The following is a 57,671-nucleotide window of genomic DNA, read 5'->3' as shown; positions in this document are numbered from 1 at the left end:
GTATCATCCGTCAAAGTGACGCTAGCCGGATCAGCTTTAAGCCACAGCCTCAGTGCCGCGGCATCCACCCCTCCCGGTGTACCAGCAGCCGCCTGCGCCTTTGGAAACGCCGCCGGTAATCCCCCCAACGTCAGTACGAATGCCAGTGTAAGATGCACTGTTTTCAATAAACCCTTTCTGCTGCTTCGTGGTCTCAAGTCTTCGCCACCTCTCCCCTTCTTTGCCGGTATGATTACACTTTTAAAGCGGTTTCACACCATGCTAGAGTTGATCTCTTCTTTAGTTATAAAGAGGTTAGCCGTTATTTGAAATCAGCAAAAAGTGAAACCATACCCAAATAGGAAGACAAAGCCATCCTTATTTTTGAGAGTGTATCTTCATTTTTGGGGATTTTCTTACTCATTGCTCACCTATTTCATGTCGAAAAGGCCTGCCGCAATGGCAGGCCCCCAATGATTTCGAATATTTCTATAGCGGTTCGAAGGGAAGAATGATTTCGATCGTCGTTCCTGCGTCGCTGCTAACAATTTGCAATGTTCCCCCATGAGCCTCTACGATTCGGTGTGAGATCATGAGGCCTAGCCCCGTCCCTTTTTCCTTCGTGGTAAAAAACGGCTCTCCCACTTTTTTTATGAGCTCCGGCGAAATCCCGTCGCCTTCATCCCTGATCTGTACACACAAAGTATTTACACTCGCTAGCGTTACATCTACATAAACACTTCCACCCTTAGGCATAGCTTCAATGGCATTTTTCAAAAGATTTACAAACAGCTGCTTCAGCTGATTTTCCTCGCATTTTATAGGTGGCAGAGCGGCTTCGAAATGTGTTTCGATGTTAACTCCCGTTAGAATCGCCTGGGTTTCCAAAATGGATACAACGGTGGTGATGATTTGCGTTATATCCTTGAAACTGAAGTGGGTGAGGTGCGGCTTGGCCAGTGACATAAACTCGGTTACGATAAAGTTGATCCGGTCCAGCTCGCTTTCCATAATCCCAATATAAGGAAATTGGTCCTGGTACCTTGCCTTCAGCAGCTGTGTAAAGCCTTTCAGGGAGGTTAGGGGATTCCTGATTTCGTGAGCGACTCCTGCCGCAAGCTGCCCGATCACGGATAATTTCTCCGATTTTCTAAGCAGCTCCTCCGCGCTCTTTCTTTCACTGATATCCCTAATTGAGCCTATAAGTCGAACCTTCATCTCTTCCATATCGCGAATCACCTGCCCATTGCACTCAACCCATAGGTACTTGCCGTCCGGCTGCCGGATCCGGTACTCCAGACGGATGGGATATCCCATCTGAGTCTGGTTAAACAACGCCGCTTGCACAGCTGCCCGGTCTTCCGAGTGAACGGAGGAGAGCAAGTCCGCATCGGTCGCCGGGGGAGACTGAAAAAACTCATGAGCGCGCTCAGACCATAAAAAGCGTTTATCATCGGCAGACCATTCGAAGATGGCATCCATTGCAGCCTTTGATACGGTTTCCAACAAGTGGTTCGTTTTACGAAGCTGTGCGAGGAGCTCTTCCTTTTCCCAAGCCGATGCCAATCTGTGCAATGAATAGGTGATCGTATCGGTTTTGAAATAAGACCAGCTTTCATCGACAGGATGAAGCATGGCCATGACCCCCCAATCCCGTTCATGAGGGATTATCGGATGAATGGAAATAATATATTTGGGATCGTCGAGCAATTCCTCAGGGATACAATGAAGCGGAGGGAATTCCATGGGAGAGCATTGGATTTCCCCTGTCGGTGCAGTCGACATCTCCTTCGTATAGTAGTATTTGACATACATTTGTTCTGGAGATTTATTGAACCACTGGCCGTAACAGCCCCAAATGCATTGTAAAGAGTGCATCCATGACAGGTTGTTTAGCTTCTCCACATCCCGATAAGATAAATAATTAATAGTTCGATTCGCCGACATGCTTTGATTTAATAACTGGAAGGAACGATACAGCTTTTCTTGATCTCCAAGCCGGCTCTCCGGCTCATGATGGCAGCCGCATGATTCTCTGGCTATGAGGGTCATATTCATATGGACAGGATCCGTCCGCTGCTCCCCCGTCGCCATCCCCGCTTCCAGCAGGCTAACGGATCGTCTGGCCGCTTCCCTAAGCGGAGGCTTGATGGTGGAAACGGTGGGCAGCGTATGCTCCGATAAAGGATTATGATCATATCCCATCACGGCAATCTCTTCAGGTACCCGATAGCCTTTCTCTTTGAGCCGATCCATGAGCGCAATAGCCGTTATATCACTATTCGTAACGACAGCCGTACACTCAAGCTCACCGCTCACGATTCGGTCGGCCGCCAAATAACCTCCTGCCTGTGCATCGGTTCCTATCTTAACCAGCAAACTCGGATCCGGGTCTAGACCTAACCTTCGGTAAGCGTTTACATATCCCGGATAACGGGATTGTGTGGCCCGGTTCATCAAATTTCCGACAAACGCGATCCGCCGGTGACCATGCTGATACAGATGTTCTACAGCTTGCTCCATGCCCATCTCATTGGCAAAATGAATGCTGGGATAATGCAAAGAATAGTGGTTGATCCCAACAATCGGCCGCTTCTGCCTTTGAAGCTCATTCAAAATGCTTTCATTCAAGGGGGAATCGAAAACAATCCACCCTGCCGCATGAACGGTAGCTAACGGGATAGAGAAGTCACTGCTGGTTTTAGGCGTTTTGATCACAAGGAGTCTGTATCCGCGTTTGATTGCTATTTGGTTTAATTCGAATAAAAAGCCCCCGTATAAGCTGCCATCCAAAAAAGGTGTAACAACACCTATCATACGGCCTAAGCTCATATTGCCTTCTCTCCCTTATGTATAAGTGCTCCATCGCTCTACTGTACGGAGTGAATTCAGCCAGCTCTTGTTTTCTTTCCAGCATATAACAATATAATCTTGAAACGGCCTACGTTGTCAAGGCAATTTGCCAAATCAAATGATTATTCTAATGCCGCTTCGCGGTTTATAAAGCGGTCTAACGAATGACATGGTGTCATTTTCCAAATCTAATGATTATCATATTGCTGTTGGAACTAAAGTTATAAAATGTCTATTGTGTGTTACTTGGTAAACCCGTACATTTTACTCTTGTAATGGTTTTCTTGTAGAGAAGGGGGGCACAGGATCCACGTCACAGGCCAATATGATTCTGATGGTAACCAATCCATTACAGGAGGCGTTATATGAACAGAATTTCTTTAAAGAAACGTATGAGTACGATTCTGGTATTCGCCATGCTTGCCGCTTTATTACCAAACGTGTTTACATACCAAACGGCCGCAGCAGCAGGAGCGCTGCCGGACGAAACACTGCCGGCGGGCTGGAAGGCTGCGGATGTCTCCGCATCCAGCTCCCTAGGCACCGTCAGTTACGGTTTCAGCAACGGAGAATTTGCGCTCTCCGCAACGGGCGGTAAAATACAGAGCGCGGATGATAATGTACTTTATGCCTATTATCCCGTAGGCGCGGGCGATTTTTCCATTACGGCAAGAGTAACGTCCACTGCACTTAACTCAAGCAATAACCGAGCTCTGTTAATGATCAAGAAAGATCCGCTTACGAACGGAGCAACCTCTCCCGGCTATACCCTCAGCTATAACAGCTCCGCCAATACTTTGATTTCCTATCGCCGTTTATCTTCCGTCGGATCAAGCAATTTTACGATCCCCGAACCGAATGCCCCTATTTATATGAAACTGGAACGCTCAGGCATAGATTTGAAAACCTACTATTCAAAAGACGGAATTACCTTCGGTAACGGTACGACGACAAACCCGCTTAAAACAGATTCGGATACGGCAGGTGCTCTGGCAGGAAACGTATACGTCGGCGTAGCGGTTGCGGCGGCCAGCGCCAAATTTACCGACGTGAAGATTTACCAAAACGGGCTTGTTTACGATTCGAGTGCAGACATTCAAGCTCCTGCAGCTCCGGAGAGCTTAACCGCAGCTTCCGGTATCGGAGGGGTGACTCTGCAGTGGTCATCCGTTAGCGGTGCAAGCGGCTACAATATTTACCGCAGCACAACATCCGGCAGCGGCTACTCAAAAATAGCTGCGACCTCGAACAACAGCTACACCGATTCGAATGTTGCCGGAAATACTCAGTACTTCTACCAGGTCAGTGCTTTTGCCGGCGGCGCAGAGAGCACGTTATCCCGGGAAACGTCGATTATTACATCACTTTCAGCACCTGCCGGATTGAATGCGACTGCGGGAGACCGGAAAGTCGATTTAAGCTGGATGGCCGTAAGCGGCGCAACCTCGTGTAACGTAAAGCGCAGCTTGGACGGATTCTCTTTTACCAACGTACAAACGGGTGTCGCCTCAACCGCCTTTACAGACAACACCGTATCCAACGGAACCATGTATTTTTACGCTGTCAGCGCTGCGAATGCAGCCGGCGAGAGCACAAACTCCAACATGGTGAGTGCAGTGCCCACCGCTGATTCCCGAGCTCCCGTGGATGACGGCATCTTCGTTGCACCAGGCGGGCTTGAAAGCAATCCAGGGACGATCGAAAGTCCAACCACGCTTGAATCCGCCATTGCAAAGGTGACTCCGGGGGGCATCATTTATTTACTCGGAGGAACTTACTCTTACTCTACACAAATTACCATCGACCGGAACAATAGCGGTACTCCGGCTGCTAAAAAGCACCTATTTGCTTACGGCTCGGAAAAACCCGTTCTTGACTTCTCCTCCCAGCCTTATGATGCAACCAATGTGGGGAATAATGCCAGAGGTCTGCAAATCAATGGGAGCTACTGGTATGTCAAAGGCCTCGAGGTAAAAGGCTCCGCTGATAACGGTATTTTTGTTGCAGGCCATTATAACCGTATCGAAAATTCAGAGGTCCACCACAATCGCGATACCGGTCTGCAAATCAGCAGATATGCTTCGACAGCCTTGGAGAGCGAATGGCCCAGCTACAACGAGGTTATTAACGTATACTCCCATGACAACTTCGACCCCGACAACGGTGAAGACGCAGACGGCTTTGCTGCCAAGCTGACGGTTGGCCCGGGCAACGTATTTATCGGGTGTATTGCTGCCTACAACGTGGATGACGGCTGGGATTTATACAGTAAAACGGACACGGGACCTATCGGTGTTGTTACGATTCGAAACAGCATTGCCCATCATAACGGCCAAACGTCCGAAGGGAATTCCACTACATCCAGTGACGGCAACGGCTTTAAGCTTGGCGGCGAGAAAATCCCCGTGGATCACATTGTCGCGAATTCCGTCGCTTATCAGAACAAGAAGCACGGTTTTACCTACAACAGCAACCCGGGCTCCATCGTAATGACAAACAATACGTCCTATAACAATGGACAAAGCAATTTTGCTTTTGATCTTGGCACCCACCGGTTTACCAATAACTTGTCCTATAAAGGCTCTTCCAGCGACAAAACTAGCGGCACAGATGTAGAAAGCACGAACGTTTGGTGGAAGAACAATAAGAGCACCAATGCTAAGGGACTGCTGGCCGATGATACGGATTTTCTAAGCTTGGCCCCCTCCGTCAGCCGGAACGCCGATGGCTCGCCGAATTTGGGTAATTACTTGAAGCTTTCCGCGAGCAGCGATTTAAAAGGTGCCGGGACCCCGAGCGGTACGGATATCGGAGCGTTGTTCGGAGCTTCGGGAACGAACCCTAATCCTACGCCGACGCCGACGCCGACACCAACACCAACGCCTACTCCTACACCGACGCCTCCTCCTGCCGGTTCTCCGGGCGTATATGATGTAACCGGCTTCGCTTCCGGCGCGACAGGCGGCGGGAATATTCAGGAGACGGATCCTGCTTACAAAAAGGTGTACAATGCCGTTGATTTTGCGGATGCCATCAATCGTAAAAAGGGCTATAAGGTCATCGAGATCATGAACGATTTAAATTTGGGCTGGAATGAGCTCCCCGCTCAAGCGAAAACGACGGCAGGGTCTCTCATCGTTGCGCATAACACCGCTCAAACTCATCCGGTTCTTTTACAAACAGGGGTTAGCAAGGTGTACCTTGATACTTTAAAGGACGTTACCATCTTTTCCGCGAACGGCTCAAAAATTAAGCATGCGGCCTTGGTCATCAAATACAGCTCCAATGTCCTCATCCGTAACCTCGAATTTGATGAGCTTTGGGAATGGGATGAAGCGTCCAAGGGAGATTACGATAAGAACGATTGGGATTATATCACGATCGAAGGAAGCTCAAGCAAGATTTGGATTGATCATTGTACTTTCAATAAAGCATATGATGGAGTTGTCGATGTTAAAAAAGGCAGTAATGGAGTGACCATCTCCTGGTCCATTTTTAAAGGAGATGACGGGAGCGCAGGCAGCTGGGTAACAAAACAGATCAACGCGCTGGAAGCGAACAGAACCAACTATGCCATGTACAACTATCTGCGTAATCTGGGATTCAGCGTAGAAGATATTGTTGCCGTTGTCAGCTCGCAGAAAAAAGGACATCTCGTCGGCTCGACGGAATTTGCCAGCGACAATGCCGATCTGGAGGTTACCCTGCACCATAACTATTACAAGGATATGCAGGACCGTATGCCTCGTTTAAGAGCAGGTAATGTTCATGTTTATAATATTGTCATGGATAATGCTGACGCACACGCGGCAAGCAAACGGATTACTCCTGCAATGGCAGCGGCTATCTCTTCCAAGGGCTACAAATTCGGAGTTACCAGCAATGGGGCGATTTCTACGGAAAACGGCGCCGTTCTAGTCGAAAAATCACTTATTATTGATGTACTGTATCCGATCCGCAACAATCAAGTCGATCCGAATAAACCGCAGTATACCGGTAAAATTCTCGCGCTCGATACGATCTATTCCAAAGATGGGGTTGAGTTTAGAGGAAACAGCGACTCCGAGGGGAGTCCGTTAAGTCCGGTTCCCGCTCTGCCGCTCCCGTTCTCATGGAACGGATTCTCAGCACTGCCGTACAGCTATGCCGCAGACGATCCTGCGACACTGCAAAGCCGTTTGTCGGCAAGCAATGGGGCCGGTGCAGGTAAATTGCTCTGGGCCAAGCAGAATTGGCTGTTGACCAAGGTTCAAGGAGAGGAAACCAATAAGGCACCTGTTACAATGATCACCTCTTATGCCGAAGGTCAGCATTTGAAGGTCAACGAACCCGTTGTAAGCTGGCTGTTTACCGACGCGGATGCCGACGATGTTCAAGCTGCGTATCAGGCTCAAGCCTCTGCAGATCAATGGAAAACGGTCCATTCAGATAGCGGGGAAGTAGCCGGTCTCTCTGCAGCTTATGCTATGCAGGCTCTTCCCGATGGCAGCTGGTCATTGAGGGTTCGGACGAAGGACAGCCGCGGAGTCTGGTCGGAGTGGGCTTACAGAAACATCATCATTGATACCGCTGCGCCGACGGCAACGATCAGCTACAGCACCGTCAACCCGACAAATCAAGATGTCGTTGCAACGCTGCTTCCTAGTGAAGCTGTCACGGTAACGAACAACAGCGGTCTCGCCCAATATACCTTTACTCAGAACGGAAGCTTTACCTTTACATTCGAAGACGCGGCCGGTAACATCGGCAACGCTGTGGCTGTAGTCGATAACATCGATAAAACCGCTCCGGTTACCGTCGACGATGCCCCGCTAGGCTGGACCAATCAAGATGTCACCGTACATTTTGCTGCCGCGGACAACGCATCCGATGCGATATCAACTTATTTCTCGCTCGATGACTCAGCCCCCCGAACGGGTTCATCTGTGACTATTGCTTCCGAAGGAATTCATACCTTAACCTATTGGAGCATGGATCAAGCCGGCAATGAGGAAGCGAAGAAATCCGTATCGATTCAAATCGACAAATCAGCGCCAACTCTTCAAATTGTGTTGGATAAGTCTACACTTTGGCCTGCTAACAATAAGCCTGTTACCGTGACGGCCGCGGTTTATTCCTACGACAGTCTCTCGGGGGTCGATTCCCTTGTCCTCTCCTCCATTACCTCCAGTGAACCGGATAACGGAACTGGATCATTGGTTGGGGATGCCGTGTTCGGCACCAAGGATTTGACATTCACGTTGCTGGCGAAAAAAGCGAGTGCTAAAACCGATCTTGTCTATATCGTCACTTATACGGCTACAGATAAAGCGGGAAATAAAGCTGCTGCCTCCGCCGCTGTGTCAGTTCCACACGATCAATCAAGTAAATAGTAAAGATGGGCTGCTGAGTCATCAGCGGCCTATTTTTTATGGATATACAATCCAGCTTATGGGGATGATACGTCTTGGCATCAAGCCACATATAGCACCTGAGGTGAAAGCTAATGGAAACTACGTATATCGAGAATATACAGACGCAGCCCCACGAGGTCGGCATTCCCGATCCTCCTGATCATTGGGTAGGGGCAGCCCAAGACGATATGTTCCTCAGGCGCCATGCCGGAAGAAAGATAACCGAGGAAGAGTTTATTCGAACGTCGCTTGAAGAGAATCGATTTTGGCTGCGCATTATGATGGAGCATGCCTTTTTCCTGAAGATTTCTATGCCCTCGGATGCGGAAAGCTTCATTCGGCAAGCCTCTGAATTCGAGCAAGCCTTCGAGACTCAGCTTCAACGCGCATTACACGAAACCAGCGAGGATGCAGCCTCGGCCGAGCAGCTAAACCTGGATACCATTCAATTGCTGCAGGACGCGATGGATTTCAAGCAAGAGGTTTTTAACCGCAATGCTAATGGAGAATATAGGGGATTTAACTGGACGAAGACGGCCGAGCACATTCGCCGGGAGCCGCTCTATGTTATCAAGTTTTTGAAGCGTTTGAACAGCCGAATTGAACGACCTCTCATTGAAGAAGTGGTAGAGGATAACGAATTTTTTCTGAAAATCATGGCGGAGCATGGGGCGTTTATGTCTCATTTTCTCGATCCGGACGAGGATGACCTCATCGATTTGACCCGTCTGATGTGTTCCAAGTTTAAGCTGCTGACCATGCAAGCCCGCAACCTTGAAATCGAGCCTCCGACGAAGACGGGATTATTGTCGCAGCTTACGATTTTTCGAGGATCCACACTGCTCTTTCACGGCTTCTCCGAGGAGGTTCACCGTCTCACCCAGGATCGCCAAATCCGGGGTATCGTCGATCCTAATCTGACCGGTCATATTACGCGGGAAGCGGCAAAATATATATCCGTGCTGGACCGGATGGAAGCGAGAATCAAAGCGGAGCACACATGATAATAAAGAATTGGAGCGTACATCATGAGTACCTTTATATTGCCTAGATTTCTGCAGGACCTGGAGCTGGAGCAGCCGAATGAGCCGATAGATACGTTTACCAACGGGGCAGAGGGATTCGATCTGGATCGAGAGGGAAGCACACGATTAAGCGATGAGGAGTTCGTTTCACGTTCCCTGGAGGAAAATCAGTTCTGGCTTCGCATTATGATGGAGCATGCCTTCTTTCTGCGTATGGGTTTCCCGCCGGATGCACTCAAGCTGATCAAACGCGCACAGGAATTTGAGGATATTTTCGATCGGCAGCTTGAGCGGGCTTATCAAACCGCGGCGGAGCCTGACGCTGTGCGGAGGCTGAACGAGGACACGCTGATTTTGACCCACAAGATAGCGCTCTTCAAGCAAAACGTATTGGAAGAGGTAATGGGGAAGCTGCGCGGGTTTAACATGCCGCTTTTGATCGAACATGTCCGCAGGGAAGCTTTATACTTTCTCAAAACGTTAAAGCAAATCAACAACCGCAGGATACATCCGGTAGCGGACGATATTGTTGATGAAAACATCTTTTTCCTGCAGATCATGGCGGAGCATTCCAAATTCATTGCCCATCTGCTGGATCCCACAGAGGAGCTGCTTGTTCAGCAGGCAAGAGAATTCGGTCAAACGTTTGATTTGCTTTTATATCAAGCCAAGCATTTGGACTTCGGCGCTCCCTCTTCCCCGTTGGTGCGAAACCAGCTGACCATTTATAAAGGAGCGGCAATGGAGCTGCGAACCTTTAAGGAGCAGGCTACGAAGCTGATTGAAACCTGTCAGGTACGCAGTGTGATTGACCCGAAGCTAGCCTCCCATGTTACAAGAGAGGCTGCCAAGTTTTTATCCATCATCGACCAATTGGAAGCGAGACTCTGAGAAAAAAGCAATCCGGGGCCCCAGCTTATAGCAAGGGCCCCGGAGGTCAATCGATTCTATGCTTACCGGAATTGGCCGGCATCGATCGCTTTTTGCTTCTCATTCAAAATCTCTTGGTAGCCGGCTTCGAGGAACTTCTTCTTAGCCTCCGCGTACACCGTATCAAACTTGTCCGTAGGGGCGAGAACGACCTTCAAATACTGCTCCTGGAAGAGGGCGTTCAGGTCCGCCTTGTACTCGTTCACCTTCTTGAGTACTACGGTGAACATCGCGTCCGGAGTGCGATATGGACTGGTAGCATCCCAATTTTTCACTAGCTGCTCTGCCAGCTGCTCATATCCGGCCGGCGACCAGTTGCGCAGATTCGCTTTCTTCGTCAACTCCGGTGTGGAGAACTCGGCAATTTCGGTCACAAGCGCCCAGTAATCCTTGTTGTTGTTTTGAGAAAGCTTCGACTCGCCTTTAAAGTCTGCAGCTTTCTTCGGCAGGCCATCGGATTCAAGTGTATAGTTCTGTCCTTCGACGCCATTCTGCAGGAAGAACAGGTTTTTCGGCTGGCTCATCCACTCTAGATACATCCAGACGGCTGCGCGTTCCTTCTCCGACGATTTGTGATTAATGCCCATGATGAGTCCGAACGGCCAGTCGGCGCGGCCCTGCGGCTTGCGTCCTTGAGGCACGCCGGCTTCAGGAGGCACCACAGCAAACTGGGCTCCCGGGTTGTTTTTCAGCGTAGCGGCGAATACGTCGGTATTGCTCGCCATGTAGAATCCATAGGTGCCCGTCTTACCTGCAACGAACTCGGCCTTAACCTTGTTGTCGTCATCACGAAGATAAAATTCCTTATCGATAAGACCGTTATTATATTGGTAGTTCAAGTTGCGCAGCCAGCGTTCCGTATCGGCTGTTGTGAAATCCGCGACGGCCAGATCGGAATAAAGCGCGCGGTACTTGGGATCGATCGGCCAATCACGGAAGGCATAGCTGTAATTGAATACGTTCCTGGTTAAGGATCCGCCCGCGACACCCAAACCGGCTTGCTTCCACTTGGCGAGCATCTCGTTGAATTTCTCGAGCGACGTCAGATCCTCCACCTTCATGCCGACCTTCTCGACCCAGTCTTTCCGGATTATACTAACCCAGTTATTATAGTTCGGACGTGCGGCGAAGACGAACGTTTTCTTTCCGTCAACGGTGCCGTATTGTTCAATGGTTTTGCTCATGTTTTTCCAGTAGGTCGGGGCATACTTCTTGATCTCGTCATGATTCAGCGGCTGCATGACGCCCTCGCTATAGTAAGCAAGCGCTTGTGGCATGTCATAATGGAAAATAATATCCGGCGCTTTGTTAGCGGCAAGCAGCTGTTGGAAATCCCTGACTTCATTATTTCGCGTAATCGGAACAAAGTTCACTTTAATGTTATTTTTGTCGCCGAATTCCTTTTGGATCCATCGAGTATAGTAATTGTCTGCTACATTCCAGCCCTCGAACGCACGTTCATAGACCGGAATATCGAGATTGACCGTCTCCGTAAAGCCTTTCGAATAGTCTGTCGAGCTAGAGCTGGAACTTGCGGAATTTCCTTGGCTCTCGTTTTTGTCTGCCGTGCAGCCCGCGAGCAAGCCGACACTCATCACAGAAGCCATAAGAATAGGAATCACTTTCAATTTGCCCATTGTATTTCCCCCATTTCAATGATTTTAAGCTATTCCTTGACAGCTCCAAGCATGGCTCCCCGAACAAAATATTTCTGGATAAACGGATAGACGCAGATGATCGGCAGTGTCGCGAATACGACAACCGACGCCTTGAGCACCTCCGGATTGCTAAGCGATACGTTGGTAGCCTCGAGCTGGAAGGTTTCGCTCGCCTGAATAACCAGGTAATACAATTTCAGCTGCAATGGCCTTAGATCGGTATTCTGTTTAATATAGAACAGCGCATCTTGATAAGCATTCCAGCGACCGACCGCGTAAAACAAGGACAACGTCGCAAGGATCGGCTTGCAAAGCGGAAGTACGATGCTGAACAGAATTCGATAATGTCCTGCCCCATCGATCCTCGCCGATTCCTCCAAGCTAACCGGGATGCTGCTAGCGATCGAGCTTCGTAAGATCAGCATATTGAAAGCGCTGAACGAAAGCGGAAGCACGAGCGACCATATGGTGTCAAGCATCCCCAGACTATTCACCAGCATATAATCGGGAATAATACCGCCTCCGAAATATAAGGTGAACACAAAGAGGAAGGTCAGCACTGAGCGCCCCTTAAGCTGCTTGCGCGATAGCGGGTAAGCCGCGCAAATCGTTACGATCATCCCCAAAATCGTGAACAGCACCGTTACAAGGACAGAGACGTAAAGAGATCTCATGATGCTGGCGTCGGCAAAAATCTTTTCGTATGCCCCCAAAGTGAAGCCAGCCGGCCAAAGATATACTTTGTTAGCGATTACATAAGCGTCGTCACTGAACGATTTGGCAACAACGTGAATGAACGGCAGCGTACAAGCCAGGGAGGCGACAATCAGTACGAAGCGAATCAGCAAATCCCATATATCCAGACGCCATCGACGCTGTACGGAATTGGTGTAATCAGATGTTTTCATGGTTCGCCTCCTTTCCTAAATCAATCCGTCTTCGCCCAGCTTCTTCGCAATCCTGTCAGCGAGTAAAACCAGGACCAGTCCGATGACGGCTTGAAACAACCCGAGTGCGGTTGCGCGGCTAAAGTTACCGCTCTCAATCCCCCACCGGTAAACCAAAACGGGAATGGTCGTAGTGAATTCGGTGGTCGCCTTATTCGCTAAGGCCAGGATTCGCTCGAAGGATCCGCCCATGACATTGCCTAAACTCAAGATCAGCAGGGTCACGATCGTCATTCGTATTGAGGGCAGCGTAACGTTCCACATTTTCCTCCATCTTCCCGCACCGTCAACGACAGCCGCTTCATATAGCTCCGGGTTAATGCCGCTCATCGCAGCCAGATAAATGATGGTGCCCCATCCCATGCTCTGCCACACGCCGATCAGCAAATAACTGATCAGCCAATTGGTGTCCTCCTGCAGGAAGGGGATTCGTTCACCCCCAAGCGCCGCAATAGCATTATTAACCATGCCGTTGCCTTCCGCCAGAAGCTGATAGGCGATGGCGCCGATAATAACCCAGGACAAGAAATGCGGCAAATAAAGCAACGTCTGGTTCACACGTTTGAATCTGATACCCTTAATCTCATTAAGCAACAAAGCGAGCACAATGGGCGCTGTAAAGCTAAACAGGAGATCTAAAATATTCAGCATCAACGTATTCCGAATGGCGCGAATGAAATCAGGTTTGGCAAATAAATCTTGAAACACTTCAAGTCCAACCCATTCGCTCCCCCAGAAGCCCTTTGCGATCTTATAGTCTTTAAAAGCCAGCGTAAGTCCGAACATGGGCGCATACTTAAAGACCAGCACCATCACTAAAGGAATAACCAGCAAACTATAGAGCTGCCAATCCCGTTGCAAATAGTATACGAACCCCCGTTTTTTTACCAATAAAGCGGTTTCATTTGTGGGATTGGGTGTAGATATGGCTTTCACACATTCACCTCCTCTATGCAGGTCTCTCTTCGATTCTATCCACTCCGGATGATTCCGAGCTCGCACTTATCTTACCCTCACCTCTGCTGGCCGGTAAATCGACAGTATTGATTATGACTTGCCATATTTGATTCATCCCTTATGTTTCCTGAGATTTGACTCGCACTAATGATCACTTTTGTACCCTGATGAGCAAAAATATAACTGTCTCCTTCAGTAAAAATACTGAAAAAGACAGCTCGCAGATGCGTTTATCCTTTTTTGTGATCGTTGCACTATTTTGATTACATTGTCTGAGACTTCGCCGTCTTATAGCCGCTCGGAGTCATGCCTTCGAATTTACGAAAAAAACGGTTGAAGCTTTTCACATTGTAGTATCCTACCTCTAACGCTATCTGCGAAATGGTAAGCTTGGATTCCACCAGCAGCTGCTTCGCCTTCTCAATACGCAATCGATTCAGATGATCGATCAAGCTCATGCCTGTCATTTCGTATACGATCTTTCTCATGTAAGAGTAGCTGATGCCGATTTCCTTCGCCATTTCCTCAAACACAATTTCCTCCCGGTAATGCTCATGTAAATACTCCATGATCGGCTTGCTGTACTTGTTGGCTTCGTCTGAGGTGCGGGCAATGTACTGAACAATGTCCGTATAAAACTTGTTCAGATATTCCTCAAGCTCATCTAACGTATCGATGGAGGCAAGGGAAGCATAAATATTGCCCCTTCCTGCAAAAATGCGTGATGTACTGACGTGATTTTCTCTAAGATGCTTAATGGTGACGCCCGCTAGTTGATTATAAATGAATAAGATATTATCGTAAGAGATGTATTCAGCCGATCGGATTACACTGCCGATGGTCTCCAATTCTTTAAGAATGCTGGTAAGGTCGCCCTGATCCAGAAAGTTGAGGATGCGCCGTTCGCTATTGGAGGGGTAAATATACTTCTTATCACTTCTGTCCTTCTCCTTCCAATAAGAGATGCCGCCGCTCCCCGCGATCATGCGATGCTTAGTCACCTCCATCGCTTCGGCAGCACGTTCGGAGACCAAATCAATCGAATTCGCCGAGCTGCTAACCCCGATGGTGACGGTGTGGCCAAGCACCTCAGCCGCTTGATCCCGAAGCTCGCTAAGCGCAGAATGAATACACCTGCAACCGCTTTCAGTTTCCTCCTGACTGTAGTTGATCACGAATACGAAGCAGCCGTCACCTTGGTAAACGCCTCTAGCATAGACTCCTTCGGGGAACAGCACGTCGCAAGTGGAGAGCATTAGGTAACGGTGGTAGCTGCGTGTCTCCGGGTTGTTCGTGCTCACGTACCTCCTGTATCTGTCGATGGAGACAACGGCCACTAGGAAGTAAGCGAAAGGAAAAATTTCAGCAGCCTGCGGGTGAAATTCGCCTCGAAGCAGATTATGGACCGCCAAACTTCGGGCATCCTGTTCGCGAATATTCAGCAGCTTATGGAGCACCTCCTCATCCTCCTGCATGCGCCGGAACGCCGCATCGAGAAAAGCAAGCTCATTCCTCCCCTTAATATCCAAATTGCCGCGCCTGCGCAGCGTTCGAACCAGTTCCCTTGCCGGCTTGGACAACCACGTCGCGAGAAACACCGTCAGACCCGTCCCGACAAAAATAATAATGGCAGTCAGCACGATAATCTTGCGCTGCAAGGTATGCGATTTGGTCATCAGTCCGTCGACCGAGTAAATGTTCACATTGAGCCATCCGAATTGCTTTGACCTGGACCACGTGTACAGTAAACGTTCGCCCTCAAGCTCGTGGAATACATATCCCTCCGCTGATACATTCTCCATAATCTCACGCATATACGGCACCTCACTGCCGTTCTTAAGCAGAAGGCTTTTGTCATTGTGGGAAATGACGGTTCCGTTTGCATCCATGAGGAAATAAGCTTTTTCGTCCGCCTCCGATGAATGCACGTATTGCTCGATTTGACTTTCCCGTAAATTCACAACGATGATGCCTCGCGTTGTAGTTGACAGCCGGTTGAGAGGAAACACGTACGATACGACATGAATTCCTGAATCCAGCTTCCGCGGATACCATACGCCGGTGATCCCCCCGCGGCCCGCCAGCGCCTCCTGCATCCAAGCGAAGGACTCGTACCCGTCCAATCTGGTGATACCCTTGTCTGTTGATACCACGTAGTCCGAATCGCTGAGGTAGAAGAAGGAGGAATAGACTCCGTCAACCGATTTGTTTAAATCTAACAGGTCCTGGTGCACGGCCAGCGCGTCCCTGACGTTAGTAAAGTTCGAGTTGACTTCGGTATAGGTTTTGTATGGACGGATCCGGTCGAAGATGTGGGTATCGGCAAGACGTATTGTGTTTTGAGACATGACGTTTAGTGCGTTTTCTTTCAAATTGCGGCTTGCGTTCAAGCCGGCGAGCGAGGATTCCGCAATGGCGTACTCCGAATCCCGCAAAATTTGGTCGCCGCTGTACCATGTTAAGATACCCGTGGGGACAGCCATGACGCAGAACAGGATTAATGCCAGCTGAAGCATCATCGGAAATCGTTTCATTTTGACCTCCTTTCAATATACTAACTTACCATAGATTTCAAAGTAGTTATTTACATCATTATACAATAATTTGTATTTTGGGGTATACACCTGACCCCTCTGTCAGACCGGCTCCGCTTTTAGGCACACTTTAAAAAAAGCAAAGAGGCGCACCTGCGCCCCTAAGTTTACCTCCTATTAAGCCATCCACTCGTGCTCGTATACCTTCCGCTGCCCGTGTGCCTGGACCGGTGCCGCCTCGATGACCGGCTCCGCTTCGCCGGCCTCTGCCATACGGCGTACCAGCCTATCGCGCAGCCGTTCGGCTACCGGGCGGTGGGATTCCATACCGATGAGGTTCGTAAGCTCATAGGGGTCGGCGTAAAGGTCGTACAAGTATTGCTCCACATAACGGTCAGAGCCTGAATCCTTCACCGGGTCGCGATCCGGGGCATTGACGCAGTATTTCCAGCGCTGCGTCCGGATGGCGCGTCCCACCTGGGATTCGCTGATTTGCACAAACACCTCCTCCTGCCACCCTTCCTTATTTCCGTGCAGCAGAGGAAGGACGGATTTGCCCTGCATATGCTCAGGAACGGCTACACCTGCACCGTCCAATAACGTCGGCACCAGGTCCACAAGGCTGACCAGCTCGCGAACCGTGCCGCCTCCCGTAAAGCCCGCTCCATACAGGGCGGTAGGGATCCGGATGGAGCTTTCGTGGCAGGATCGTTTGTATTCTGCGTTACGGGTTTTAAAATGCGATCCGTGATCGGACGTATACAAAATAATGGTATTTTCGGCCAGATCCAAGCTGTGCAGGGCGTCCATTACACGACCGAGCGCCTCATCCAGCCTTTTCACCATGCCGTAATAGCCGCCGAGATGCTGATGAGCCGTTCCGTTGAGCGCAGCCAGGTCGGGAGGTATGTAACGTCCCGTATAAGAGTCCCGGTAAACGAGCGGCGCCGGATAATCGTCCCGATGATTCTGGTGGTGCGGCTCCAGGTAGGAAAGGAACAGGAAGAACGGCTCCTTCTTCTTCTCATCGATATACCGGATAGCCGCATCCGTCATGGCATCCACGCGGTACCCCGGCAGCTTAACGCTATTGTTGTCGTTATCGTAAAGCACAGTATGATATGCATCCGAAGTATGCTCCAGCGAATCGGCAGCAAGCCAATACTTGTACCCGCCGCGTAAATGCTCGGGCACCGGTTCCGTTCTGGTAGCCGCCAGGTGCCATTTGCCAATATAGCCGGTCTCATAGCCGTGCTCATTGAAATAATGGGCAAGCGTCGGCAAATCTTCCCGTAAAGGGATACCGTTCTTGTAACAGCCGGTCGCAGTTGCGTACATCCCGGTTTGCAGACTCGATCTGGCCGGTCCGCACACAGGCTGACACGTAAACGTATGCTCCAGATGGGTGCCGTAACGCGCCATCCGGTCAAAATTAGGCGTTAAACCAAGCGGGTTGCCATGAACCCCCGTTGTGTCCCAGCGCTGCTGGTCGGTGAAAAATACGATGACATTCGGCTTCTTCATGTATAAGCCCTCCCGTTATCCTTTTAAACCAGTGGTAGATATGCCTTCCACAAAATATTTTTGCGCCATAAAAAATACGGCCACACACGGAACGATCGTTACGACGGACATGGCCATGACCTGGTTCCAGTTGACCGCCCCTTCGTTATCGAGCACCATCCGCAAGCCTAACGCCACCGGAAATTTCGATACGCTGTTAATATAGATCAAAGCGTTAAAAAATTCGTTCCACGTCCATATGAACTGAAAAATACAAACCGAAAACAGGGCCGGCTTGGACAAAGGCAGCAGCACCTTCACCAAAGTACCGAAGCTGCTGCAGCCGTCCATTTCCGCAGCCTCGTCCAGCTCCCGGGGAATACCGCGGAAGAACTGAATCAGCAGAAAGACAAAGAACGCGTTAACCGCTAACAAGGCTGGGACATAGAACGGCCAGTACGTGTTAAGCCAGCCGAAATTTTTAAACAAAATGTACCGTGGGATCATAATTACGGCGTCAGGCAGCATGAGCGTCGATATCATCATAATAAATAAAAACCGTTTCAATGGGAATTGAAATCTGGCAAAGCCGTAGGCTACGATGACGCCGGACAGCGCCGTAAAGATCACGACCGGAATCACAAGCTTAAACGTATTGAGGAAAAAGACGCTGAAATTGTTTCTCCCTATTCCTACCCAGCCTCTGATATACGAATCCCAGATGATTTCCGTCGGGATCAGACCGATCGTTGTAAACACTTCTTTATTCGGCTTGAAGGAAGCCGAAATCAGCCACAGTAACGGGTAAACGAACAGAATCCCGAACACAGAGAGAAGAACGATCGTAGCAATTTTGCGTTTTGTTGTCACTTGCCATCCCCCCCGTCTTCATAATGGGTCCACCGGTTGGAGGTTCCGAACAGCACAAACGTAAATACAAGAATGATGATAAACAAAACCCACGAGAGAGCCGAAGCATACCCCATTTTGAAGAAACGAAACGCATTCTCATACAGCATAAGCCCATACAGATTCGTTGACTTCACAGGTCCCCCGCCGGTTATGACAAACGCAGCCGTAAACTGCTGGAACGCATTAATCATTTGCATAATGAGATTAAACAAAATAACGGGCGTTAGCAACGGGAGCGTTACGCTGAAGAACGTCCGGAGCCTGGAGGCGCCGTCCACCTTGGAGGCTTCATACAGCTCCTTGGGGATTTGCTTCAAGCCGGCCAGAAACAAAACCATCGAGGAACCGAATTCCCAGATCGGCAGCAGCGAAATCGTAAATAAAGCCAGCTTCGGGTTACCCAACCAGTCGATAGGACCGATGGAAGCATAGGACAGCGCCTTATTCACAAGACCTTCGCGCATAAACAGAAAACGCCATAATACCGAAACCGCGATACTGCCCCCGAGAATCGACGGTAAATAATAAACGGTACGGAAAAAGTTAATACCCTTTATCTGTACATTCAATATGATGGCGATCAACAGAGCGAAGACCAATTTGCCGGGTACGGCCATCAAAACATACAGGAATGTGACCTTCAAGGAATTGTAGAAATCAGGGTCCTTCGTAAAAATTTCCACGTAGTTGGCAAGACCGACAAAGCTCGGTTGCTTCACCATACTGTAGTCGGTAAAGGAATAATACAAAGAAGCGACAAAGGGGTATAACGTTAGGACCAGAAATCCTATCAGCCAAGGGCTGATATACAGCAAGCCAATATATCGTTTGCTATTCCGCCTTAATCGGGACCGTACGGAAACAGTAGGAGCTATAGCTGCCGTTTGCTTGCTCATGGTTTACCTCCACCCTTTCAATCCGGAAAAGTATAAGGAGCCGTCTGAGCGGCCCCTTCCTTCAACCGTAAACGGTTTATACCGTCTACTTAATGCTTTTCAGCTTATCCTGCAATCTGTCGACGAGTTCCTTTGCCGCTTTCTCCGGAGCGGACTGCCCGAAGGCAACCTGCTGCATATAATCGTTGGTCAGCTTGGTGATTTCCTGATTGTTGCTGATCCCATTGACAGGGTCCCCCGGCTTCTCCAGTGCGATCTTCACCGCTTTGGCTACGGTAGGGTCAATCAAATTTTTCTCCGCCAGCGCCTGAGCATTGGTATTGGACGGCGGTACGCTGTAATTATCCTTCACGATCATAGCCGAATCGAGTTCGGTCAGCAGCCAGCTTGCAAATTTTGCCGCCTCCTCCGGATGCTTCGTTTGCTTGTTAATCGCCAGCGGATTACTTGGGATGACGAGGACGCCCGAGGCCTTCGCATCCGCAGGAATCGGGAACTGGGCGGCATCCAGGCTCGGAACGTACTGCTTTAAGCTCGTGATACTGGAGGCAAGCGCAAAGGCCATACCGATATTCCCTTTCTGGAACGCCACATTCTTGGTAAAGTCAGGGTACAGGCTGCTTTCCGCTACAGGCTGGATCACTCCGTCATCCAGCAGCTTCTTGTAGTATGCGAACGCTTCTGCAAGAACAGCCTGATCAAAGCCGAGTGTTTTGTCGTCGTTAATCCACTGCTTGCCTGTTTTTTGGGCTATATACGGCTGCAGGAACGTACGGAATTCCAAAGCTCCCAGCAGGTAGGCCGAAGTATCCTTCTGATGAACCTGCTTTCCTATTTCGTGAATTTTGTTCCAATCCCACTTCGTATCCTCCGGGATGCCAAACCGCTTAAAGAAGTCTTTGTTATAGGCGGTAACGAGGCCGTTAACCCCCATCGGCAGACCGACAAGCTTGTTTTTAATCACTACATATTTGGAAAGAAACTGCTGGTCGAACGCCTGCAGATTAATATTGTTCTTCTGGGTGTTCAAATCGAGTACAAGATCGCCCTTAATGGCAATATCATCAATCCAATCCGCCGAAAGCGGGGTTAAATCCGGGGCCGTTCCGCCCGCAAACTGCGTCACCAGCTTCTGGTAGTATCCGTCAAAGCCGCTGTATTCCGCCTCAATCGTAACGTGCGGGTTTTTGCTCATATATAAATCGATAGCCTGCAGCAAAGCTTTATGGCGGCCCTCCGAGCCCCACCAAGAGAAACGAAGCGTCACCTGCTTCTTTTCCCCGCTTCCGCCGGATGAGGCAGGTGCCTGTGCGCCCTCTTCTCCAGGTGCGCAGCCTGCTGCTAACGCTCCGGCTAATGATACGACGCTCAGCATACTGATCCATTTTTTTAACAGCTTCAATGAAAGTTCCCCCTTTTTCGTTGACTTACCCTAATCGATTGGAGCTATATTCAGAATAAAATGGAACGCCCCCTTATGGAAAGGCTTACAAACTCACTTTTGGTATCATTATTCATTCGATTTGCTCTAAAGGTATCATTTTTTGTGATTTCTACTCAGTAGAAGAAGAAATACTCATGCGGTCTTGTGTAACTGAGCATTAATCATTTATTCTTGATACAAACTAGCGCTTGGGAGGCTCAGCATATGTACAAGCTCGTACTGGTTGACGATGAGGTTGAAATACGCAGCGGCTTGTCCCAGTATTTCCCATGGCATGAGGTCGGCTTCGACATTGTAGCCCAATTCGATAACGGCCGTAAGGCCTTGGATTATGTGCTCGCGAACCCGGTGGACGTCATTCTGTGCGATATTATGATGCCGGTTATGACCGGTTTGGAGGTAGCCGGCGAGCTGCATCGTATAGGAAATAAAACAAAAATTATTTTTTTAAGCGGATACAAGGACTTCGAATTCGCGAAGCAGGCTTTGGCTTACGATGTGAAAGGCTATATCGTCAAGCCCACCAAATACAAAGAGCTACTCGAAACGTTCTCCGCTTTAAAAATCGAGCTGGACAAAGCGAAAGCGGAGGATCCCGCCGACGGGAAGAGGGAAGCCGCCGCAACCTTCGACGAGAAGGTGATTGCCGCGATTAAGGCTTATGTCGAACAGTATTATGCAAATGCCACGTTGGAGGACGCCGCTGCTCTTGTCCATATGAACCCTTATTATGTGAGTAAATATTTTAAGGATAAAACCGGTCAATACTTTTCCGATTTCGTCGTCGAGGTGAAGATGAAGAAGGCGGCCGAGCTGCTTATGAACATCAACTTTAAAACCTACGAGGTCAGTGAGCTAGTCGGCTACAGCCAGGCGAAAAATTTTACGAGAACGTTTAAAAAATTTTACGGTATGAACCCGAGACAATTCCGCAACAGCCGGTTACCGGATGAGAACCGCGATGAAGAATAAACTATTTTTGCAAAATCTGCTGTTGTTTCTTTTCCCGCTGCTGATCCCGATCACCATTCTGGGGACACTTAGCCTTATGATCACCCAGCACTATATTCAAGGCGAAATGAACAAAGCGACTCAGAATGTATTCAATCAAATTGACCGGAATGTGGAATCGATTTTTAATGAGATGAACTCGCTAAAAATGAAATTCGGCAGTCCCGAGGTGCTTTACAGACTTGAGGAAATTTTGCGCACCCAGAAGCTCACTCTGGAGAATCTGCGACTAATGGAAGCCGTCCAGAACGACATGAACGTCCCGGTCTACTCCGTCCATCTACGTATATGTCAATAACGATCATAATCAGTTTCTGGCAAGCGGAAATGGCCTTGTGAAATTCGATATGTTCCACGATGTGGAATGGATCGAAAGCTTTAAACAAAACCAGGAAAATACCGGAATTTGGACGGAGCCTAGATATATTCAGGAATATTCGTTCCAGCAGCCTATTCCAGTGACCACCTTCTATAAAAATCTGTATTCCGTTCTGGGAACGAAACCGATCGGAGTTATCGTCCTGAATATTTATTCGGACTATATGGAGAAGCTGCTAAGGAACATCGAGGTGTACCCCGGCCAGCATATCCTAATCGTAGACGAGCTTGACCGTATTATACTGAAGAGCCGATCTCTCGACAACTTAAGCGGGCTCGATCTAAACAAAGTGGTAACGGGCCACACGTCCTATACCCTTCGCGCCGATGGAGAAACATATTATATCTCGACGCCCTCCGCTTACTCGAACCAGTACGGCTGGCGATATTATTCCATTGCCGAGCAGCGGTCTCTGAGTAAAATTCCATTCTGGCTCAGCACGTTTACGATTTTTTGCGTGCTATTATCGTTTCTGCTCGGTCTCGCTCTCACTTATCTATTGACCAAACGAAACCTTAAGCATATCCGCAACATGGTATCCATCATTCACTCCGCAGAAAGAGGGCTTCCCCTGCCGGAGCTAACCGCCACCAAAGGGGCGAATGAATATGATTTTATCACCCAGCGCTTAATTAAAAACTTCATTGAGCAAAATTACCTGCAGGTGCAGCTTTCTGAGAAAAAGTATAAGCTGCAGGCGCTGGAAATGGCGGCTTTACAGTCGCAAATGAACCCACACTTCCTTTTTAACACGCTGGAAACGATTTATTGGAAGGTGATGGGCTTAACGGGTAAGCCCAACGAAGCGAACCATATGCTCGAGCATTTATCGGATTTGCTGAAATACTCGCTGGATGCGCCTAACAAAATCGTCACGCTGGAGAAGGAAATCAATTATACGAAGAGCTATTTGGAAATCCAGAAGATCCGGTACCGTGACAAGTTCGATATCCTTTGGGAGTATGACGTTGAAGATGTAAAAAAATACAGCGTCGTGAAGCTTATGATCCAGCCGTTGGTCGAAAATAGTATTTACCACGGGATCAAGGAAAAGGAAGGCAGAAGCTGCATCAAAATCAAATGCGTCCGGCATGCCGGCAGTATCCGGGTTACCGTTATCGACAATGGCATCGGCATGAGCAAGGAGCGGCTTCGTCAGGTCCGGGACAGCCTGAAGTCGGATGCGGAGATGGCCGATCATATCGGGCTGTCCAACACGAATCGGCGGATAAAGCTTACTTACGGGCTGGAGGACGGTCTGACCATACGCAGTAAGCCGAATTGGGGTACGGTTATCACGATTGATATTCCGTTGTGAGCCGGGGCTTTACACACAAAGCAAAAAGACACTGAACTGTAAAGTCAGTGCCTTTTTGCTGTGACTGGTATTCACTTTGACCCTTCGACCGTCTCGTACCGTCTCCGGAACCTCGAGCAATAGTCCTCCAGCTCACGAAACGGTATCTGATGACACACCAGACCATTCACGATATGCCGTTCTGATCCCGGTAAGGCGGTAAATTTAGAGAAGAGCCTTTCCTCCTCCGATTGACCCTCTGCTACCCAGAACTGAACTTTCTCGACCTCCGGGCTTCCCGCTTTAATCTCGCCTAGAAGCGTCAGCAGACCTTGCATAAACAAAGTCGTACGTCGATATTCCGGACGAAGATAAGCGACCTCTACCTGGCAAATATGCCGATCCTCATAGCTGTTAGCACCGGTTCCATAGACGAATCCGGCAGCTCCAACAACATCGTAATCGTCGTCGGAGAGGATTAGCATCGCCTTGCCGAAGATGAGCGGACTACTAACAAAGCTCAACTTTACGGCAAATGCATACGGCAAGTTCAGATCCGCGAAGTGCCGGAGCAGAAACTTCATGTACCCCTCATAGTCCAGTTCCGTGGTGCACGGTCGACATAGGAAGAACATTTACTTCGCCGGTTGTGGTTGCGGTTGTGGTTGAATTTGCGGGACTGCTCTTAAGGTATCATTGAGAATGGCAAATCTCCCTAACTTACCGCCGGTTTTCTTATCAATGTTTGGTGGTGGCAAAAACATGTGTTATCCTCCGTTTCTATAAAAACCTTTATTTTTCCTAATTATACCTTGAAAAACCGAGTTAAGGTAGATCTTAATTGGTGAATTTTCGCACAAAACACGGTCTCTTCTCCAAGTTTACTCTCCTGTGTATAGCTGGCACCGGCAAATTTGGAATAAAGTCTGCATAAATAGGCATTTTCCGATAAAGCGTTAAATCTGAGCTCCTTTACATCCGGATGTGCTTCGATGATCAACTCCACCATGTAATACAGCCCCTTAGCAAAGAGGCGAGTCCCCCTGTAGGCTCTGTCCATAATGGCAAAGTTTACGAAGGCAATTTCCTTATCCTCGAATTCTTTCTCAGGCGTTCCGTGATAATAAGTCATCATTCCGAACACTCGATGGTCGGCATCTGTGATATAAATCAAATGACCTTGCGTAATATGAGAACATAAGAGGGAGACCATATCCAAGGTGCCGAAAGAAGGGTGAAGTTCATGTCTGTTCTCAATAGCGAATAAACTGACGGCGGCCAAAGCCTCGTCACTGACGCACCGTTTGACAATGGTTGTCATTGGAAAGCTCCTTTCTCGGTTCCGATTCCTCACATCCTGCTCGCCAGGATTTGTTCCAGCGTTTTGCGAATATGAGGGTGTTCGTTCAACAATTTAGCAAACGCCTCTCGCCTTATGGATAAAAGGACGGAGGGGACTAGGGCCCTAACCGTTGCTGTCCGTGGAATGTCCTTCAGCAAAGCGATTTCCCCGAAGTGGTCGCCATCCTGCAGAACCGCCACCCGCGTCGGGTCGCCGGCCGTAAGCTGCTTCAAAATTTCAAACTTGCCGCGGACAATGATATAACATTTGTTACCTTCCTCACCTTCACGTACGATCGATTCGCCCTCATGGCAGGTTTCCGTTGCAAAAAGACCGGAAATATCCTGAAGCAAAGACGGCTCGATTCCTGCAAAAAAGGGCAGCTGGGCAAGTCTTTCCGCATCCACGGTTGCATGCAGGCCGTCATGGGAAAGGTGAAAGCCGTGTTGTTTATCCCACAGGCTTCGGTAAAGGCCGCCGGATCGCAGCAGCTCTTCATGTGTACCGGATTCTACGATACGCCCCTCTTGAAACACGTATATCCGGTCAGCGCCAACAACCGAGGCTAACCGATGTGTGACGGAAACAATCGTTTGACTGCGGCGAATCCTCTCAATCACCCGATTGATTTCTGCCTCTGCAGCAGGATCCAGTGCCGATGTGACTTCGTCCAGCAGCAGCAGCTTCGGTCTTCGCAGGAGTGCACGTGCAAGCGACAGGCGCTGACGTTCCCCGCCGGATAACGTTCCCCCACCCTGCTGAACCTGCGTATCATACCCGTTTGGCCAGCTTTGGATAACGCGATGCATGTCCACCTGCTTTACAGCTTCCGTGAGATCCTCTTCCGTTAGTTCCGTACGATCCAGCAGCAAATTCTCCCGGATGGTTCCGTTAAACAAGAAGGTGTCCTGCGTGACTAAGACGGCATGTCTTCTTAAGGAAGCCTCGCTTACGGATCGCAAGTTTTGCCCGCCGATGGAGACTATGCCCAGCTTCGGATCGTAGAAACGTGATAACAGCTGCAGCGCGGTGCTTTTGCCTGAGCCGCTAGGACCGACGAACGCGACATAACTTCCCGCTTCAATCTGAAGGCTGACCTCCTGCAATTGAAGGGTATCCTCGGTATAGCCAAAGGAAACCTGTTCCATTCGAATCGGCTGCAGGGAACCAGGCAGCTGAACGGCATCCGATGCTTCAGGTACATCGGGTTTATATTCGAGAATTTCCCCGACGCGTCTGAAGCTAATGCTCGATTCAATGAGGTTCGGAATGAGAAATGATAGATTGGATACAGCCTGACCCACACTCATAAACAAGGTAAAGAAGGCCATGAACCCTCCGACCGTCAGCTCATCTTGAAAAATCAAGTATCCCCCGAAGCTGAGCATGATCCCATTAAGAATCAATAAAGCGGTTAAGGGCAGCCGCTCCATCAAAGAATTTGTAACATGCAGCCGGAATCCGAAGGAGAACAGCTCTTGAATGTTCTTTTGTGCCGCTTGCTTGAGCCTGCCCTGCAAATGCAGGCTTTTGATGGTCTTGTGGCCCTTGACCATCTCATCGATCGTATTGGAGAACCGCTCCTGTGCCAGCTTATAGTTCATATTGGCGGACTCCGCTCGGCCTTGGAGCAGCCTTGGACCGATAAACATCAAAGTTGAGCAGGCCAGCATCGCCAGAGTCAGCTTCCATTCAATAGAAAAAAGCATGATTAATCCGAGCAAGATGCTTAAGGACTCCCTTATCGTAAAAGGAAAGGAGCCGCGAATCACCTTCTCCAATCCACCCATATCCGAAATGAAACGCGTGACAAGATCGCCGACCTGGAAACGGTGAAAGAAATAAAACGATTGCTTCTGCACATGATCAAACAGCTCCAGCCTCAGCTTCCGAATCACTTCCCCGCTGAGCTTGCCCAGCGCGTAGTCACCGTAGAGATTTGCCAAGATATTGAGCGAGCCGGCACCGATTAATAAGCTCAGAATGATGACAAAAACGTCTACATTCTTCGGGACAAAAGCATCATCCACGAAATACTTGAGGCTTAAGGGAGCTGCGACCGCATAAGCAACTTCGACGATAATGCACAATATAAATAAAATGAACATTCGTTTGCTCACCATAAAGTAACGCAGCACAGTTTGAATAAACTGCAAGGGTATCTCCGCCTTTCATTACTCTTAGAGTAACGCAGATTGCCTAACCTGTAAACGATGGCGGAGGCCAATCTTTTTCAGCGACGTGCAGAGACATCAAGATCCTATTCTCGATACACCTTGCAGCGAAGGTGGCATGTTTGGTCTCTATGCCGGGGCTGAACGATTAGATCGCCTTGATCAATCCGATTGTGCCGATCGAGATCAAATCTTCCCTTGTATTGTCGAACAAAAAAAACAAGTCCTTGATTTTCCAAAGACTTGTTTAGAACACATACTTTGTTTTTTTAGCTTGCCTTTGCATCGACTTCTCCCTTCCGTTCAATACTCCTTATTTAGCCAGCCTTATCGGGCGCTAACTTGTTTGAAGAATGATGTGACATCTCCCGAACTTCTTGCCCTAAACCTACAAATTGTATGAACCGGTTTGGACACTTCCTTCCTCTCATTTAACCCCGGCTTGCAGTACAAAAACCATCAGCCACGCCATAAACTTATTCCTTTCCATCCATTCTCCCATCCCAAACATCTCCTTGTCTTTTGTGAATTAATTCACATGTGTTTTTAGAATTCACGTATTCTTATTTCAATTACATGGTATCATGAAAACGGCAAGTTGGATGTAATCAAGGTCACATTGTTAGGGTTGTGATAATGTCCCCCCTGGACTATTAGTTTGAGCAGCTAACGAAATTGCATCCTCTGCGTGAACTAACCCATTGTCGGTATTTTATGCGTTCTCCTAGATTCGTTGCACTATTCCCAATTACGTGACGAAGCTTGTCCGTACCGATGAGGTCATGAAGCGACACATCCTTCTTCGTCTTTTTCAGTGACCGTGTGGTGGATCGCTCCCCTCCGGAGAGGAGGTGGTGCGATGGATACCTCCAAACGATCATGTCCTTTATCGCTTTCGGAACTTTCCTTTTGGCGCTTTTGACATATATCGAAAAAAGAAAGTAACCCACCCTAGTTGAACGCCAGGTAGTGGGTTACTTCTCTGATTCCATACGATTTTGGAGGGTAGCCCCATCCAAACTGTTATGCAGGGAGACGTGTTGGCGCACGTCTCTTTTGTTATTCTTATCGTAACACGACTTTCGCATACCTTCAAGCCCTTAGCATCCATTCTACCGCTTCTGCTTATAAAACTCATGATACAGCTTCATCAGCGCCCGCTTCTCGATCCGTGACACATACGAGCGCGAGATCCCCAGCTCCTTCGCGATCTCCCGCTGCGTCCGCTCCTCGCCGCCCGTCTCGAGCCCGAAGCGACCAACCACGACCTCCCGCTCCCGCTCATCCAAGATATCCAGATTCTTATAGATCTTCGACTTCTCTATCTTCAGCTGCACCTTATCCACGACATCGTCCGCTTCTGTCCCGAGGATGTCAATCAGTGAAATCTCATTTCCCTCCTTGTCCGTACCGATGGGGTCATGAAGCGAGACATCCTTCTTCGTCTTTTTCAGTGACCGCAGATGCATCAGAATCTCGATTCTAATGTCAAAAGGGTGCGTAGTCAAGCTTTATTCAATGTGTTACTCCACAAAAAAATGACTCATGATTTCATGTGCCAATGGTACAATTTCCTTTGCCTTTTCGTTGAAGACCCCGATAACAATTCGCGGGTTTTTTGGTCTTCTTAGATAAGCCAGGTTCCGCGCAAAACTTAACGAAATCTCATCTAATGATTCTCGTGTATGTTCAAAGAAAAAATATGGCATCGTTTTATTGAGGGAATCCCCATTAGAATAAGTTGGTTTCGAATCTTGTCCCTCAGCTTTTACTTGCCGAATAGACGGTAATTTTCCTTTCATTCTAAAGTCGCTTAATCCTTTTTCTATACCCTTGGCAAAAGTAAATGCTTTGTAGACATCCTCTGTATATCCGCCAAAGAACTTTCTTTTCATGACATAGCTCGTCGCATTGTACTTCATTATGGATGCTCCAAACATAACTAAATGAAAGAGGATATATTCGAAATCTTTTTCTTGCTCATAGTCCCTTTCAAATTGTATTTCGTCCTTAATGCTTTCTTGGTGGTCAAGTCTGGCCACTCCATGAGCAAATTCTTCTGCGATATGTCTTTGTAAAAGTTGATGAATTAACAACGTAACAGCATCTTGCCCAATCAGTCCAATTTTTTCTTCATCATATTGCTTGAATTTCATTTTGAACTCTCCCCCAGTATTCACCAATGCGGTAAATCGACAAGCTCAATACCTAGAAATTATCCTTGGTGAAACAAGCTAATAAGGAACTCAGAATACCCCTTGTTTTCACCATATTTCACCAATGAATCAAACGCAGATGACAGAATTACAGTCTTCTGATAGTTGTAATCGTCATAACTACGAACACCATTTGCGCTTAGCATTTTTTGGAGACGTTTTACTTCGGCTTCCTCATCTTTAATGAATTGATTATAAGCTTTATACAAATCCTCTAATATGGTTTTTTCATCCGCATCTTTTGTCGAACGATAATATTGGAAAGCCCTAGGCGGTGCACCGCTTAGTTTGAAGAAACCGAACATATATACAACTCCTTAGAAGTTAGATTACAAAATAGTACTTTTGTTTGATAAGATTCGACACAAATACTGGAAACCCTTTTCAAACAACATACGAGATTGTTTCTTGCTTACAAAATACATCGTTGTTAAACGGCAGTCCCAAGTTCTAATGCTTCCTACTCCGCGTCCATCAGGCGCCCCTCTCCCCATACGACACGTTGATGGATAAGCCGACGTCCTGTAACAACGTATAGTAAAACTTTTATGAAAGAAAATCCCACAATAATGGCTGATTTTGATATAATTTCAACAGGGAACATTACGGATGCTGTAACTTCCTTCCCCATTTGCCTAACTTTGATTTGCGTCCTTTTTCAGGGATGGCGTCCCATTGATGGGGCGTATTTTTTTGAAACGAATTATAGGGCATTAAATATTTTTTGGGGGCGTTGAAAGTGGATATGAGACTTATGAAAAATATTGTTGTTTACGGTATTGATGCTGGTGGTGAACAAAATTTTGGTTGGGTTCGCTTGGATGCTTGCCCTGGTAATATTGACGATTATGTTCCTATAGTTACGCCTGAAATAACCTTATCAAATAATCAATCTATCAAAATTGATTCTATAATAAATAGCTCTGATAGTAATGGTCTTAATTTTGAAGCAGGTGAAAACCTCGCAACATTAGCTGCTCGAATAACATCAGATTTGAATAACCACAACCGAATAGCTATTGGGGTGGAATCTCCAATGTGGTTTCCGATTTCCCCAAAAGGAAGAGACTATCGGTTTGATGAGGAGCGAAATTCTTCTTGGTCTGGCCAAACAGGCTCAACAGCGAGCGTACAAGGAATGAAGCGAGCATTAAATCTGTTTAATATTTTAAGAACGACAGTAGCCGATGTAGGTAACTTATCTTCTACAACAGACTTTAATCATTGGTACACTGGAAAAAGCAACATTTTTTTATTTGAAGGATTTGTTACTGGAAAACATAAAATTTGTTGCTTAAAAAACCCAGCAGTCCGTGATAAAACCAGACGTCCATTAAACCCTAAACTAAAGCCATATACAACGCCATATAAGGAAGAACATCGGTGGGATGCTTTTTTAGTCGCAAGTGCCTTCTACGGAACTTTTTTCAATTGTAACTTAGGTAGTTATCAGGGCATTCAATTCCAGCTTAGTAGATATAAGACAAACTACTTAGATGTTTTATCGCAATGGCATTCTATTATGAACAGGTTAGGAATTTCTATTTTTCCATTCCTAGATGAACCGTGTAATGTTGTGGCAGTTTCTAACTAACGGGGACTATTGTTTAGTTCTTTAGCTGTCCTTTCAGTGGGCCTTTTTTCAAATGTCAAAGTGCCTATAAAAAACAACACACCCGATATTGCTAGGTTCATTTTGCGTTCTTATTGCGATTGTGGAACTTCACGACGTTGCCGCCCATAACTTCCTTCTTCAACGCTTCCAGTTCGGCGTCAAGTTCAGCGTCAGACAGCTTTTCAAGCGGTTCGGAAACTTTGTGAACCTTCTGGACAACTTCTGACTTATTGACGTTAATACCCTGCATAACAAGATACATCTCAATCGCTTTAAGGTCGCCGCGCTTGGCCTTCTTCGCAAGTGCGCTGAGAACGTCGGGTAAATCTTCCGACTGGATTTCTAGCGCTCGTTCCCGCACCGCAAGTTCAACTTGTCGCTTGTCGCGGATTCTTCGCAGGTGTCTTTCGGAAATCCCCAGCGTATTAGCGATTTCACGGTAAGACTGTTGCGGTGATTTTCGCGCAAGCAGCTCGACCGCCTTGATTTCCGTTACAGTAAGACCCTTCATGTATGGGCGAGGGTCGATTTCTTCGGTTTCTGTTTGGTCGTTCTTTCTCACATCTTCATTCATCATTTATCACCCCTTGACGTGTTGCTTTTGACGATGCGTGTTTACTTTCCCGAACACGTTCGCTCCGGTTCTTATAGCGCCTATCAAACGCTTCGATTTCGCGATTTACCTTTTCCAGTTCAAGGTTTAGTAAACGCATTTCCTTGTCATGACGTTCACGTTCTTCGGACGTCATTTTTGCCCGTCTTACTGCGGCTTCCCTGCGCCATTTTTCTTGATGGATTGCCCGTATTTTAGCTGCTTCCTCTGACGATGCGAAAGCGGTTCTTTCCGCGTAATTCATAGCCATGTAAATATCGAATCCATAAAGGGCAACGCTGATTTCACTTAAAAGCTGGTTGACTTCGCTCCAACGCTCTTGGTCTGTCATACAACCGCCCCCTAATACGAAAAAAGGAGTCGGGGAGACCCCGACACCCTTGTATGTTAAGCGTTTAAGGAAAGTTCCATGTCGCAAACGCCCTCGTTTGTAACCGAAACGTCAATATTGACCATTTCTTGGAACCCGCGCGGCGAAGTACGGAATTGGAACGTATAAGTACCGTCGGTGTTTGCGCTCAATACTTCTCTACCGTCAACGATAACCGACACGGTTTCACCTGTGGAAATGTTCGAAATGACGGCTTTGCCTTTGAAGTCAATCCCACTTGAACCGCTGTTCGTTTCAACGTGGTTGATAAGCTTTACGTTAACCGAACCGTTAACGCGGCTTGCGACGGATAGGATATGTTTCATTCGTTAAGACCCCCTAATAAATTTGCTGTCAACACAGTAAAGGCGTCGCAAATTAACGACGCCATAGTTATTGATTCAAATATTTCGCAAGTTCGGCGCCAATGGCTTCAAGCTGCTTTTGAAGTGATTCTATCTTCGCTTTGTCGCCTTGTTCGTATTCGAAAGTTACACCCACATTAGCGGCGGCTTCTTTCGTCGAGCGATTCGTATTATCTTTGTTGCCCGCCAACTCTTCCGCTGTAATGGTCATTGTTGATTGTGCTTCCTTCTCTTTACGCGCTTCGTCTGCCTTGGCGTAACCATCCATTAGTAATTCAGTAGCGGATACGTGTTCCCCGGCGTCTATTCGTCGGCGAATTTCTTCCGCTTGGGCTTTGCGTTTAGCTTCCGCTTCGTTAACGACCTGACCGCTTGTAGCTGCATACCCCGCGGATAACATTTCCCGGATACTTCTCGCTTCGGCGTCACGTTTAGCAATATCGTTTTTTATATCTCGAGTTGTCTTTGTCATGGTTTAATTCCCCCCTTTGTAAGCATTGACCCATTCGGGCAACTTTCCATCTTTGTAGGCGTCTGTCACCGTTTGAGGAAGTATGCCATATTCACCGCCGTCATAAGGAACCGACGGAACCATTTGACCGTTGCGGAATCCACCCGTCGTATAACGATAGAACATAATCGACGGAGGCGTTGCTATTCCTGGCTTTTCACCTACTTCCTGCGCCAATTCCGTAAACTCGGCGTTTGCCTTCTTAATTTCGGTTTCGACGTCATGCAAACCCTTAACGGCAAGCAAGTATTCCGCCAAGCAACGTTTGACGCGTTCAGCTTGCGCTTCATGTTCCTTAACCAGCTCGGCTCGACGCTTCTCGGCGCGTTCCTTCATCGCCGGAATAAGTTCAAGCAACGCTTGGGTACGTCCGCGACGGTTGAAGTTATTACGTTTTTCAAGTTCTTCGATTTCGTCGGCAATCTCACGAATACGCTTCTTCAACTCGGCCTGTTCCTCTGCCGTAAAAATATCGCCGCCCGCTTCCTCTTGATAAAGCCTGTCGTCATACTTGGCTTTCAAATCACGAAGCTCTGCGCTCAATACTTCCGCCCGTTTTTTATTTTCGGAATAACGCGTATCAAAGCGTTCCTTAGTCGCCTTAAACTCTTGAAACAAGTCTTTAATTCCCATTCGAACATCCCCCCTTGGCTGGTTTTGGAAAGTTGTATTTCCGTTTGTCCGTACAAGCATTTTTCAGCTTCGATTTTTTCCGGGATAATCCCGCATTATTTTGAATGTCATACTCGATTGCTTGACGTCTTTTGGCTTCATACATTGGCAAATCTTCTCGAAAGCTTTCAAACGATAACCAGCGCCGATTAAACGGTGTCATTTTGAGATTCCCGTTTAAGTCAACTCCACCAACGAACAAAGCGCGAACCGCTTCAAGAATTGAATCATTGGTCAAGTCGTCATTAGTAGCGGTGTCCAAGGCGTTAGTAACGTCTTTTAACGCCATCTTAGACCCCCCCTTCGCCGAATGGTTTAACCGCGGATTTAAGCGCTCTAAGCCTTTCTTTATCTACGTTGAATACCCGGCAAATATGGCTAACTGTTTCTTCGGTCGCCGCTAAGTCGCCACGTTCAATTTTGGAAATAGTGCTGTACGACAACCCGATTCGATTTCCAAATTCAGTTTGAGTCAATCCCGCGGTTCGACGTATTAGTCGAATTTCGCTTCCGTCCAGATGCTTCATTCCATTTCACACCCCCTAGTCAAAAAATTGGATATAAAGGGTAAAGAAAAAAGCCCCAAACGGAGACCGTCGGGGCGAAGCGCGGGTATGTGCGTTGCTTTACCTGATACGTATAATGTGCGGGTCAGCTTTTCGTCAGGGGCAACCGTGAAACAGCATTCGCAAGGAAGCTCGCACATTACATATATGGGCTATCAAATATTTTGACAAGTAAAGAAATTAAAAAATGCAACGCCGACCCCGTTGCAGGAGGGAAGGCGCCGCGGAATTTTGGTATTTGTTTTATTTATATAATGTCGTTGTTCTTTTCAACGAAGATTAAGGTATTGAAATTTAGAGTGTCTGCGTAGCAGTCGCCGAAGGCGATATTCTTCTTTGTGTCCGAAGGACATACTTTGCCTTAAATCCTTACGGCGCTTCTATCGAAGCGAACTTAATCTAAATCCTTAATCGTAATTCTCAACGTTTAACCTAAACGTCTAACTTAACGCTATATTAACGTTTATGTCTACGTTATATAGGTGGGCAGAACAAGTAAAATACAATGCTATAAATGTGAACATTTTATGAATTTTGTTTAACATTGAAAAAACCCAGTATTGGCGCGGCTTTTCAGCGTTACCCCGGCGGCCCCTGACGACGAAGGATACTTGTCGGACTTTTATGTTTTGACAGCTAGAGGGAGTAATGTCCGTAGGGCTTTACATAGTCAAAAATCAAGCAATCTACGCTAATATCGAAAAGAAGCGCGACAACGATTCGATTGCGAAGGAAATCGCCGAGCTGGAACGTTTACTTGGCGGGGAATAAGGGTCTAAATAATATTGACCCCCCTTCGTTTATACGTCATACAAGGCGGTAACGCCGTTGGAAGACGACGAGAGGGATGCTCATTTAATGAGTGCCCTTATGAAACGCTTTCAGACGCATGTGTAATCAGCATAATCAGAGGTTCAACTGATGTATGTTGTCTTCCGCCAAGTGCATTACGAGCTAGGTTAAACCTAGACAGTTTGAACCAAAGAGAAATAGACGCCAAGGAAAGACCATTGGCGCCTAATTCGAGGGGTACGGCGGTAACAATATCGCTGAGGTAATGTTGGGAAGGCGTCGGGGATTACGCCGGGAACGTCGGAGAAACGTTCGTATCATTATGTCGTTAACATGACTTCGTTTGTGACGCAGGGGTATGCGTTTATTACAGCCACTTTTGCCTTTACAATAACGCCCAGGCTCCCCCCTGCCATCCCCCTTGCCGCTATGCAATATCCGTCGTTGGAAGACGTTTATAACGGTCAAAATATAGGATATTTCGGGCGTTTAAGGGTCGGGGAGAGTAAAGATACCGGAGCGAGGAAAAGGCGTCTTATAAACGAAAATTGAAGCTCAATAGGGCAGCGTAATAAATGCGTTGTCCCCGGCCTATCCCTTATGTATAAGCGTTGTCAAGTACGACAAACATTATTTCAACATAGGTTTTCCGATAAGCTACGCACGGATGGTTAACGTAACCGCATCGTTCCCGGTCGCTTGCTTTACCGCTGAAAGGATAACTTCGCAATACTTCTCACTTAGCCATTCCCTTGCAAACACCGTAGGACAAACAACGACGAATGATTCCCCGTCGTATTCCGCGTATGTATCCTTAAACCACGTCTGGAACGGTACGGTATCGACTTCACCAGCGATGAAATTAAGCGCCTGAATCCAGAGTTTAGCTGCGTCGGTCAATGATAATCCCCCTTAATCATAGCGCTGCGATACGAAACAATAAAATTATAGCAAAGCCCCAAAATTTCAAAAATAGTACGCAAATTGTAAAGGGATTTTCGTCAACAAAACACCCCCTAGCCCCCCGGTGGCACGCCCTTGCCATAAACGACATTTTGACGTCTTATATTCGTTGGGTCTGCTGAAAGTTGAGCATACCCCTCTACAACGAAAAGGACGCCGACAATATGCCGACGCCTTTCCGTAGGAGGTGGTCTTTATGCTATGCGTAGAAACGGCGAAGTGGTGGCGCCGTTCCCGCTTCTATATGTCGTTTAGAAAGCATTGATTGTGACGCCGGATGTTAAACATAATCATAACTTTAGAGTATTGACACCGTTTTGTCGCCCCAATAAAATCAAGGTATAGGGCGTATTCATAACTTATACTCAAAATAAAAGGGGCGAATACATATGAATAAACCAATGAAATACGGTTACGCAAGGGTATCGACGAAGGGGCAGGATTTAACAGCGCAGATTGAAGCGTTAAAGGCGGAAGGCTGCGATAAGATATTCCACGAAAAGTTTACCGGGACAACCAAAGAACGCCCGGAATTTGAAGCGTTGCTATCGACGTTAAAGGAAGGCGATACATTAGTCGTAACAAAGCTCGACCGTTTCGCACGTTCCGCAATCGACGCGCTGTCAACGATTAAGGAACTATTCGAGAAGGGCGTCAAGGTACACGTATTGAACATGGGACTCGTTGAGAATACACCAACAGGACGTTTGATATTTACGATTATGTCGGGATTCGCCCAGTTTGAACGCGACCTTATCGTGGAACGAACGCAGGAAGGTAAAGAAATCGCCAAGCAATCGCCTGACTTCCGCGAAGGTCGTCCGAAGAAGTTTACACGTAAGCAGATTGAACATGCCTTGTCGTTACTGGAACGCCATTCCTATACGCAAGTCGAAGCCATGACGGGAATAAGTAAGTCAACGTTAATACGCGCTAAAGCAAAAAGTCGCCAAGCCTAATACGGTTTTGGCGGCTTTTCTGTTCGTTACTGACGTCCGGTTTCATCTAGTGAAACGACGCTAGAATGTCGTGAAAAGTCAGGTGTGGCAAGGGTTTACGCGGTCTTGGCGTTATTAACGAAGTGGGACGTATTATGACCGTCTCGCGGTCGGGAACGTTAATCCAACGCCACTCAATCAACATAACAATAACACGCAATTGCTCTTAATCATTGGCGGTTAAACACCATGTTTAGCCGTAAAAAACGAAATCACGGCTGCGCTTTTATGTGCTATATTAAGGAAAATAGCGAAAAGGGTGGTCGTTATGAGAGAAGTTGAGTTTCGACGTTACCTAGAACAAGACAACGCAATAACCAGTAAGAAGAAGTCCGTTAGTTCCAAAGTCGGGAAGGCGTTAATCGTTGAGCGTGAGCTTCGCGTTGACCTAGACGACATCGTAAAGGACGACGAAAAGACCTATCGCTTACTTCTCGCCGTCAAGGAAAAGCTGAACGACGAATTATATCATGGCGTTTATCAAAACTCCGTCAGACGTTATTATGCTTTTGTTAACGGCAAGGAGTTCCCAACACTCAAACAGTTTGAGCGTAGTTACAAAAAGGCTATATAAACAAATGTAGCCCCTAGAGGGGTACGATGATTTCAATTCACTTCAAACATAGCCCGCAACGTTTAAACGGCAATCCCTTACTGACCATTTCGTCTTCAAGGTCACGAATATCCGTCGAACACAATTTATGATGTTCTGGCGTCACAAGACGTTCGCGGTTTTCTGTTCGCGATTTATCCAACGACGAACAGTAACGAGCTGAATGAATAACGTTGTTCATCGAAGTCAACTGCGGATTCCACGAGTTGATGTTCAATACGAATCCGTCGGGATTATCTTTTCTCCAATTTAAATACTGCTGCTTCTCGTCTTCTTTTTCAAATCGTCTTATCGCCATCTAAACGCCCCAATCAATAAGAATATGAACCATTAACGACAATCCTTTAGTGTCAAAGCTCTTGTACAGAATACTATCCTGCGATAAAATATTACTAACCCAATCACACTGTTCGCCTCTAAGAACGGTGAAACCCGACGTAAAATTATACTCACGTCGGTCTTTTTTTATTGTGGACGCTGTAATTGGTTTTTCTTCTGTGTAAACAATTCCCAAGAATAATTTAGATATTCCTTACCCAAATTGTGCCATTCCTTAAATTTGAGATTTTCAAGGTGATAATCATCATCCTCAAATAAACAGTGGATGTTTAGTGTGTCTGGGTTGATACAGTAATATAAATCATCAAATTGTGTATGGCAATTGGGACACAACACTATCATATTTCTAATATTATCATCGCCTCGATGTGTCTTATTATAAGGTCTTATATGGTGCGCTTCTGAATAATTACCTTCGGCGTATCTAAGTTTATAATCACATAGTTGACAAGTATTATCGTACTGCGTTTTTAGCCATTGAGCCATTGTGGAATCCCGCACCATACGTTGAATTACTACTTTATTTTCGACCAAATTTCTATTCGTTATATTTTCGTAATCATAAACATCTTCCATAGAAACATCATTCTCCTCTAAATACGGAATACCAGCGATATATCTTGTAATATCAGCTATATTTTCGACGACGTCTTCTATAATGATTTTATTTTCATTTGGTTCTACACTATCAAAGTAAAGTTCCGAATTAGAAACGGCCCCAACTATTTCTTCATAACTTAGTTGACTTAGAATATCTTCCTTGTTGTACTGTCTCAGATTTTCCTCTAAGAACTTATTTAGAGCCTCTCTTATTTGTGAGTTCCATTCCTGCGTTTGAAGTATTTGAGCAAGCCCCTTACCTTTAGTACTGATTAAGGAATACAAAATAAAAGTGCGTACAAGCAATTGAGCAGAAACATTATTATTGATTTGGCTTTTGTTATGATTTCTTTGCGTTAATAACTGAAACATTTTGTTTAAAGTGGCTGTGTTAGCTGGTTCACCATCAATTATTAGTAATGAATCACTTTCAGTATTTAGCGTATCTCTATACTCCATATATCTCGCTAATAGGTTGTATGTTTTTTCATTTACCTCTAGCCACTGTATTAGGTGAGGATTTTTTGTATTCCTCCTAAGGTTTCTAATAAGTCGCTCCTCAATAATTAAATCTGAAACTTTAAGGGAAATTAAGTGTTTCTGCTCAAAGCAGCAGAAAAACGAAAGTGCGTAAACACATGGGGCGATTATCTTTTCTTCTCCCTCATACTGTACGTTTGGCCCAAAGATAAACTGTATTGCCTCTAAGGGGAGAAATTCAGTTGTATGCCTATCGGGCTTCTCGATGGCTGGGTATTCTATTGTAAATCTCCTATCAATCTCACTATATTCTGTTTTTAAGTATTCTAATAAACTAGCTAACGCCGCCCGCTTAATATCACTTTTCCTATAAGCATGAAATTCCAAAATACGTTGCGGATTGAATATGTCTTCGTAATTTTTCTTCTCTACTTTATTTAATACCTGATTCCTTAAATAGTGTTTTATAATAGAAATATACTGATTTTTTGTTCCATCAGATAGCCCCTTACTTGTTTCGATATACTCAGAATAACCTTGAGCCAGATATTGGATATCCGGAACCTTAAAATAAATCAATAAAACCACTCCTTTACTTTTAAATCTTATTTAGGGGCGATAAAGCCTTGGCGTTCCAGTTCATTAAGGATTGCTCTCAAATCTAGTCGATTTAAGATGGCAAACACATATAAGAAAACAAGCAGATAATTGGTAGCCAGGCCTAACGTCGTTATAACGTTTGAATCACTTGCACCAATGATTATAGTTCCTCGGTTGCCCTGTGTTTCGTAAAGCGATTGTATTGACCCACTTTCCCCATGAGCGTATTCGCTGGTGTGCTTATATATAGTTATGTATTCTTCTTCCAAAGAAAAATTATCAAATCCGTTAATTCCTTTTTCGGGAATACCCCTTTTTAGCCATCCAGTGTCGTCCACTGCTCTTGCTCTTTTCACCAGAGGAGTAATTTTCGCCCAATTCCGACCGTTTTTTGAATGGGGGTAATCCTCTATATATTGAGCAGCCTTTTCCCTGACTTGCTCAATCACGGGGTCTTCAAGTATTTTCTCTACCGTCTCCCCTTTATTTTCCTTATGTTGCTTAAACTGTTCCCAATGAGAGAGTACAGAAGAACGATTCATATTTATATACTCTACCCACGCATCGCGCTCCACGTCACCAAGTTCGGGATTTATTTTCTTTACAAGCCACAGATAGGACAATTCTGTTAATGATTCGAGGATAGAACGACATATTATCAACCCCGGATTTCCAAAGCCCGTTTTCGCTAACTGATAAGCTCCATTGCCTAGTTGGAAAACATGAGCCATAAGAAACCGGGATATAGCAAGCATTTGATTATATATATCACGTTTCTTTACGTTAATTTCTGATAGTTGAACCTCACAAGTTTGTAGCATTACTATGAGATTTCTGTAAGTATCTGCTGGAGCATAAGGTAAGTCCTTAATAACTTCCAATTCTTTTTCCCAACGACTATATATTTCAGTAGGAGATAATTTTACCGACATAATTCACCCCGCCTTTATTGCTAGTATATATTCGACACCCACTATAAATTCCCTATATAATTCCACCTTACTCTACAAAAAAAAGGACTCCTGCTATTAACAGAAGCCATTCATAACCGTATAAATTCGACCTTTCCATTTTCATAAACCCTTATCTCTCGAAATACCTTGCGAAGATATTCCTGTTTGCGCTCTATCGTCAATAATTGCGGTGATTCCTCAGTTAAATACTGCTGTATCGTTTCATTAAAAATCTCCTCGTTAGCTTCCTCGTGCTGTTGCGATTCCATAAGCGCTATAATTTCGTCTTTCTGCTTCAACAAGTTTTCCTCATTCGCCTTTAAGTCTTTTAATTGTTCCCGAATGTCGTCCTCGTCAACAACGTCTATGTTGTTCGTCAGGAACTTAATTAACCGTTGACGTGCCACCTTAATGCGTTCCAGTTCCGCTGTAATCCGTTCCACTTCGTTCTGCTCATACGAAGCCTTATCGTTATCCTCAGCCGTAGCCGCGGCTTCTGCGGCTGCTTCCCCGCGCGTTAACATTAGATTGACGAACGTTTCCCATACGAAATGGTCTAATTCCTCACACCTGATTCGCTTGCCACAACCGCGTTTCTTGGCGCCCGCTGTATTCTTTACATCGGTGTACTCCATGACGAATTTGCCCCAATTCTTGCTCTGTCGCCCTGGCATCGTATTACCGCAATCTCCACAGCGTACAAGACCACTTAGAAGATATTCTCTCTTTGGACTACCGGCCCAGCGCCTTCTCGATTCCTTCAGCAGCTTTTGAGCGTAATGGAACGTTTCCCTCTCGATAATCGCCGGACATTTTACTGGAATCCATTCGTCGCGGGGGCGTAGTTTCATCGAGACTTTTTCTTTGTTGCCGCGATACTTGTTACCAAGTATTCCTTCTGTATTCCACTTGTTATGATAGAAAACGCCAGCATAAGTTTCGTTCATAAGAATCTGACGAACGGTTTGCCTGTGCCACACGCCACCACGCTTTGTAGGAACGCCAATATCGCTTAAATAATGTGCTATGCCGTTAATACCTTTAACTCTTCCCTTAGGGTCTGTGAACAGGTCGTAAATAAGTTGGACGATTCGCGCTTCAGGTTGATAGATATCTAGTTCTTCTGTATCTCGATTGAATATGTAACCATATACTTTCACGTCTTTAACGACCTTCCCTTGTTTGGCTTTTTCTCGGCGACCGCGCGACATCCTTTCGTTAATCTTGGCTTTCTCAAACTCGGCGATTGCTCCGCGCATTTGATAAAACAACATGCCCTCAGGTGTTTTTTGGTAGTCGCCATTTACGAAGATTAGTTCAGCATGTTTTTCGATTTCTTCTGAGACAAGAAGCTGGTTCATTAGTTTACGGGACAAACGGTCAGGGTCATATATGATTACTTTATCAATCAAACCTTCTCGAATATCATCCCGTAACTTTGTCAAGGCAGGACGTTCAAGGAACTCTCCAGAATAGCCGTCGTCAACATATTCGATAATGTCAGTTCCCCGACCTGCTTTTTCGCGGCATTGGCGAACTTGGTCTTGAAGCGAATAACCGCTTTTAGCTTGTTCTTCCGTTGATACCCTTGCGTAAATCGCTATCATTTTTTATCCGTTTCTCCTTTCTGACTAAGTCCCTTATTGCGTTGTAGCAATCGGCTAGGGGTTTGTCGGTCGAATCGGATTCGATAATGACAGCGTACAGTTTTGAAGTAACGACGCCCTTATCCTTTCTGCTCATACAAAACGCCCCCTTAAACCTTGTCCATGTTGGTTGCGTTTCGTTATGTCGCAAGGTAGGGGGCGTTTGTGACGCTGTATGAAGTTTTTAGCCTTTCGCTTTTTCCATTTTCTACCGCACCCGATTGACCTTACAATCTCATTCTCGATACAGCGTGCTGCAAACGTCGCAAGCTTGGTCCCTTTGTCGGGACTAAACGATTCGATCGCTTTGATTAAGCCGATGGTACCGATTGAGATTAAATCCTCCAGGTCCTCCCCGGTATTGTCGAATTTCTTGACGATATGCGCGACCAGACGGAGGTTGTGCTCGATGAGCAGGTTACGCGAATGCTGATTTCCCTGGGCCATCAACCGCAAGTGTTTTTCCTCTTCATCCTCCGCGAGCGGTTGGGGAAACGCGTTGTTTTTGACATACGAAACCAACAGCATTAATTCTTTGATGAACAAAGCGACCGCTGAGAAAAATCCGGGCACGAACAACACCTCCCAATAGTCTGAACCCCAGAGCCTCATGATGAGATTACTACTATGGTATGTGGGCTGCCGCCCATACGTGCCTGTACCGCCGAAATTTCGCGCTTATTCTGATGAGGCATTACATCGCTTTTATTTGTGAAATATATCACTTACCTGAAATCAACACCGTATTATACTAGGCCTGTAGGCCACGAATCCATGTGAATTAACTCATTCTCTACGAAAGCCGGGATCCAAAATGAAGCAAGAAAGCAATCACACCTTGAACCCCACGGACATCTTTTTTCTCAATACGCGATTCCTTTTAATCGTTATGGTCGTTCTAGGTAATATTCTGATGCCGCTGCTATCCACCCATGCGGAGGCGCAGGCCATCGTGATGACCATTTTCACCTTTCATATGCCGATCTTCGTTCTGATCACGGGATACTTCTCCAAGGGCTTCCCTGAGGATCCGCAGCTGCAGCAGGTGCTTCTGCGCATTCTTCTGCAGTATCTGATTTTCCAAACACTCTACTCAGCTTTGGACTACTTCTTCTTTCGTACTGCACATACCGTCTATTCCTTTTGGGCACCCTACTGGATGCTCTGGTTCCTGTTCAGCCACCTAGGCTGGAAGCTGCTCCTAATCGTCTTTCGAAAGCTGAAGCACCCGCTTCTCACGGCTTGGATGCTGGGTATCCTTGTCGGGTATTTGCCTTTCGACGGCTTCTGGGCAAGCATCAGCCGGACCTTTGTGTTTTTTCCGTTTTTCCTCATGGGTTACTATTATCAAGGTATTTTTTTGACGAAAGCCGCGCGCAGCCTTCGCTTAAAGCTGGCCGCAGCCCTCTTGCTGGCACTGGTCGCTGCTGGATTTTATACAGGGACCTTCCATCTATCGATAGATTGGCTGCTGGGAAGCCGCACCTATCACGAAATGAACCTAAGCCATTGGTATGTCGGCTTGGGCCGAATCGCCGTTTATGCATTCGCACTGGTTGCCTCAGCAGCGTTCCTGATGCTGCAAAGCACCAAATACAGTCGAATCACGACATGGGGGGAGCGCACCGTTTATGTGTTCCTCCTGCACGGAGCCGTCATCAAGGTGCTGACAGCTGCAGGTATCTATGAAGCTCCATGGCCGCCTTTGGCAACGGTTCTCCTTATGGTCATCCTAGGGATCGCCATAACACTTCTGTTGTCGGGCTCGCGCGTAGCTGCGGTGACGCATCCCTTGATCCATCCGAACCCGCAGCCCTTCCTCGGTAAAATCAGAAGCTTTCATCGCACATAGCACTGATAACGTAAAACAACCCGTACCGTGCTCATTAGGGCGCAGTACGGGTTTTCTATAGCTAGCTTAGCTTAGCTTAAAAGCGATATCGATCTCTTTGATCTTTTTTTCGTCGATCGGAACGATCTCACCCAGACAGCGTGTCGAGATCAGTGCCTTAGCGCTGTATTCCGCCACCTCCAGGCGATCGAAGGCATTCAGCAGATTTTGTCCCGTCACGATGACGCAATCATTGGCGACAAGGGCAAGCGGCGTATCCTCGCGAAACACCTTGGCAGATTCCAACGGCGAATGGAATGTCATTCCATATGGGAGCTTGGGAATGGTCCGAAGCAGGATATAGCTCTCCGGAATCGTTCTGGAGTCGAAGTCGCTATCCGTTACGGCAAACGCCATAATGTTCGGAGGATGTGCGATAATGATCGAACCGACATGCGGCTGCGTCTCGTAAATCTGCTGATGCAGCAGCACGGAACGGCTCGGCATTTTACCGGCTTCCTTCTTCCCGTGTTCGATTCTCACCAAATCTTCCGGCTCCAGATATTTCCGGTCTACCGCATAGGGTGTAATGATGAAGGAGCCATCCTCCAGTCGCTGCGAGAAGGTCCCCTGCGTGCTTGTAAAAAGCTTCTGATCATACGCCCGGTGGATCAGCTCGCACATATCTCTTCGAAGCTCTTTTTCTTTGGCGGAGAACGTCACCGGCGAGAATTCGTCCAAATTGGCGTGCATTTTCTTACCGATGCTTTCCTTTCCCTGCGGCAGCGGTATGCCAAGCCGGTTCGCCTTAATTTCAAGTCTTGCACAGTAGTCCAGTGTCTCGAAGATGTTAAAGGCCTCGTACAAGGTGTTGGATCCGATCACGACACCGTGATTTTCGAGCATCACCGCATTCACGCCCTCGGAGAACACCGACGCGATGTTCTGCCCGAGCTCCTCGCTGCCGGGAAGAGCATACTCCGCCATGCCAATGTCGCCGCAGATTTGGTAATCGTTCGGAAGAAGGTAAAGATTCGGCAATCTTCTTACCATGCTGAAGGCTACCAGCGCCGGAGGATGAGCATGGACAACCGCCTTCAAATCCGGTCTCTGCCGGTAAATCTGCTGATGAAACGGAAATTCGCTGGAGGGCCTGTGCAGGCCGAGCACCTCACCGCTTCGCTTAACACAAACAATATCCTGACGCCTTAAGCTTCCCTTGTCCACTCCGGCCGGTGTAATCCAGATATCCCCGTTCTCATCCAGCAGCGAGACATTTCCTCCGGAAGTGGTTGTCATCCCGTAATGATAAATGCGCTCCATCATCTGAAGAATTTGATCCGCAGGATGCGTAAGTAATGAATGCATGCCCCTCACCTCGTTTTATTGTTTGTACCCGTTTCTATCCGTTTTGTTCTGTTTTTATTATAAACGATAGGAAATCATCCTCGATGTGATCTAAGTTACAGAGATAAAAAAAACAGGTACCCGCAAAGGATACCTGTTATGACACAAATGAAGTTATATTCCCGCGCCATCCTCATTGAAGTTTCGTTTCTCCGCTTGAGACGCGTCATAAAGACTTTTCAAACCAACCGTTGCAATCAGTAGCGAGGCTAGAACGAACAAGGTATAGAAGGAAGGCTCAAAGAAGATTTTCACAAGAACGAAGGAGACAACCATGGAAAGCAGTGGAGATACGATCCATACCTTCATAATCTTCGCGATGATCCCCTTCTGCCACAGCTTAAAACCATGATCGGCTGTGCCGATTCCAAGAATCGCCGTTGTTGTAATCTGTGTCAACGGTACCGGGATCCCCAGAAGCGAAGCAATTATGACCAAGGTCCCTCCCGTACCCGAGATAAAAATCCCCTGCAGCAGCGACATATTGGTAATCTTCTTGCCATTCGTTTCGAGCACCCTGCCTCCTAGCAGGATGGCACCAAGGGAAACAAACAAACCGCCCCAAAACACTCCGGAGCCTGCACTCATGAGACCTGCACCTACCAGCGGTCCGACAGCGTTGGCCACATTATTCATCCCCGCGGAGAAGGCTTCCACGAACCCGGCCAGGATGACGAGAACCATCAGCACCCGTTTCCATTTGCCGCTCCCCACACCGCGCCACTTCGGATCCTTGCGCTCCAGGTACCGGATCAGATACCCGGCTCCCCAGGCAAGCGCAAAGGCAATCAACGGGAAAATCACCCAGAATGAAACGATGTACAACACATTTTTGACGAACAGCACCTCGTAGGCTACACCGACACCCACCACTGCACCGACCGTCACTTCGCTGGTGGACAATGGAATGCCCATCATGTTGGAGGTGAACAGGGTTACGGTAGCCGACAATAAGATGACGATAACGAGATATACCGTCAGCATGCTCGAAGGGATGATGCCTTTACCTAAGGTCTTTACGACTTCTCCCCCACCCAGATAGGCCCCCAGGAAAACACCGATGGCTACTAAAATTAACGCAAATCGTTTGTTCTTAATAGCTCCGCTGCCATAGGCAACGCCCATAGATGCCGCGGCCCCGCTCGCTCCGATATTCATGGCAAAAAACAGGGCGATAATTATAGCAATCACTGTAAAAGTCACGCAGTTCAGCTCCTCGTGGAGTATTCCCTACTATTTCACTTTGAATAGTTAAGATAATTGGATATGCCTCATTTTACCGTTAACCGTACACAGCGTCAATATGATCTTTCACGAAAATAAATAAATTCATTTCGAAAAAATTTGTCTAAAAAATTCATAAACTTCCTAAATATTTGTCAATTAAGCTCTTATGGTGTCAAAATAAACTTGAAAAAGTTGTATAATATTTTTTAGTAAAGTCTTTAGAATTTCCCCTTCGAGAGGAATTGAAGCTGTGGTTCATCCTATTCGCCGCTTGCTGCTCTTGTTATTGCTTATTTTGATTCTTCTTCCGGCCCCTAAGGCGATGGCCCTCCATGAAAATCCGGTCCCGTTTCGCTTAGGTCATATGGATGCCAGCGGCACCAGCTTACATCATCGAAGCTCACTGTACCTGAACGGAGAATGGCAATTTTACTGGCAGCAGCTGCTGAGCCCTTCTTCCTTCAACGATCGGACGACAGCTTTCCAGTGGGTTCAGGTACCCCATGTTTGGAAGAGCAACGAAACCGCTCCATCTAATGAAGGCTATGCAACATATCGCATGACGATGACCCTCCATCCCGACGATGTTTCTACATTAAAGGGAATCTATATTCACGGCATCGCATCCGCCTACTACCTGTGGGTAAACGGAGAGCTCCTACTTGAGAACGGGGTCGTGGGAATGGATCAAACCTCCATGAGCCCTAAGCATTACTCGCGGGTTGCCGTCTTTCAGCCTAAGCAGCAGGAGCTTGAGATTGTCATTCAAGTATCGAACTTTGTCCAGCGCAAGGGCGGGATATGGGAGAAGATTGAGCTAGGCGAAGCGGACTCCATTCTATTTGCCCGTGAGAAGAGCATGACGTTGCAGACCTTCATCTCCAGCGGCTTATTCCTGATCGGCTTATACCATCTGGCGCTCTATTGGTTTCGAAAGCGCGACAAGATCGCCTTCTACATGGCTATTTGCAGCTTGCTGTTTTCGATCCGAACGATGCTTCTTGGAGACAACATTCTCGTCCGGCTTCTGCCTCAGCTTGATTGGGAGCTCATGGTAAAGGTCGAATATTTATCACCCTATTTGTCCATACCGTTGTTTATGCTGTTTGTCCGCGAGCTGTATCCTAAAGAAACTACGGCATGGGTCACTCGTATCACGCTTCTCGTCGGATTCGTTTTTTGTGCGACGGTCCTAGTATTTCCGGCACGGGTGTTTACCTACACCATGAGTGCTTTTCAAATCTATACGGCGCTAGTACTCACCTACATTGTCGGTGTTTTCATCGTTGCCGCCTATCGGCGCCGCGAGCACGCTCGGCTTCAATGCTCCGTCATTCTGCTTATGATTGCCGGCGTAACAAACGATATGTTATATCATAACCATGTGATAACATCCATCGATTTTTCACCATTGGGAATATATATTTACTTATTTGCCCAAACGCTGATTATCGCCTTTCGCTACTCTCAATTTCAATATAAGGTGGAGCGAATGTCGGAGGAGCTTAAAGATTGGAATGCAAAGCTTGAGGAGCGGATTCGGGAGAGAACGCACGAGCTGGAAGCCAGCCATACCGAGCTTCGCATTGCCTATGACCAGCTGAACCGAATGGAGGAATCTCGTCGGTCGCTCATTGCCAACATTTCGCACGAGCTGAAAACCCCGATGACGACGATCCAGGGCTACATTAAAGCGATGATCGACGGGATTGTGCCGATGAATGATTCCAAGCCATTGCAAATGGTATACGGTAAAGTTCTGTTTGTCGGGCGCCTTGTGCAGGACCTCTTCGAGCTGTCGAAGCTGGAGTCCAATCAGATCAAGTTTGCCTTCACAACGGTTCCCGTGAAGGAATTTCTCGATTCGGTGCTTATGCAATTCCAGCTGGATATCCGCAGCAAGGGCTACGAATTCGAGCTGTTCCGGGACGAACGGCTGACCCATGAGAATCCGAACGTGATTATCGATCAGGACCGCATTCTGCAGGTCATGACGAATTTACTGTATAACGCAGTCAAATTTACACCCGAGGGCGGAAGCATCACGGTCCGTGCCTCCCGTACCGCCCAATCCGAGCTTCTGATTGAAGTTAAGGACACAGGGGTAGGTATGGAGGAAGACGTAATCCCGCATGTCTTCGAGAGGTTCTATAAAGGCGCGCGCCATAAGCCGCTCAATCGTGACGGAACGGGTTTAGGCCTGTCGATCGTCAAGGAAATCGTTACGCAGCACGGCGGCCAAGTTGGTGTAACCAGTCGATTGCAGGAGGGCAGCACCTTTTACTTTACACTGCCGCTTCGCGATGAAAGGGAGGAGCTTTCGGATGTCATCGGATAACAAACGTGTGATGGTCGTTGAGGATGAGCCGGAGATTCGAGAATTGATATTGTTATACTTAAAGGCCGAAGGGTTTCAAACCTACACCGCAGACAATGCGGAAGAAGCGTTGCCCTTATTTGGCGCTGTCAATCCCGACCTCGTGCTGCTGGATATCCAGCTGCCGGGTAACGACGGCTATACCCTATGTGAAGAGATTCGAAAATATTCGAACGTGCCTATTATTTTTCTAACCTGCCGCACCGATAACGATGATGTCATCAAGGGACTCAAGCTGGGGGCGGACGATTACATCGCAAAGCCCTTCGACCCTAAGGTTGTAATGGCTCGAATCCATTCCAACCTGCGCCGTTCCTCGATATTTAGAAGAGATATGATTGAACAAAATCAGGAACACCTTCCCCGTGTTCTGCAGTTCGGTCCGCTTGTGCTCGATTTGGAGAGCTACAGCGCCTCCATGAACGGAGAACCGATTCCATTAGCAACGAAGGAGATGCAGCTGCTGCTTTTTTTTGCCAAGCATGTTGGGGAAGTATTCTCGCTTGAAGAGCTCTATTCCGCCGTTTGGGGCCAATCCAGCAACAGCGATACCCGCACCGTCATGGTTCATCTCAGTAATCTTCGGAAGAAGCTGGAGCCCGTTTCACCAATTTCCAATTATATCCACAACATTCGTGGGGTCGGCTACAAATTCCTGCCGTCGGCCAGCGTAGATAAGTCATGAGAAGGGGGGTATGGGCATGAGCAACATACCTGTTTTGATTGTTGAGGACGGGGAAGAAATTCGCGAGCTTCTTCGTTTATACCTTATGCCGAACGGGTTTCACGTTACAATGGCCGAGGATGGCCGCAGCGGCTTAGAGAAATTCCGTCAGGTGCAGCCCAGCATCGTACTTCTGGATATTAATCTTCCGGATATCAACGGGTATGAGGTATGCCGTAAGATTCGGGAGCAGTCGAATGTGCCGATCGTTTTTATCAGCTGCAACACTTCCTCAGAGGATATCGTTCGAGGTCTGGAGCTTGGTGGAGACGATTATATCGAGAAGCCTTTCGATCCCGCTGTGGTTGTAGCCCGCATTATTGCCAACCTGCGTCGCGCGCCCATCGGACAAGTCTCGAATCCCGTTCTGGTTACAGAGGATGAATTGGTTCGCATACGGGACCTTGTCATTGATCCGAAGCATCTTCGCGTCCATGTTGGCGGTACGAGCATCTCTCTAACCGCAAAGGAAATGCAGCTGCTTCTCTATATGGTGAAGCACCCGAACCGTACGCTGACCTCCGATCAATTATACTATGGCGTTTGGGGTGCAGACAGCATGGGTGACACCAGAACGATTCAGGTGCATATCAGCAGCATTCGCAGAAAAATTGAAGCCAACCCCGCCGTACCGGAATATATCCTGAATATACGGGGAATTGGCTATAAGCTCCAGGTCTGATGCTGGTTGTCACACGATATTTCGCTTGAGCTTCGGCTGCCGTTCGGAGGCTGAGGCTTCCACGTCAGAAGCGGCGATCTGAAAGCCGAGAAGAGTAATATCGTCTCGCTGTGCCGCTTCCCCCATGTAATCCTCCAGCTCTCGCCACAGTTCTGCAACCAGCTCCGATACAGGCAGCTCCTGCCTCTCCTCCAGCAATCGCTGGAACCTCTTCTTGCCGAAGCCGTAGACGGTTTCAGCCCCTCTTTGATCATAGAAGCCGTCGGAAGCCATGAAGAATGAGCTCTCGGGACCAAACTCCGTCTCATGCTCTTGATAAACGTAGTGCTCGGGCGTTTTACGATATCCGATACTTTTGCGGTTTCCTTCCAGAACGCGAAGACCATCCGCATCCTTAACGTAAAGAGAAAGCTTCGCCCCTGAGAACGACAATCGGGAGCGGCGGTGATCGATGAAGAGAAGACCCAGATCAAAGCCGTCGTCGGTAATTCCGTTGCCGGTTTGCTGATGCAGCGTCTGCTTGACCAGCCCATTCAGCTGGTGCAGAAACTCTCCGGGCCCGTGGACCTCTTCCTGCTCCGCAACCCGGTCCAGCAAAGAGATCGCCAGCATCGTCATGAAGGCTCCCGGTACTCCATGACCGGTACAATCCCCCAAGGCGACCCAGACACCGCCGGAAACAGGCTTGACCCAGTAAAAATCGCCGCCAACCGTATCGCGCGGCTGCCATTTTACATGAGATCGAATCCCTGCCGCGGTCCACTGTGCAGCTTGCGGCAGCAACGACTCTTGAATTCTCTTGGCATAATCGATGCTGTCGGTGAGCTGATCATTGCGTTCGGCGAGCTCTCTTGTTCGCACCTGAACCTTAGCTTCAAGCTCTTGGTTCAACTGAAGCGCCCGTTTATAAGGATTGGCCAACCGATGCGAAATAAAATAAAAGAGAGCTAAAATCATAATAAAGGTAAAAAGGGAAACAATGGCTGTGTTCGTTTTGATATTGTGAAGTACCGATACCGTTTCCTTCCGTTCCACCCGAAAGAGCAGCTGCAGACCGGTCGAACTTAAAGGATAGCTGATCATGTCCATTAAGCCGCCTTCTGCCGTTTCGCTCTCCGTCACATGAACCCTCCCGTCATTCTTCAGCTGCCCTAACAGAAGAGGGTCGACGTAGTCGTGAATCGGCCTGCCGAAATGCTCCAGGCGGTCGGAGAGCACAATCTCTCCACTGTCGTTGATCAGCCAAAGATTGCTGTTCTCCCCGTATTTAAACTCCTGAAATTGCTTGGAAAGCAGCTGGAGGGTCATTCCGACACCGACAATCGCCAGCGGCTTCTCGCTTTCATCCTTCATCATGGCATTCACGAAGACGAACGTATCCTTGCGCTCCTCGTTATAGTCCACTTGGACGTCAACCAGCTTCTCTGCTTGGATCAGGTCGAAGAACCATCTGTCGTCGGGATCACTCGGAGTTACCGTATCGATGATACGGCCGCTTTCCGACCAGTAATGCCGGGTCAACGCGCTAACTACGAACGAATTGCTGTAACCGAACTGCTTGGAAAGGAGCGCGAGCTTCTGCAGAGCATCCTTGCCGAGAGCTTCATCCGCTTCTCCGCCCTTCACCCAGCGGATCAATTGCGGATCCATAGCCATAATGAGCGAAGTTTCCTTCGCTTTCTCGATATGCCCGTCCACCTTGGCCGCCATTGATTCCACGATACGGACCAAATCCTTATCCTTCCACTTTCGCACGAGCTCATCTTCCGTGAACCCATAGGTGATCACGCCGATCAGCAGCATGGAAAACACGATGACAACGCTGGCAAAGCCAATGACCTTTAGCGTCCCTTTATCATAGTGTTTCATCGGTTCACGCTTCTTTTATCATCAGAATATCAAATGGCATGCTCATATCTTCCTGGAACTCCTCAGCGCATTCCAATTCACTGTCATTTTCCTCGTTGCAATACCACTCGAGCCTGATGTTCTTGCCCGCTTGGTAAGCCTCCTCGAACTTTTCCAGTAACATCATCATGCATTTCGTGCTGCTGGTATTGATGTAAGGAAGCTCCAAAGATACCGTAACCACCTCTTGACCTTGAAGCGTACCGATATACTGATCAACCCATGCAAAGATCGGCTCATAAAATTTAAAAGCGTTCTCCGGATAAGACTCTCCTTTCATAGTCAATCGATGCAATGTAGGATCGAAGGCAATTTCAGGTGTACTCTTGGTAGCTGCGATATACAGGCTGTTCAACTAAACCACCGCCTTCAGTGTAAAGAATGATACCTCGTCATCAATCTGAGTAACCGTATATTCCAAAGGCTTGCTGGTTTTTCGGGCCATCTCGACGAGACCGATCCCCGCTCCGCTGCACCCGTCGGGGAGCTCTCGCTTCAGCAGCTCCTTATAGAGCTTTTTCAGCTCCGCCTTGTCGAGCCCGATCAAATGCTTAAGCTTGTCCTTTAATTCTTCCACATCCTTATTTTCAACGAGATTTCCGGAGCTAACGATGCTTCCGTCCTCTTCCTTTCCGATCGTAACAATACTGGAAGAAGCAATCCTTTCATAAGAGGGGCTTCCCTGCTTGCTTAAACAGTAATTTTTAATATTTTGCGTTTGCTCGATGAAGATCGAGAAGATTTCCCTGATTTCGCTGGTCGGGCGCTCTTCATCCTCCAAATATTTGCGGACTGCAGCCCCGTATTCCTCGATCAGCCCTTGCGAAAGTCGCCCGGAAAAACTGATCAGGATTTTCTTTTGCCGTAAAAAGCTCTGAACCTCAAAAAGGTGATTGGTCATGCAGATTCTCCTTCCAGGAAGTATTTTCGAAATTCTCTGGGCTCAGCTGTATTGGGATGGTAAGTAAGGAAGCTTTCTCCCCCAGTTGAACCGTAAGCCCGCCTACGAAGCTTTCTACAGACTTGTCTTTAAGTTGCTCGATTTGGGCACCCTCTGCCCAAGTAACCCGCACGAACAGCTTACCGATTCTTGAATCGTGATGATGCAGTTCATAATTGATGTCTATCTGTATGTTTGCGCCCCATAACACCTGTTCCATCGGCCGCTCGAACAGCATAACTAGGGCATGAGTTAACGATGTCGGTTCAAGCCAGAGCATAATCCGTTCTGCATGAGCAATAGGAACGATGGCTGAAACCCGGTCAGGGTAAAGAGCCGCCTTGCAAAGCTGGGCATGGTGCTCCGATAAGCGCTCGAGCAAATCATTCGCTTTAAGCGGCCGCCGGTAGTAGGGCATATTTTGAGCCTTTTGGCTTGTTAAAAGGAACAAATCCTTGATCAAGTGATTCACCGTCAAAATCTTGTTATAAATCATTCGCAGATATTTATCGTCAGCGGTGATCACACGATCCAGCATGGCTTTAATATAGCCTTGTATCGTAGACATGGGGGTACCAAGCTCATGGGAAATATCCGCAATCAGCTGCCGCCTGATTTGTTCTTGATGTTTTAAATTGTTGTGGGCTTCATGCAGCTCCTGTTCCTGCTTCTTCAACGTTTCTCCTTGAATGTCGCTGATTCGAGAAATTTTCATAGCTGTTTTTAACAGCTTTTCGTAATCGTTGATCAATTCGGAATACAGCTCGCGAGACTCATCCGCCCATCGATTTTTATCCAGCGCTTCCTTGGCTTGATCCAGCACATGGAGCTCGTCTTGGAACAGTCGCTTATATTGATATTTCCGCTGCTCTCTTCCCGCCATTCGTCCACCTCCGCTCTGTCTCATTATAGTCGAAATATGTCGTTACATTGAGTAAAGAATCGCTAAAGAATTTAAAGTTTAGTAAATCATCCTCCGCATCGGATAAGCAATGCGCATGACAAGACCTTCCCCGTCCTCCGGCGGCGGGGTAACATTCGGCACATACGCAAGCCCATCCGATCCGTGCAGCGCCGATACAGCGAGTGCCAAGCTGTCCACCAAATCGTCCCGGGCGACCTGACTTCGCGGGGTACGTGCGAGCGTATCAACAACGATCTGCTCCGATGGTGCATAAAGTTTTGACAAAATTTCCATTCGTTCCTTATAACCGGATTCCGTCTTTTTATTATTTCTCATCGGGGCACCGGACCAAGCGGCAAAAGCCAGCTCCGGGTGGGACTCTTGAAAACGCAGCTTGGCGAGGGGTTCGGAACGAACGAGACGGTCAAGCTCTCGAATCTTCGGGACGATGTTCCATGTTTGCTTGGAAAGACCTTTCCCGGACAGCCTTCGCTGCCATTCACCGGCTTGTTCGTAATTGGCCGCTTCCAATACCTCGCGTACCGGAACGGGAAAAATGCTCGAAGCCCGGTACGGTTTCAATAGGGCCCTCGCCTCCGACTCGCAATGCCGCATATGCCGTGTATCCGGCAGCCCGATCGGCATATCAATCAGAATCAATTCCGCATCCCGATGAGCTTCCCAGAGCTCTGCTATGTGCTTATACAAGAAGACTTGTCCAGTAGAGTTATCCATATGAAAAACGGTGGCGGCCCAGCCGAAAGGACAGCCATCGATACCGACATAGGTTCGCATAACATCCCCCCCTTCTAATAGCATTTTGTACAGCCATATCAGGAACAATTAAAACTCCAGCTTCGCCTACTCCGTTCGGAATGACATCATCACCCCAATATACCATTTATTTCTACCTCCACTTCAAAAAAACACCTTCGTGGTATGTTACTAGGGACAACGATACAAGCAGCAGGGTATTCGTGCTCATACCATAAACACAGAGGCACGAATATATCTGAAGCTGTATGAAAACAGATACTGTTTGTTATCAGGGACGGGAGTGGATGAAATTGTCTAAAGGGATCGTAGATATTTTGGTTCTACAAGAAATGGAGGAGAATGTCGTTACGTTCGTAACCGACAGAGATGGAGGGCTCCCGCAGGACCTGCAGGAAATTCAAGAGGAGGTAACATTGACGCTCAAAAAGGGACCTCATGATGCGAAGGTAAGCATCCGAAAGGAGTATGGGGATGAATCTCCATTTCAGTTTGCGGAGATCAATCCGAAGCTGGCGAAAAAGCTCTCCATACGAAACGGCACACGTTACGCATTGGAGTATGATCCGAAGTCTAATACGCTTGAGCTTATTCGCATGCCCGCAACACAGGTAAGTGCTACGGTCACCGTTGGCCGCAGTCGTTCAAAGAGCAACCTTAGCCTAACGGTCGGTTACGCACTGTTAAGCTTATTAGGAGCAGCTGAGAATCGTCCTGCCGAAATCTTATTAAAGAAAGGAACGCGTTCGCAAAAAATCAGACTGTTCGTTCCCGAAAATGAACTGAATGGAGAATTTCGAGTAACTCCCCTGCTGGCTAACCAGTACGGGCTCGAAGACGGGAAACCTTTCCTCATGGAATATAACCAAGTAACGAAGGTTCTCTCCATTCTGGGGCCAGCAACGACGGATATCAGCATGCTGTTGCGTAAACGTAAAAGGCTCCGCAAGAGATTAACCGCAGCCGCGCTGCGTCAAGTGGTTATCTCCGTGCGTCAGAGGGCTCGCTCCCCTCGTATAGCCAGTGCGAGGAAACGCTTGAACCGGGTACGAAGCAGCAGTCGCAATCAAAACTTACCTATTTTTTGAACTGCTTCCAATCCATCTTGCTGTTATTCAATAGATGCTCAAAATCATTGTCGAGCCGCTTTTGCTCGGCTTTTTGAGCTTCTGCCGCGCGTTTGCGGGCTTCTTCTTTCTGTTTGGCTTCCTCTGCCTTCATTTCATTAGCTTGTGCCTTCAGTTTATCAACCATATCACGACTAAGCAGATCCTGCAGCGTTGCCTGCTTCTCTTGAGCAGCTTTAGGGGCTGGAGCCGTGGTGGAATTGCGTTTTTTCGCCATAACGAATACTCTCGCTTTCTCTAGAATACAACATGATGGGCACCGTCTTGCCGGGTGATGCGATAAGATCATCATATAATGATTTGCCCTAAAGTTCAAATCAACGTAGAATAAGTTACAAAAACAAATCCCTATTAATAAAGGAGCCTGTTATGTCTCTAAACCGCAGACTCATTACCGACCAGGACTTTCAGGAAGCCATGGACCGGCAGGTGAAAATCCGGGTGTTCCAAAATGATCATATCGTTGATTCCGGCGGACTTATTATCCGCTTCGACGAGTCCACCGTAGTCGTACAATCCGGCGTAAGCGACCTGTCATATCATCAAAGAAACCAATGCGAATTTTTCGATATTCGAAAGCGTTAAGCCAGCCTATAGGGAAGGAGGCGCGGGTATGAGCCATCCAATAAACGCCGGCAGGAAAGCCATCATTATCGGAGCCGGCATCGGCGGCTTGTCTGCCGCAATCGCACTGGCCCAAGCAGGCTGGGAGGTTGAGATATACGAGCGAGCGCAAGCTTTAACGGGAACCGGTGCGGGCATCGTACTGGCTTCCAATGCCATGAGGGCGCTCCACAAGCTGCATGCAGATCAGGAAGTCCGACGGCTCGGTGCCCCGGTGAGGCAGGCTCTCATTCATTCCTGGAATGGCTCATTGCTCACCCGTCTTCCTGTAGAGGAACAGGCTCGCCGGTACGGCACCTACAGCTACCTTATCCATAGAGCGGATCTGCAAGCCAGCCTTGTGCAATCGATTCCCCCCCACCGATTGCATCTAAGGCATGGGCTTGTTCAATGGGAACAGCACAATACCCATGTTACGGCTGTCTTCGACAACGGTGTCGTGGCAACAGCCGATGTCCTGGTTGGTGCCGATGGACTGCACTCCCTAGTCAGAAGCCAGCTTCCATTCCCGTCAGGGAAGCTTCGATATTCCGGCTATACGGCTCTTCGCGGTATTACCGAGCTTTCCCGCAAACGCTTCTCCCTAGCTAGCGGGGGAGGCTTCGAAGCGTGGGGCTCAGGTAAGCGGTTCGGCTTGTCCGCCATCGGACAAGGGCGATACTTCTGGTTCGCCGCGATCACTTCTCCGGAAGGAACGGCTCCGGCTGCTTCCGAACGCCGCCAATGGGCGCTTGAACACTTCAACGGCTGGATGAAGCCGATTCAAGAGGTTATAGCCTCCACAGATCCCGGCGTTATTTTATCCCACGATATATATGACCGTCCCCCGCTTTCCGGCTGGAGTCACGGACGAGTTACACTGCTTGGCGACGCCGCTCACCCGATGCTTCCGAATCTGGGGCAGGGGGGTGCCCAAGCAATGGAGGACGCATTAGAATTAGCAAGATGCTTGTCTCAGGACAATTCGGACATCCCCGGGGCACTAAAACAGTATGAGGGC

At 47.7% G+C, this 57,671-nt stretch carries 52 protein-coding genes and 3 pseudogenes (2 of these 55 running past the window's edge); 17 read left to right on the top strand and 38 right to left on the bottom strand.

Going from position 1 to position 57,671, the window contains the following annotated elements; genetic code table 11:
• Both RAC89_RS19305 and RAC89_RS19300 read right to left on the bottom strand, forming a co-directional pair.
• A protein-coding gene (locus RAC89_RS19305; protein WP_306615334.1) for an S-layer homology domain-containing protein crosses the window boundary here: on the bottom strand, positions 1 to 158 show its start. The gene continues 4,840 nt to the left of window position 1, outside the view; the window shows 158 of its 4,998 coding nt (coding positions 1-158); the start codon lies at positions 156 to 158; the stop codon falls past the left edge of the window.
• Between the two features lie 310 nt (positions 159 to 468).
• Positions 469 to 2,811, bottom strand: coding sequence for a substrate-binding domain-containing protein (locus RAC89_RS19300; protein ID WP_306615333.1), 2,343 nt, complete (start codon positions 2,809 to 2,811; stop codon positions 469 to 471).
• Between the two features lie 386 nt (positions 2,812 to 3,197).
• Here RAC89_RS19300 and RAC89_RS19295 point away from each other — a divergent pair, with 386 nt between their 5' ends.
• The 3 genes from RAC89_RS19295 to RAC89_RS19285 all read left to right on the top strand — a co-directional run bounded on the left by RAC89_RS19295 (position 3,198) and on the right by RAC89_RS19285 (position 10,141).
• The gene (locus tag RAC89_RS19295; protein WP_306615332.1) at positions 3,198 to 8,204 is read left to right on the top strand and encodes a pectate lyase family protein; all 5,007 of its coding nucleotides are present in this window, start codon (positions 3,198 to 3,200) and stop codon (positions 8,202 to 8,204) included.
• Between the two features lie 113 nt (positions 8,205 to 8,317).
• Entirely contained in the window at positions 8,318 to 9,229 is a 912-nt protein-coding gene (locus tag RAC89_RS19290) for a DUF2935 domain-containing protein (protein WP_306615331.1), read from the top strand.
• Between the two features lie 24 nt (positions 9,230 to 9,253).
• The gene (locus RAC89_RS19285; RefSeq protein ID WP_306615330.1) at positions 9,254 to 10,141 is read left to right on the top strand and encodes a DUF2935 domain-containing protein; all 888 of its coding nucleotides are present in this window, start codon (positions 9,254 to 9,256) and stop codon (positions 10,139 to 10,141) included.
• Positions 10,142 to 10,203: 62 nt separating this feature from the next.
• On the opposite strand, the gene RAC89_RS19280 is transcribed toward RAC89_RS19285, so the two are convergent.
• From RAC89_RS19280 to RAC89_RS19245, 8 genes are all read right to left on the bottom strand, one after another.
• Positions 10,204 to 11,817 carry a type 2 periplasmic-binding domain-containing protein gene (locus RAC89_RS19280; protein WP_306615329.1) on the bottom strand — a complete coding sequence of 538 codons (1,614 nt, stop codon included), beginning with the start codon at positions 11,815 to 11,817 and terminating at the stop codon, positions 10,204 to 10,206.
• A 29-nt stretch (positions 11,818 to 11,846) separates the two neighbouring features.
• The gene (locus tag RAC89_RS19275) at positions 11,847 to 12,746 is read right to left on the bottom strand and encodes a carbohydrate ABC transporter permease (RefSeq protein ID WP_284638149.1); all 900 of its coding nucleotides are present in this window, start codon (positions 12,744 to 12,746) and stop codon (positions 11,847 to 11,849) included.
• A 15-nt stretch (positions 12,747 to 12,761) separates the two neighbouring features.
• Positions 12,762 to 13,721 carry an ABC transporter permease gene (locus RAC89_RS19270; RefSeq protein WP_306615328.1) on the bottom strand — a complete coding sequence of 320 codons (960 nt, stop codon included), beginning with the start codon at positions 13,719 to 13,721 and terminating at the stop codon, positions 12,762 to 12,764.
• Between the two features lie 284 nt (positions 13,722 to 14,005).
• The gene (locus RAC89_RS19265) at positions 14,006 to 16,276 is read right to left on the bottom strand and encodes a helix-turn-helix domain-containing protein (RefSeq protein ID WP_306615327.1); all 2,271 of its coding nucleotides are present in this window, start codon (positions 16,274 to 16,276) and stop codon (positions 14,006 to 14,008) included.
• A 177-nt stretch (positions 16,277 to 16,453) separates the two neighbouring features.
• Positions 16,454 to 17,800, bottom strand: a complete 1,347-nt coding sequence (locus RAC89_RS19260; protein WP_306615326.1) for a sulfatase family protein — start codon at positions 17,798 to 17,800, stop codon at positions 16,454 to 16,456.
• Positions 17,801 to 17,815: 15 nt separating this feature from the next.
• Positions 17,816 to 18,649, bottom strand: coding sequence for a carbohydrate ABC transporter permease (locus tag RAC89_RS19255; RefSeq protein WP_306615325.1), 834 nt, complete (start codon positions 18,647 to 18,649; stop codon positions 17,816 to 17,818).
• Positions 18,646 to 19,587, bottom strand: coding sequence for a carbohydrate ABC transporter permease (locus RAC89_RS19250; RefSeq protein ID WP_306615324.1), 942 nt, complete (start codon positions 19,585 to 19,587; stop codon positions 18,646 to 18,648). Before RAC89_RS19250 ends, RAC89_RS19255 begins: the two co-directional genes overlap by 4 nt.
• A gap of 85 nt (positions 19,588 to 19,672) precedes the next feature.
• A complete protein-coding gene (locus tag RAC89_RS19245; RefSeq protein WP_306615323.1) occupies positions 19,673 to 20,989 on the bottom strand; it encodes an ABC transporter substrate-binding protein in 1,317 nt (438 codons plus the stop codon).
• A 246-nt stretch (positions 20,990 to 21,235) separates the two neighbouring features.
• Between RAC89_RS19245 and RAC89_RS19240 the strand changes: the two genes are divergently transcribed.
• From RAC89_RS19240 to RAC89_RS19230, 3 genes are read left to right on the top strand one after another with little or no spacing between them, the layout of a single operon-like run.
• Positions 21,236 to 22,003, top strand: coding sequence for a response regulator transcription factor (locus RAC89_RS19240; protein ID WP_306615322.1), 768 nt, complete (start codon positions 21,236 to 21,238; stop codon positions 22,001 to 22,003).
• Positions 21,993 to 22,340 (top strand): hypothetical protein, encoded by a 348-nt coding sequence (locus tag RAC89_RS19235; protein WP_306615321.1) that lies wholly within the window; start codon positions 21,993 to 21,995, stop codon positions 22,338 to 22,340. The genes RAC89_RS19240 and RAC89_RS19235 overlap by 11 nt, the downstream gene beginning before the upstream one ends.
• A gap of 37 nt (positions 22,341 to 22,377) precedes the next feature.
• Positions 22,378 to 23,739 carry a sensor histidine kinase gene (locus RAC89_RS19230; protein WP_306615320.1) on the top strand — a complete coding sequence of 454 codons (1,362 nt, stop codon included), beginning with the start codon at positions 22,378 to 22,380 and terminating at the stop codon, positions 23,737 to 23,739.
• 71 nt (positions 23,740 to 23,810) lie between these two features.
• Here the strand turns inward: RAC89_RS19230 and RAC89_RS19225 are convergent, their stop codons facing one another.
• From RAC89_RS19225 to RAC89_RS19195, 7 genes and pseudogenes are all read right to left on the bottom strand, one after another.
• Entirely contained in the window at positions 23,811 to 24,302 is a 492-nt protein-coding gene (locus tag RAC89_RS19225) for a hypothetical protein (RefSeq protein WP_306615319.1), read from the bottom strand.
• A gap of 221 nt (positions 24,303 to 24,523) precedes the next feature.
• Entirely contained in the window at positions 24,524 to 25,039 is a 516-nt protein-coding gene (locus tag RAC89_RS19220) for a hypothetical protein (protein WP_306615318.1), read from the bottom strand.
• A gap of 29 nt (positions 25,040 to 25,068) precedes the next feature.
• Positions 25,069 to 27,216, bottom strand: a complete 2,148-nt coding sequence (locus RAC89_RS19215) for an ABC transporter transmembrane domain-containing protein (protein ID WP_306615317.1) — start codon at positions 27,214 to 27,216, stop codon at positions 25,069 to 25,071.
• Positions 27,217 to 27,289: 73 nt separating this feature from the next.
• Positions 27,290 to 27,445, bottom strand: a pseudogene (locus tag RAC89_RS19210) (sigma factor); the annotation flags it as partial.
• Between the two features lie 901 nt (positions 27,446 to 28,346).
• A pseudogene (locus RAC89_RS19205) lies at positions 28,347 to 28,721 on the bottom strand (sigma-70 family RNA polymerase sigma factor); the annotation flags it as partial.
• A 36-nt stretch (positions 28,722 to 28,757) separates the two neighbouring features.
• A complete protein-coding gene (locus RAC89_RS19200) occupies positions 28,758 to 29,390 on the bottom strand; it encodes a hypothetical protein (RefSeq protein WP_306615316.1) in 633 nt (210 codons plus the stop codon).
• A 59-nt stretch (positions 29,391 to 29,449) separates the two neighbouring features.
• Positions 29,450 to 29,755, bottom strand: a complete 306-nt coding sequence (locus tag RAC89_RS19195; RefSeq protein ID WP_306615315.1) for a hypothetical protein — start codon at positions 29,753 to 29,755, stop codon at positions 29,450 to 29,452.
• A 449-nt stretch (positions 29,756 to 30,204) separates the two neighbouring features.
• On the opposite strand from RAC89_RS19195, the gene RAC89_RS19190 reads away from it, so the two are divergent.
• The gene (locus RAC89_RS19190; RefSeq protein ID WP_306615314.1) at positions 30,205 to 31,044 is read left to right on the top strand and encodes a hypothetical protein; all 840 of its coding nucleotides are present in this window, start codon (positions 30,205 to 30,207) and stop codon (positions 31,042 to 31,044) included.
• Between the two features lie 97 nt (positions 31,045 to 31,141).
• Here the strand turns inward: RAC89_RS19190 and RAC89_RS19185 are convergent, their stop codons facing one another.
• The 7 genes from RAC89_RS19185 to RAC89_RS19155 form a co-directional block, all read right to left on the bottom strand.
• Complete coding sequence (locus RAC89_RS19185; protein ID WP_306615313.1) at positions 31,142 to 31,642, bottom strand: phBC6A51 family helix-turn-helix protein; 501 nt, start codon at positions 31,640 to 31,642, stop codon at positions 31,142 to 31,144.
• Positions 31,632 to 32,009, bottom strand: a complete 378-nt coding sequence (locus RAC89_RS19180; RefSeq protein WP_306615312.1) for a hypothetical protein — start codon at positions 32,007 to 32,009, stop codon at positions 31,632 to 31,634. Before RAC89_RS19180 ends, RAC89_RS19185 begins: the two co-directional genes overlap by 11 nt.
• Before the next feature lie 56 nt (positions 32,010 to 32,065).
• A complete protein-coding gene (locus RAC89_RS19175; RefSeq protein ID WP_306615311.1) occupies positions 32,066 to 32,374 on the bottom strand; it encodes a hypothetical protein in 309 nt (102 codons plus the stop codon).
• A 67-nt stretch (positions 32,375 to 32,441) separates the two neighbouring features.
• Positions 32,442 to 32,885: a hypothetical protein gene (locus RAC89_RS19170; protein ID WP_306615310.1), complete on the bottom strand. Its 444-nt coding sequence runs from the start codon at positions 32,883 to 32,885 to the stop codon at positions 32,442 to 32,444.
• 3 nt (positions 32,886 to 32,888) lie between these two features.
• Entirely contained in the window at positions 32,889 to 33,557 is a 669-nt protein-coding gene (locus RAC89_RS19165) for a hypothetical protein (RefSeq protein ID WP_306615309.1), read from the bottom strand.
• A complete protein-coding gene (locus RAC89_RS19160) occupies positions 33,547 to 33,885 on the bottom strand; it encodes a hypothetical protein (RefSeq protein WP_306615308.1) in 339 nt (112 codons plus the stop codon). Before RAC89_RS19160 ends, RAC89_RS19165 begins: the two co-directional genes overlap by 11 nt.
• 1 nt (position 33,886) lies before the next feature.
• Positions 33,887 to 34,123, bottom strand: coding sequence for a helix-turn-helix domain-containing protein (locus RAC89_RS19155; RefSeq protein WP_306615307.1), 237 nt, complete (start codon positions 34,121 to 34,123; stop codon positions 33,887 to 33,889).
• A 687-nt stretch (positions 34,124 to 34,810) separates the two neighbouring features.
• Between RAC89_RS19155 and RAC89_RS19150 the strand changes: the two genes are divergently transcribed.
• The gene (locus RAC89_RS19150; RefSeq protein ID WP_306615306.1) at positions 34,811 to 34,933 is read left to right on the top strand and encodes a hypothetical protein; all 123 of its coding nucleotides are present in this window, start codon (positions 34,811 to 34,813) and stop codon (positions 34,931 to 34,933) included.
• Positions 34,934 to 35,611: 678 nt separating this feature from the next.
• On the opposite strand, the gene RAC89_RS19145 is transcribed toward RAC89_RS19150, so the two are convergent.
• Positions 35,612 to 35,854: a DnaA N-terminal domain-containing protein gene (locus tag RAC89_RS19145; RefSeq protein ID WP_306615305.1), complete on the bottom strand. Its 243-nt coding sequence runs from the start codon at positions 35,852 to 35,854 to the stop codon at positions 35,612 to 35,614.
• Between the two features lie 464 nt (positions 35,855 to 36,318).
• On the opposite strand from RAC89_RS19145, the gene RAC89_RS19140 reads away from it, so the two are divergent.
• The gene (locus RAC89_RS19140) at positions 36,319 to 36,876 is read left to right on the top strand and encodes a recombinase family protein (RefSeq protein ID WP_306616137.1); all 558 of its coding nucleotides are present in this window, start codon (positions 36,319 to 36,321) and stop codon (positions 36,874 to 36,876) included.
• Positions 36,877 to 37,183: 307 nt separating this feature from the next.
• Positions 37,184 to 37,489 (top strand): hypothetical protein, encoded by a 306-nt coding sequence (locus tag RAC89_RS19135; protein WP_306615304.1) that lies wholly within the window; start codon positions 37,184 to 37,186, stop codon positions 37,487 to 37,489.
• A 37-nt stretch (positions 37,490 to 37,526) separates the two neighbouring features.
• On the opposite strand, the gene RAC89_RS19130 is transcribed toward RAC89_RS19135, so the two are convergent.
• The 5 genes and pseudogenes from RAC89_RS19130 to RAC89_RS19110 form a co-directional block, all read right to left on the bottom strand.
• Positions 37,527 to 37,826 (bottom strand): hypothetical protein, encoded by a 300-nt coding sequence (locus RAC89_RS19130; protein WP_306615303.1) that lies wholly within the window; start codon positions 37,824 to 37,826, stop codon positions 37,527 to 37,529.
• A 167-nt stretch (positions 37,827 to 37,993) separates the two neighbouring features.
• On the bottom strand, positions 37,994 to 39,526 hold the full coding sequence (locus RAC89_RS19125) for an HNH endonuclease (protein WP_306615302.1): 1,533 nt from the start codon (positions 39,524 to 39,526) through the stop codon (positions 37,994 to 37,996).
• Between the two features lie 26 nt (positions 39,527 to 39,552).
• Entirely contained in the window at positions 39,553 to 40,479 is a 927-nt protein-coding gene (locus RAC89_RS19120; RefSeq protein ID WP_306615301.1) for a DUF5677 domain-containing protein, read from the bottom strand.
• Between the two features lie 110 nt (positions 40,480 to 40,589).
• Complete coding sequence (locus tag RAC89_RS19115) at positions 40,590 to 42,107, bottom strand: recombinase family protein (protein WP_306615300.1); 1,518 nt, start codon at positions 42,105 to 42,107, stop codon at positions 40,590 to 40,592.
• A 234-nt stretch (positions 42,108 to 42,341) separates the two neighbouring features.
• Positions 42,342 to 42,719 (bottom strand): annotated as a pseudogene (locus RAC89_RS19110) (sigma-70 family RNA polymerase sigma factor); the annotation flags it as partial.
• A gap of 241 nt (positions 42,720 to 42,960) precedes the next feature.
• On the opposite strand from RAC89_RS19110, the gene RAC89_RS19105 reads away from it, so the two are divergent.
• Positions 42,961 to 43,998, top strand: a complete 1,038-nt coding sequence (locus RAC89_RS19105) for an acyltransferase family protein (RefSeq protein ID WP_306615298.1) — start codon at positions 42,961 to 42,963, stop codon at positions 43,996 to 43,998.
• A gap of 66 nt (positions 43,999 to 44,064) precedes the next feature.
• Here RAC89_RS19105 and RAC89_RS19100 read toward each other — a convergent pair whose 3' ends face one another.
• The gene (locus RAC89_RS19100; RefSeq protein ID WP_306615297.1) at positions 44,065 to 45,345 is read right to left on the bottom strand and encodes a class II aldolase/adducin family protein; all 1,281 of its coding nucleotides are present in this window, start codon (positions 45,343 to 45,345) and stop codon (positions 44,065 to 44,067) included.
• Between the two features lie 153 nt (positions 45,346 to 45,498).
• On the bottom strand, positions 45,499 to 46,587 hold the full coding sequence (locus RAC89_RS19095; RefSeq protein WP_306615296.1) for a sulfate permease: 1,089 nt from the start codon (positions 46,585 to 46,587) through the stop codon (positions 45,499 to 45,501).
• A 274-nt stretch (positions 46,588 to 46,861) separates the two neighbouring features.
• On the opposite strand from RAC89_RS19095, the gene RAC89_RS19090 reads away from it, so the two are divergent.
• The 3 genes from RAC89_RS19090 to RAC89_RS19080 are packed head-to-tail and all read left to right on the top strand — an operon-like array spanning position 46,862 to position 50,394.
• Complete coding sequence (locus RAC89_RS19090; RefSeq protein WP_306615295.1) at positions 46,862 to 48,949, top strand: sensor histidine kinase; 2,088 nt, start codon at positions 46,862 to 46,864, stop codon at positions 48,947 to 48,949.
• Positions 48,936 to 49,673: a response regulator transcription factor gene (locus RAC89_RS19085; protein ID WP_306615294.1), complete on the top strand. Its 738-nt coding sequence runs from the start codon at positions 48,936 to 48,938 to the stop codon at positions 49,671 to 49,673. Before RAC89_RS19090 ends, RAC89_RS19085 begins: the two co-directional genes overlap by 14 nt.
• A gap of 16 nt (positions 49,674 to 49,689) precedes the next feature.
• Positions 49,690 to 50,394, top strand: coding sequence for a response regulator transcription factor (locus tag RAC89_RS19080; RefSeq protein WP_306615293.1), 705 nt, complete (start codon positions 49,690 to 49,692; stop codon positions 50,392 to 50,394).
• 9 nt (positions 50,395 to 50,403) lie between these two features.
• Here RAC89_RS19080 and RAC89_RS19075 read toward each other — a convergent pair whose 3' ends face one another.
• From RAC89_RS19075 to RAC89_RS19055, 5 genes are all read right to left on the bottom strand, one after another.
• On the bottom strand, positions 50,404 to 52,263 hold the full coding sequence (locus tag RAC89_RS19075; protein ID WP_306615292.1) for a SpoIIE family protein phosphatase: 1,860 nt from the start codon (positions 52,261 to 52,263) through the stop codon (positions 50,404 to 50,406).
• Between the two features lie 4 nt (positions 52,264 to 52,267).
• Positions 52,268 to 52,657 carry a DUF1987 domain-containing protein gene (locus RAC89_RS19070; protein WP_306615291.1) on the bottom strand — a complete coding sequence of 130 codons (390 nt, stop codon included), beginning with the start codon at positions 52,655 to 52,657 and terminating at the stop codon, positions 52,268 to 52,270.
• Complete coding sequence (locus RAC89_RS19065; protein ID WP_306615290.1) at positions 52,658 to 53,203, bottom strand: SiaB family protein kinase; 546 nt, start codon at positions 53,201 to 53,203, stop codon at positions 52,658 to 52,660.
• Positions 53,184 to 54,125 (bottom strand): sensor histidine kinase, encoded by a 942-nt coding sequence (locus tag RAC89_RS19060; RefSeq protein ID WP_306615289.1) that lies wholly within the window; start codon positions 54,123 to 54,125, stop codon positions 53,184 to 53,186. The genes RAC89_RS19065 and RAC89_RS19060 overlap by 20 nt, the downstream gene beginning before the upstream one ends.
• A 78-nt stretch (positions 54,126 to 54,203) precedes the next feature.
• Positions 54,204 to 54,941 carry a DUF429 domain-containing protein gene (locus RAC89_RS19055; RefSeq protein WP_306615288.1) on the bottom strand — a complete coding sequence of 246 codons (738 nt, stop codon included), beginning with the start codon at positions 54,939 to 54,941 and terminating at the stop codon, positions 54,204 to 54,206.
• A gap of 266 nt (positions 54,942 to 55,207) precedes the next feature.
• On the opposite strand from RAC89_RS19055, the gene RAC89_RS19050 reads away from it, so the two are divergent.
• The gene (locus RAC89_RS19050) at positions 55,208 to 56,008 is read left to right on the top strand and encodes a hypothetical protein (protein ID WP_306615287.1); all 801 of its coding nucleotides are present in this window, start codon (positions 55,208 to 55,210) and stop codon (positions 56,006 to 56,008) included.
• On the opposite strand, the gene RAC89_RS19045 is transcribed toward RAC89_RS19050, so the two are convergent.
• A complete protein-coding gene (locus RAC89_RS19045; protein WP_306615286.1) occupies positions 55,998 to 56,264 on the bottom strand; it encodes a YqkE family protein in 267 nt (88 codons plus the stop codon). The two genes, RAC89_RS19050 and RAC89_RS19045, sit on opposite strands and share 11 nt — an antisense overlap.
• Before the next feature lie 152 nt (positions 56,265 to 56,416).
• On the opposite strand from RAC89_RS19045, the gene RAC89_RS19040 reads away from it, so the two are divergent.
• Both RAC89_RS19040 and RAC89_RS19035 read left to right on the top strand, forming a co-directional pair.
• Positions 56,417 to 56,632, top strand: a complete 216-nt coding sequence (locus RAC89_RS19040; RefSeq protein ID WP_284638050.1) for a hypothetical protein — start codon at positions 56,417 to 56,419, stop codon at positions 56,630 to 56,632.
• A 28-nt stretch (positions 56,633 to 56,660) separates the two neighbouring features.
• Positions 56,661 to 57,671, top strand: the 5' portion of a protein-coding gene (locus tag RAC89_RS19035) for an FAD-dependent oxidoreductase (protein WP_306615285.1). It continues 168 nt past the right edge of the window; only the first 1,011 of its 1,179 coding nucleotides appear in the window; the start codon lies at positions 56,661 to 56,663; the stop codon falls past the right edge of the window.

Origin of the sequence: Paenibacillus sp. GD4 (assembly GCF_030846225.1) — a bacterium.
In the GTDB taxonomy this organism is placed as follows: Bacteria; Bacillota; Bacilli; order Paenibacillales; family NBRC-103111; genus Paenibacillus_G; species Paenibacillus_G silviterrae.
This window is presented reverse-complemented; position numbering and strand designations above follow the sequence as displayed.

Bases quoted from the DNA above. Each gene is read 5' to 3' on its own strand.
- RAC89_RS19300 (WP_306615333.1), bottom strand. From the start codon at position 2,811: ATGAGCTTAGGCCGTATGATAGGTGTTGTTACACCTTTTTTGGATGGC.
- RAC89_RS19295 (WP_306615332.1), top strand. From the start codon at position 3,198: ATGAACAGAATTTCTTTAAAGAAACGTATGAGTACGATTCTGGTATTC.
- RAC89_RS19290 (WP_306615331.1), top strand. From the start codon at position 8,318: ATGGAAACTACGTATATCGAGAATATACAGACGCAGCCCCACGAGGTC.
- RAC89_RS19285 (WP_306615330.1), top strand. From the start codon at position 9,254: ATGAGTACCTTTATATTGCCTAGATTTCTGCAGGACCTGGAGCTGGAG.
- RAC89_RS19280 (WP_306615329.1), bottom strand. From the start codon at position 11,817: ATGGGCAAATTGAAAGTGATTCCTATTCTTATGGCTTCTGTGATGAGT.
- RAC89_RS19275 (WP_284638149.1), bottom strand. From the start codon at position 12,746: ATGAAAACATCTGATTACACCAATTCCGTACAGCGTCGATGGCGTCTG.
- RAC89_RS19265 (WP_306615327.1), bottom strand. From the start codon at position 16,276: ATGAAACGATTTCCGATGATGCTTCAGCTGGCATTAATCCTGTTCTGC.
- RAC89_RS19260 (WP_306615326.1), bottom strand. From the start codon at position 17,800: ATGAAGAAGCCGAATGTCATCGTATTTTTCACCGACCAGCAGCGCTGG.
- RAC89_RS19250 (WP_306615324.1), bottom strand. From the start codon at position 19,587: ATGAGCAAGCAAACGGCAGCTATAGCTCCTACTGTTTCCGTACGGTCC.
- RAC89_RS19240 (WP_306615322.1), top strand. From the start codon at position 21,236: ATGTACAAGCTCGTACTGGTTGACGATGAGGTTGAAATACGCAGCGGC.
- RAC89_RS19235 (WP_306615321.1), top strand. From the start codon at position 21,993: ATGAAGAATAAACTATTTTTGCAAAATCTGCTGTTGTTTCTTTTCCCG.
- RAC89_RS19225 (WP_306615319.1), bottom strand. From the start codon at position 24,302: ATGAAGTTTCTGCTCCGGCACTTCGCGGATCTGAACTTGCCGTATGCA.
- RAC89_RS19220 (WP_306615318.1), bottom strand. From the start codon at position 25,039: ATGACAACCATTGTCAAACGGTGCGTCAGTGACGAGGCTTTGGCCGCC.
- RAC89_RS19200 (WP_306615316.1), bottom strand. From the start codon at position 29,390: ATGAAATTCAAGCAATATGATGAAGAAAAAATTGGACTGATTGGGCAA.
- RAC89_RS19195 (WP_306615315.1), bottom strand. From the start codon at position 29,755: ATGTTCGGTTTCTTCAAACTAAGCGGTGCACCGCCTAGGGCTTTCCAA.
- RAC89_RS19190 (WP_306615314.1), top strand. From the start codon at position 30,205: ATGAAAAATATTGTTGTTTACGGTATTGATGCTGGTGGTGAACAAAAT.
- RAC89_RS19185 (WP_306615313.1), bottom strand. From the start codon at position 31,642: ATGATGAATGAAGATGTGAGAAAGAACGACCAAACAGAAACCGAAGAA.
- RAC89_RS19180 (WP_306615312.1), bottom strand. From the start codon at position 32,009: ATGACAGACCAAGAGCGTTGGAGCGAAGTCAACCAGCTTTTAAGTGAA.
- RAC89_RS19175 (WP_306615311.1), bottom strand. From the start codon at position 32,374: ATGAAACATATCCTATCCGTCGCAAGCCGCGTTAACGGTTCGGTTAAC.
- RAC89_RS19170 (WP_306615310.1), bottom strand. From the start codon at position 32,885: ATGACAAAGACAACTCGAGATATAAAAAACGATATTGCTAAACGTGAC.
- RAC89_RS19165 (WP_306615309.1), bottom strand. From the start codon at position 33,557: ATGGGAATTAAAGACTTGTTTCAAGAGTTTAAGGCGACTAAGGAACGC.
- RAC89_RS19160 (WP_306615308.1), bottom strand. From the start codon at position 33,885: ATGGCGTTAAAAGACGTTACTAACGCCTTGGACACCGCTACTAATGAC.
- RAC89_RS19155 (WP_306615307.1), bottom strand. From the start codon at position 34,123: ATGAAGCATCTGGACGGAAGCGAAATTCGACTAATACGTCGAACCGCG.
- RAC89_RS19150 (WP_306615306.1), top strand. From the start codon at position 34,811: ATGTCCGTAGGGCTTTACATAGTCAAAAATCAAGCAATCTACGCTAAT.
- RAC89_RS19140 (WP_306616137.1), top strand. From the start codon at position 36,319: ATGAAATACGGTTACGCAAGGGTATCGACGAAGGGGCAGGATTTAACA.
- RAC89_RS19135 (WP_306615304.1), top strand. From the start codon at position 37,184: ATGAGAGAAGTTGAGTTTCGACGTTACCTAGAACAAGACAACGCAATA.
- RAC89_RS19130 (WP_306615303.1), bottom strand. From the start codon at position 37,826: ATGGCGATAAGACGATTTGAAAAAGAAGACGAGAAGCAGCAGTATTTA.
- RAC89_RS19120 (WP_306615301.1), bottom strand. From the start codon at position 40,479: ATGTCGGTAAAATTATCTCCTACTGAAATATATAGTCGTTGGGAAAAA.
- RAC89_RS19115 (WP_306615300.1), bottom strand. From the start codon at position 42,107: ATGATAGCGATTTACGCAAGGGTATCAACGGAAGAACAAGCTAAAAGC.
- RAC89_RS19105 (WP_306615298.1), top strand. From the start codon at position 42,961: ATGAAGCAAGAAAGCAATCACACCTTGAACCCCACGGACATCTTTTTT.
- RAC89_RS19100 (WP_306615297.1), bottom strand. From the start codon at position 45,345: ATGCATTCATTACTTACGCATCCTGCGGATCAAATTCTTCAGATGATG.
- RAC89_RS19085 (WP_306615294.1), top strand. From the start codon at position 48,936: ATGTCATCGGATAACAAACGTGTGATGGTCGTTGAGGATGAGCCGGAG.
- RAC89_RS19080 (WP_306615293.1), top strand. From the start codon at position 49,690: ATGAGCAACATACCTGTTTTGATTGTTGAGGACGGGGAAGAAATTCGC.
- RAC89_RS19075 (WP_306615292.1), bottom strand. From the start codon at position 52,263: ATGAAACACTATGATAAAGGGACGCTAAAGGTCATTGGCTTTGCCAGC.
- RAC89_RS19065 (WP_306615290.1), bottom strand. From the start codon at position 53,203: ATGACCAATCACCTTTTTGAGGTTCAGAGCTTTTTACGGCAAAAGAAA.
- RAC89_RS19060 (WP_306615289.1), bottom strand. From the start codon at position 54,125: ATGGCGGGAAGAGAGCAGCGGAAATATCAATATAAGCGACTGTTCCAA.
- RAC89_RS19055 (WP_306615288.1), bottom strand. From the start codon at position 54,941: ATGCGAACCTATGTCGGTATCGATGGCTGTCCTTTCGGCTGGGCCGCC.
- RAC89_RS19050 (WP_306615287.1), top strand. From the start codon at position 55,208: ATGAAATTGTCTAAAGGGATCGTAGATATTTTGGTTCTACAAGAAATG.
- RAC89_RS19045 (WP_306615286.1), bottom strand. From the start codon at position 56,264: ATGGCGAAAAAACGCAATTCCACCACGGCTCCAGCCCCTAAAGCTGCT.
- RAC89_RS19040 (WP_284638050.1), top strand. From the start codon at position 56,417: ATGTCTCTAAACCGCAGACTCATTACCGACCAGGACTTTCAGGAAGCC.